The sequence below is a fragment of the Salinivibrio sp. SS3 genome (assembly GCF_001722105.1).
In the GTDB taxonomy this organism is placed as follows: Bacteria; Pseudomonadota; Gammaproteobacteria; order Enterobacterales; family Vibrionaceae; genus Salinivibrio; species Salinivibrio kushneri.
Genome location: NZ_MEBQ01000043.1, coordinates 346,029 through 399,209 on the forward strand (window position 1 = coordinate 346,029; position 53,181 = coordinate 399,209).

Here is a 53,181-nt window from a genome sequence, read left to right on the forward strand (position 1 = left end):
TGCGATAAACGTCCAGTACATCACTTTACGAGCACCATACCTGTCCGATAATATTCCACCAAGTATTCTAAACAGTGAACCTGGAACCGTGTAAAGCCCTACTATCAAGCCTGCTTGAGCCAAGGACACATCAAATACACCGATTGTATATTGGGGTAACCATAGTGCTAATGCCACAAAGGCGCCGAAAACAAAAAAGTAGTACAAGGAGAATCGCCAGACCCTCACCTCTTTCAAAGGCTGGAGCTGGCTATATATAGATACTTGCTCTCGCGGTGTTTCTCGTCGTTCGTTTTTTGCGAGAAAAAAAAATCCAACTCCTGCTGTAGCCAAAATAATTGCATAAACTTGTACTGCACTGCGCCAGTCCATGACCAGTAAGAGCATTGGCATACAGAGTGAGGTCACAAAAGAGCCGACATTTCCCGCGCCAAATATCCCTAAAGCTGTACCTTGTTGGTTTTTCTTAAACCACGCCGATATATATGCCACACCAACAACGAAGCTACCACCTGCCAAGCCAATGCCCAGTGCGCAAAGCAACAGCAAGTAGTAACTGTGAGATAGACTCAGCAACCATGCAGAACCGGACGACAGGAGCATGACAACCGCAAAAACAGTACGGCCCCCAAAGTAGTCAGACGCGATTCCCAAAAACAATCGACTGACTGAACCTGTGAGAATCGGTGTCGCCATTAACAGCCCCAGTTCCGTGCTAGAAAGCTGAAACTCTTCCGCTATTTTTACACCCAATATGGAAAATACCGTCCACATGGCAAAACAAAGCGTAAACGAAAATGTTGACATTCCCAACGCAAATCTCTGTTGCGCCTTTGAACTATCGACTGCCTGTGCCATATGGCTTTCCTCCGACTCATAGCTAGATAAAACTTATAAGATAAAGAAGGAAACCTCCATACACTTAAAGTATCATGATTTACTCAAAAAGTACTCCATTGGTAGTATGCAATAGTATTAAACATTATGTAATTCTACATATAGAAAGACATTAATAGGAACTAAACTGAATTTAAAATGAACTAGACTAGAACAATATGGCACCGCCATGCATAACCAACTGAAATTATAAGGAAAATAATTTAATTACCTACTATTAGATACTCACTCTGCACCAAAAAATGGTGTCCGAGTACCTCCTGCTAGTCATTGTTATCTTTTTCATTGAGTGCTTTATTAAAGGAAAGTAAGAAATCCTTTTCCGTTTGGATCATGGGGGAGTAAATGGGAAATATTTATCGTTGGGAGCCAGAAGACAATGAATTCTGGGAGCAGTCCGGTAAGCGAATAGCCTACCGAAATCTATGGATCTCTATCCCTAGTCTTCTTTCCGGATTTGCGGTTTGGTTATACTGGGGTATATTAACCGTACAAATGATTAATGCTGGTTATGATTTCAAGCCAGAAGAATTGTTTACACTGACAGCGATTGCCGGTCTCTCAGGCGCGACATTACGAATACCAAGTAGCTTTTTTATTCGTTTTTGTGGTGGGAGAAATACCATTTTCTTCACTACTACGTTACTGATTATACCAGCTTTTTTTACCGGTGCGGCACTAAAAGACCCAACTACGCCGCTTTGGCAGTATCAATTGTTGGCTCTTCTGTCTGGTATTGGCGGAGGAAATTTTGCATCCTCAATGTCGAACATAAGCTTCTTTTTTCCTAAGAAAAAGCAAGGCTTAGCACTAGGTTTAAATGCTGGACTGGGTAACTTTGGTGTGACTACCATGCAAATTCTGATACCTTGGATAATGACATTTGCAGCATTTGGATCGCTAAGTGGAGATCCCACAACACTCTTAACTGATTCTGGAACTATCATTGGAAAAATAAATGCGGGCACGACCACTTGGGTTCAGAATGGAGGATATGTTTGGTTAACACTTCTTCTCCCATTAGCTGTTTTTAGTTGGTTTGGCATGAATAATATTGCCACGAAAGAAGTTACTCCGACCTTACCATCTTTTACAAAAGCAGCCGTAATGATTAGTATAATGATAATCATTGGTTTATTTACATCAGCGATCGGTCTTTGGTTAATATTACCTGAAAGTGCGAATGGTAGCGGCTGGCAAGTACCTAAAGATGTTGCACTTATATTGGTATTATTATCTACATTATTTCTATTGAAGTCATTACCTGGTGCTATTAGTAAAAGCTTAACACATCAGTATCGTATCTTCAAAAACAAGCATACATGGATCATGAGTGTCATTTATACCATGACATTTGGTTCATTTATTGGCTTTTCCGCTGCGTTTCCATTGGCAATTCAACTGATCTTTGGCTATACGCATATCATCGTGGATGGAGTGATGACTCACTCAACCCCTAATCCCGCCGGGCCGAGTGCACTTACTTATGCGTGGATGGCTCCTTTTATTGGCGCACTCGTGCGACCTGTTGGCGGCTGGTTAGGTGATAAGTTTGGCGGCTCAAAAGTGACCCAAGTGTGTGCTGCTGTCATGGCACTATCTGCACTTGGTGCAGCCTACTATATGGCACAGGCATATGAATCAGAAACACCGCAAGAGTATTTTCTGCCTTTCTTCGTACTGTTCTTATTCTTGTTTACCGCATCCGGAGTAGCGAACGGTTCGGTATTCCGCAGTATTGCGATCATTTTCCCCAAGTCAGAAGCGGGTCCTGTTTTAGGATGGACATCAGCCGTTGCCGCATACGGTGCGTTCTACATTCCAATGGTGTTTGGTGAACAAATTGAAATGTCTACACCTGATCACGCTTTGATAGGTTTTGCTATTTTTTATATTGTGTGTATGTTAGTTAACTGGTTCTTTTACTTCCGTAAAGACGTAGAATATTACAATCCATAATGTACCATTAAAAATATATCTAGGCAGTTTTAGACTGCCTTTCATTAAAGGAATAGAGATGAATATAACTAACTATCAAGAACTTATCGAAGCAACTCAACTACAACCTGAACCTCAAAGATTACTATTTGTCTTCGCAAAAGCGGAGTTACCAGAAGGTCATACTATTCAACAAAAAACGACATTTAGTGCGGGTTCAGGAGGTACGTTAATGCCGGTATTGTGCGTTGATAAGTTACCTCAAGAGGTTGTGGATTTTTCACAACTTGTTTTAGAGTCTAATCAAACCGGAATAGTTTGGGACGTGGTATTCATTTCTGCGCTCGATGGACGAGGTGGCTACCCACCCAATAGCGATCAGGCGCAACAGCCACTAAGAATGATGCTGAATCAAATAAATGAAGGAAAAATCGGCATGTTTATTACGGCAAATAGAAACGGAGATTTAATTTCCCTTAACCCTGCTTAATAAGGTAAAAACTATAATGCTAGATGAACATGAGTATCAACGCTATGATCGCCAAATTGCTCTCAAATGTGTGGATATCGAAGGCCAAGAGCGGCTCAAAGCGACTCGCATTTTGGTGATAGGCGCTGGCGGCTTGGGATCCGCCGCGGCTCCATATCTCGCCTCCTCTGGAGTGGGCCACATTACAATATCTGATTTTGATAAAGTGGAACTGTCTAACCTACACCGACAAACCTGCTTTACTGAAAATGATATCGGCCGCTATAAATCTGAAGCGATGTGCGATCGTCTGCTTACTAATAATAGTCATATTTCTTGTGTACCAATAACGTCGAAGCAGTCCTCTCAACTATTAACTGAAGCGATTATCGAGCATGATCTCGTCCTTGACTGTACCGACAATAAGCCTACGCGAGAGCTCATCAATGAAATCTGTTGGCAGCAAAAAACCTTACTAATTTCAGGATCTGCCATTCGTACCGAGGGACAGGTAGGTGTTTTTACTGCCAATAAGAATGAGGCCTGTTATCAATGTATAAGCTCACAGTTTAGCGACGCTCCCTCTAGCTGTGTCATGTCTGGGATCCTCCCGCCTGTTGTTGGCATCATAGGATCAATGCAAGCACTTATCGCCATCAACAGTATTATCGCCCCGAACTCGGTGGTCACCAACGCTTTTTACTATTTCGATGGACTATCAATGGAATGGATACCATACAAAGTAAAGCCCGCTCCCGCATGCAAAATCTGTGGGTAGTTAAGATTCAGCAAAGCTTGCCACTTTAGGCATAGGAATGTTGATGATGGAACCCAAAATATGCGTATGAATAAGACTTTACGTACAGTTACGTTAACTCTACTTTGTTTTCTTTCTGCTACGACGATGGCAGACACCGCTCCCCTTCGCGTTGCTGTGTCCGCAAATTTTAATGGTACTTTCAATGAGCTCGCCCGCGCTTATCAACGAGAGTTTAACCAACCTTTTCTGATTAGTTCTGGCTCTTCGGGCTCTCTATTCGCAAAAATCAAACACGGAGCACCCTATCATCTATTTTTTTCCGCAGATAAAATACGTCCCATCTTGTTGGAGCAAGATGGATTAGTGGTTGAGAATTCTCGTTTTACCTACGCGATTGGCATACCCGTTTTGTGGTCAAAAGACACTGATCTGCTCACTAGCGCCGGAGATAAAGTCCTTAAAACACATTCCTTCAAACATCTCGCCATGGCAGATCCTCGTGTCGCTCCATACGGCCTTGCAGCCAAACAAATCATGCAACACCTTGAGCTCTGGAAGGATTTAAATAGCAATACACAAGTCGTGAAGGCGCAGTCCATCGGCCAAGTTTATGGACAGATCGCATCAGAAGCGGCGGAACTGGGCTTTTTATCTTTATCACAAGTAAAAGGCGTTGATGGGGCCATTGGCGGCTCGTACTGGATACCACCTCAATCTCTTTACGATCCCATCGTGCAACAAGCTGTCATTTTAAACTACGCAAAAAAAACACCCCATATCTTTGATTCAGCAGTTCAATTTCTAAGCTGGGTCAGAACCAGTGAAACAGCTACAGCCATTATCAAAAACTCAGGGTACAAAATAAACCAACCATCAGTCGCAAACCAAGCGACCTTGATACGATCCAAGAAAGGCATTATTGAGCAATGATCTCCCCAAACGATATCACTGCACTGGTTATCACTCTAAAGCTCGCTTTCGTGAGCACCAGTATACTGCTCATAATTTGCACACCGCTGTCGTGGTGGCTGGTCAACACACAGTCACGCGTAAAAGTCTTCGTTGAAGCGTTAGTGATGCTGCCTTTAGTCTTACCACCCACCGTGCTGGGCTTCTACCTCCTCCTACTATTGGGGCCTAATGGGTGGATAGGGGGAAGTTTAGAGGCGCTGGGCTTCAATCATTTAGCATTTTCATTTTCTGGGTTAGTGGTTGGTTCCATGATTTATTCACTACCATTCGTAATGCAACCACTTCTATCATCCTTTCAATCAGCAACTGGTGGCATATTAGACGTTGCCGCAACATTAAGAGCCTCCCCGATGGATCGTTTTTTCAATATTGTGCTTCCTTTATCACGAAGGGGTTTTTTAACCGCGGGTGTCCTTTCATTTGCACATTCATTGGGCGAGTTCGGGATCATAATAATGATTGGGGGAAACATTCCAGGGCAAACCCAAGTCGCATCTATTGCTATCTACAATCACGTCGAGTCAATGAATTACGACGCCGCGCATACACTGGCAGCCATACTTGTCTCTTTGTCATTTGTTTTACTATTGGCAACCTACACAATGAATAAAAAATTCAAACCAGTGAGCTTTATATGACCATTCAAGTCGCATTGAAATTGGCCAGAGACCAGTTCCTATTGGATATTAATCTGCATTTGCCGGGAAAGGGGGTGACCGCGCTCTTTGGTCGGTCAGGCTCTGGGAAAACGACCATATTACGCAGTATTGCAGGGCTTGAAACGTTGGATAGTGCGACGGTTATTGTCAATGGGGAAACATGGCAGCGCCAAGATGCATGTTTACCCACCCATCAACGCCCTATCGGTTATGTGTTCCAAGAACCGAACCTATTTCCTCATTTAGACGTCAAAGATAATTTGTTATTTAGCTACAACCGTGTAGACAAGGAAAAACGCTATGTCAGTTTTGAAGCAACGGTAAAAAGCCTCGGACTAACCGACATTAGTCGCTGCTACCCTCACCAGTTATCTGGTGGACAAAAACAAAGAGTCGCAATTGCTAGAGCCCTGCTCACTAGCCCGAGCCTATTGCTTATGGACGAACCTATGGCTTCTCTCGACCTTTCAAGTAAAGCCGAGATCTTACCTTACATCGAATCACTACAATCGACCCTGAAGATACCTATCATCTATGTCAGCCATGCCATTGAAGAGGTCTCAAGACTTGCCGATCACATTGTGCTGTTAGATAACGGAAAAGTATTAGCACATGGCGCAACACAAGATATGCTCACAAGGACAGATTTGTCTTTAGCGCGAGATGATAACGCGGCTGCGGTGGTTCACTGCACCGTCAAAAAGCATACAGACGACTATATGACAGTGCTAGATTTATCCAATGATCAACAATTGCATATCCCTTTGCAGCAAGTCGAGACACACAGCATCATCAAAGCAAGGGTACACGCAAAAGATGTATCAATCGCTTTAGAAGCACCACAACAATCAAGTATCAATAATTGCTTATTGGCACAGCTCATGGAGGTGAGCGACGACACGCACCCCGCCAACGTCTTGTTACGGTTGGACGTAAGTGGTCAACCGATATTATCGAGGATCAGTCGCCGGTCGTTGTCTCGACTCAAACTGCAGCCAGGACAAATGCTCTATGCCCTGGTTAAAGCGGTTAGTTTTGATTATTAACTAACCGCTCCCCCAGTTATATCGGCTAGATAGCCTTAGACAACTGTCTAAACAACGTATAGGCCTGAGTCACTTGCTCCCCTGTGACAACAAACCCAGTTAGCTGCTGATCGTCATCAGAGGCTCGCACCACTATCCCCGAACTGACCATATTGATATCCCAGCATATTGCCGAATGGATATCACCTGCCATGTAAATGGGATAATTGGGGGTTTTAACTTTAACCATAATAGCGGGTAACGTTAAACCGCCATCAACGCCAAGCAACTGCTTACCAAGCGTATTCGCACTTAAAGAAATGGCTTGTAGATAAGGCCTAATTTGGCCTTCAACCTCGGCACAATCTCCTAGCGCAAATACGTCGCTAGCGGATGTCCGCAGCGATGTATCAACGCAAATACCCTGGTTCACTTGAATGCCTGCTTGCGCCGCAAGCTTGGTATTTGGCGTCAAGCCAGCCGCTGATATAACAAGATCCATAGTAACCTTCTTGCCACTCTGCAACGTCAGCGAAAGCGACTGCTCCTGTTGATTAACTTCCACCACACTCTCGCCAAGGCACAATGTAGTGCCTAGTTGCCGCATCTGACTCTCAAGCGGTCTAGCAACAAACTCTGGAACCAGTGTCCCAAGAAGGTGGGTATTAGGCTCAACAACCACAACGGATTTCCCGCTTCGCGCTAGATCCATCGCAATTTCAACACCTATTAATCCACCCCCTATAATGGCAACGCGCTGAGCTTGACGCACATTAGGCTCTAATGCGCGCAACTCTGTCAAAGAGTTCGCTGTCATTACTCGATGCGCTGCATCCCCCTGGACCGGAGGTATAAAAGTAGTCGCACCGGTTGCAAAAACCAGCTTTGAATAAAAATACTTTTGACCATTTGAGCGTACATAATGGGCCTGTGTATCGACATGCTCAACGACAGTCTGAGTCAATAAAGTAATATTGTATTCATCTGCGAACACATCAGCGTATTTTAAAACTAAATCGTCCGCTGTTTGTTGTTTACTAAATACGTGGCTCAAATCCGGCTTGTTGTACTCATGGCCATCATCAGCCGTCAATACGGTCACCGGGATCTCCCTATCCATACGCCGAATTGTTTTCACCAGTTGGTACGCAGCGAAGCCACTGCCAATAATAATAATTGGTTCAGTCATTTTCGCTCCCTAACCTTGGTATGTTGCAAAAACATCTTTGCCTAGATGGCACTCAGGACATAAGAAGTATCCCGGAACATCACTCCATACTGTCCCAGGTTCAATACCTTGGTTAGGCTCACCCACAGCAGGATCATAAACCCAATTACAAACAGTACAAATCATGCACTGACAGTCTGCCGAATGAGGCGGCTCTGCATCTTGGCTAGGTTGTGTTTTTGGCTTTTCAGGGCTTAGTGTCGATGGCCCTGGCTTGTCGTTTTTCTCGCAAGACGCAGCCGTCGGTAGCATTCGAGAGGGGCGTTTGTTGGCCCACAGCTTTGCAATGTACTGACCATGCTCTCGACACTTCTCTATACCATCGCGATCAGGACGCCATTTTGTTTTCAAGCTCATCGACGTTTCAAAACCCGCGTCCATAAGGCGCGTGTGAATGCGGTCAACGGCACCACCGGTCCAACCAAAACTACCAAAAGCACCCGCCTTTTTCGCTTTGAAACGCAGCCCTGTGATTTCCTCCAGCATCCCTGCGACTTTAGGCATCATGACATTATTCATCGTTGAAGAGCCAACTAACACACCTTTAGAACGGAATACATTCGATATGATTTCATTTTTGTCGTGTTTCGAAACATTAAACACTTTTACTGCGACATCTGCGTCGACGTCGTGAATACCCTGCGCGATAGCATCAGCCATCATGCGTGTATTATTAGACATGGAGTCATAAAAAATAGTGATTCTATCTTCTTGATAGTCATCCGCCCACGCAAGATACTGCTCGATTATTTGAATAGGATTATCGCGCCAAACGACACCATGAGAGGTTGCGATCATATCGACAGGTAAATTAAAACTTAAAACTTCCTTTATTTTCGCCGTTACTAAACGGCTGAAAGGGGTAAGAATATTAGAATAATACCGTAAGCACTGTTCCATCAGCTCATTTTGGTCAACTTCATCATTAAACAAGCGCTCATCACAGTAATGCTGACCAAAGGCGTCATTGCTGAATAAGACGGCGTCCTCGGTTAAGTAAGTCATCATGCTATCGGGCCAGTGCAGCATGGGCGCTTCAACAAATATAAGCTGCTTACCATTCCCAATATCGATACTATCGCCGGTTTTTACCGTATTAAAGTTCCACTCCGGGTGGTGATGGTGGCCGACTATCGAGTCTATCGCCGCTTCAGTGCAATATATCGGCGTGTCAGGGATCCTCTCCATCAAGGCGGACATTGCGCCGGAGTGGTCTTCCTCTGCGTGATTAACAACAATAAAATCGATACTTTCTAGATCGATTTCCCTTTCAAGGTTTTGCAAAAATTGTTGGCTAAAACGGTGATCAACAGTATCGATCAGTACTGTTTTCTCTTCTTGGATTAAATAGCTGTTGTAACTTGTTCCTTTGGTGATTTTATATTCTGTGCCATGAAAGTTCTGCACTTCCCAATCTCGTTGACCCACCCAGCGAATGTTGTTTTTTACCTGTATTGTCATGATTACTACCTTAAATGACATTGAGAACCTAATGCACTCTATAAGCATTAGTCGTGCCAAGATAATTAATCATTCAAAATCAAACACTTACATAACAACCCACCTAAAACATTGTCGTAATGACAGCATTGATCATTGTCATTTAGACATATATGATTGTCATAAAGACACTAATGCTAGATTATGACTGAATTATTCGCCCATTGGCTGCACATCACACAAGATTTAAATTCTGCACTGATTCGAAAAGACCGGTTTGATACATTATTAACGACGATAAGAGAAGTGCTACGCTGTGATGCATCCACACTACTTTTGTATGAGAATCAGACCTTTATTCCTCTCGCCATTAATGGATTATCGCATGACGTCTTAGGTCGTCGTTTTGCTCTCGCTCAGCACCCGCGTTTGGAAGCCATTGCACGAGCAGGTGATATCGTACGTTTTCCGGCTAACAGCGATTTACCAGACCCTTATGATGGATTAATTCCTAACCATGATGGCAAGCTTCAGGTTCACTCTTGTATCGGACTTCCGCTATTAGTGGACGATCAGCTAATTGGCGCAATAACTATTGATGCGTTTGACGAAAATCAGTTTGATGGCCTTCTCAATCACGACTTGCGGTTTATCAGCGCACTGGCAGCAGGCGGGCTACAAACAGCCTTGTTATTAGAGCAACTAGAAACACAAGCCAATGTCACACATGAGGCATTGACAGAGCGGCGTACGTTTAGTGATAAGATTATTGCCCGCTCAGCGGTAATGCAGACGCTACAACAACAAATAGACGCGGTCGCGAATACGGAGTTATCAGTATTAATAACCGGGGAAACCGGGGTTGGTAAAGAGTTAGTCGCTAATGCACTCCACCAGCGTTCTGCAAGAGCATCTAAGCCATTAGTCTATCTTAACTGCGCCGCGCTACCGGAATCCGTCGCGGAAAGTGAACTATTTGGTCACATTAAAGGGGCCTTTACAGGTGCAATTAGTGATCGAAAGGGTAAGTTCGAGCAAGCCGATAACGGCACATTATTTTTAGATGAAGTTGGCGAATTATCGTTAGAGTTGCAAGCCAAGCTACTGCGTGCACTCCAATTCGGTGATATCCAGCGGGTCGGCGATGACCGTCATATTCAAGTGAATACGCGCATCGTTGCCGCGACCAATCGCGTTTTATATGAGGAAGTAACAGCCGGTCGTTTTAGAGCCGATCTATACCATCGTCTCAGTGTATTCCCTCTCAATGTTCCACCTCTTCGTGAACGAGGCGACGATGTCGTGTTACTAGCCGGCTTTTTTGCCGAACAAATAAAAGCTAAATTCCACCTTAGCAGCATTCGCTTATCTGCATCACTACTTCAAAAGCTCACGCACTATGCATGGCCTGGCAACGTACGTGAGCTAGAGCACGCTATCAAACGAGCCAGTGTCCTAGCCAAATCTCGAACGCAGTCGAGGGATCTCGAGCTTACTCTGCAAGATTTTGATCTCTTTACCTCTGACCAAGAGGCGGCTGTTGTTTCCCACAAACAGCCAAAAAGAGAGCCTATTGAAGTTCCAACATTAGGGCTACGCGCAGCAACAGAAAATCTTCAGAAAAGAATGATCTCGGACGCACTATCACAAAATCACGGTAATTGGGCCGCCGCTGCAAGGCAACTTGATATTGATAGCGGTAATTTACATCGCCTAGCAAAACGGTTGGGCCTAAAATAGGAGCGACCGGCGCAGATCAAAAGGCCGTAAATTCATACCCTACTGAGCTCACTTGACGTATTCCGTCAATTGCCCGCTTTTTGCTTTTCCAGTCTCTTGTGACGGTTAGAGTTTTTGGGGGTAAGGGACGACGGAGCCGCCTTACGCTCATGGTATAGGTGCCTAAGCGCAAGGATCGGGTGAGACAGTAACATTCTTGGACCAGCGTACCGCATGACCGTCTTCATCTGTTGCTTTTCTGCCTTCTTATAGCAGTGGATAGGACAACGATTGCAAGTCGGTTTGTCTTGACCATAAGGGCAACGATCCAACTTCACTTCTGCATAGTCTCTCAAATGTTGGCACGCTGAACAGAGCGCCTCTCCCTGATGATGGTCACGACAATAGATTTGTATCATGCATGAAACGGTTTTAAATTCTATTGCAAGCTCACCGGTTAACCACTTTGAATCCATACCTTACACCTAAAAAATAATAGCAATAATAGCGGTAAGACATAAGAAGGATGGTAACAGTAATAGCTCTCATTAAACCCTACTCCAAGCTTACCTTTTATTAATAATAATGTGACAGGGTTACCCCGCCGCGCCATCTGCGCGTGCTTGGCTCAGCATAGGGCCAAATCGCACCGCAAACCAGCCATAGCTTATCGTCCAAAGCAGTGCCGATGCGGCAACCAGCTCTAGGGTATACACCGGCCAAAACCACATGCCAAATACGCGGACGAGTGCTGATATGACTAAGGCATAAAAGAGCCAAGACACAGCGGGGCCCTGATAAACATTGCGCCCAGTATGGCCAAGCGTGACTCGCGCAATCATGGCCAGGACAACGCCCCCGAGTACACCTATCGCGAATAAGTGCCAGATAAGGTTTGATGCCCAGGGGTTAATCACCACCGCTTTTAATATCAGGCCAAATGGTAGGAAGAGATAGAATAGGTGCAGCGAGAACAGCATAGGTACCTGGTACGCTTTCCAGCCTTTCCAACAGTAAAGCCGAACACATTGAGCAATGCCCGCTGTGAGCAGCAACCCACGCGCGACCATATTGTCAGTGCCGGACACCAAAGTGACGCCAATCAGTAGCACAAACACAGCAACAATCGCTCGCTCTAGCCACACAGGTGTGCTTGACACCTGTATACCCAACTTCTTCTCCGTGAAAAACGGGATCACTCGGCCACCCATTACGCTAATAAGCAGCATGAACCACAACAAGGTACTGTGCCAAACTTGATTAATGGGTAGTGAGATTTCCCCCAGTAATACGCCGTACGACAACGCGTTAAGCAAGGCCGCAATCGCTAAAATAGGAATAAATAAGTAGTTGCGCTGACGCTTAGCCACCACCACGCGATAGCCCAACGACCATGCCACACAGCCTATAAACAGGGTATCAAGTACAAGGCTCGACCAAATTGGGACATCCACCCAGAAGCTCAATCGCGCCAACAGCCATAATGAAAAGATAGCGAAAAGCTTCAGTCCACGTGTGCCCGGTATGCTGGTCCAATTTTGTACCGCTGTCATTAAAAACCCACCAACAATGGCCATCGAAAAGCCAAACAACATCTCGTGAGCATGCCACCAAAGCGAAGGCACCGTGAGTGACACCATCCCAGGATGGGTGTACAGCCCACTCCATATAATAATGACCAGACAGGAGTACAGAGCACCAAAGAGGAAGAAGGGCCGAAATCCCAACCGCAACAGCGGCGGGATCTTATCTTCTTTTTGTTTGTCGGTGACATTTAACAACATTCGAGCGCTCCATCTGCAGAATTGGGTTATTCACCCTAGCACACACGGAAACACTGCTTTTGATATTAAACAAATCCCAACCAACTTAATGTGCTACAAAAAGAAAGGTTATTGTGGTTATTGTTTAATCAAGATCCATGTTATCGAATCAAAAGGCTGGACGTAACCGATATGAACCACAACAATTTTCTCATCACCAACCGGTGCAACATTCAAGCTGGCAGAGCCAAAGAATGAGGAGGCCCATGACCTATCCATCTAGTAGCAAGTTTGCGGTACTCGGCGCGGCACTTATCGCCATAAGCTATGGATTAGCCCGCTTTGCATTCGGTCTGTTCGTCCCACCGATCCGCGATGACTTAGCACTGAGCCCCTCGCAGATAGGTATGATTAGTGCCCTGCCGTTGATTAGCTTTGTGATCGCAACTGGTTTTGCGCCGCTGATTGCCGATCGCATTGGCGCAAGAATCACTGCAATTGTCTCTGGTTTATTTGGCGCTCTGGGCCTCGCCGTCATCAGTCAATCGACTAACAGTGTCTCACTAGCTGTCGGTGTGTTTGCTTGCGGCATTTGCACCGGCTTGATGATGCCCGCCCTCACCGCTGCCATGCAGGCTATCGTTAATCGCGCGCTGCACGGTAGAGTCAGTTCAGTGATGAATGCGGGTACCAGCATTGGTGTAGTCGTTGCTGTGCCTGTGGTTTTACTGCTCGAGTCGGCTTGGCGCACGGCCTATTTGTCTTTTGCAGTACTTGCGACACTTGGCATTGTAGCCGCCTGGCGGATGTTGCCATCTGTCTCGCCTGTCACACCCACAGATGCCGCCCCTGCGCCACCGATCAGCCGATTACAATGGGCGCGGCTGTTCCGTTTATCGTTGTTTGCATTCGCGATGGGATTTGTCTCTGCCGCGTACTGGATTTTCGCACCGGATTTGGTTATTACGCTTGGCGCGCTTCCTACTGATACAACCGCTTGGCTATGGGTTGCCGTTGGCATTGCAGGTTTAGGCGGAGCAATAGCCGCAGATCTTGCAGATCGTAACAATCCTCCAATTACCCATTCATTAATGTTAATGATGTTGGCGGCAAGTATGGCACTCATTGCCGCCAGTCCTAGCAACAGCGGAATCACGCTTTTTTCCGCTCTCGTGTTCGGGCTTGCCTACATGAGTTTAACTGGCTTGTATCTAATGACCGGGATCCGACTTCTCCCCGGGCGCTTATCCCTCGGACCTGTTTTGCCTTTTATGGCCGTATCACTCGGCCAAGCGGTCGGCTCTCCAGTGTTAGGCTTATTGATTGAAAAAATGGGTTATGCTGGCGCTTTTTCGGTATTTGCCTCCGCCAGCATTGTGGTTGCCATTATCTCTCCACTTTACCCTCGTCAGCTCGAACAAGAGTGGGACGAAGACGTGATTGAGGACACTGGCCTACAAGCGGCCTATGACCATCAACTACATGATGAAGAAGGTGAGCCTTATCGCGGTGTGGAAATAGAAGAAGAGATCGAAGCCGTTGAAGAAGACCGCACCAATGAAAATTAATTACAAAAACATCATTTAATATCGACATATGGTTTAACATTGATCACGTTTAAAAGACGTACTATGATAAATACATACTGAAATGTAATTTAGTTACACATAAGGAGCGTGCTATGTTATCCGCGATTAAGGAACTTTTTACCCCTCATAAAGACTATGCCGGCCGAAATATCGACGCTGTTATCGATCGATTAGCGGCGCAAACCGGGACAGAGGCCCATGCCTGGTCTTACCTCCGCGAGCAAGCCGTGTATGAAAACACGCTCAATGGTATGCGGGTATATCCTCATGAGCTCAGAAAGTACGCGGCTTGATATTAACTAAAGAGGTAGCCGCCAATGATGAAAGCCGAAATGGTCAGCGATAGCGCGCATCTGGAAAAACGATCAGGCCTAGGCTTTCAAGTAGCTGAGATTGTTGCCAATCGGCTATTTTCACGCCCGACAGATCCACTTTGCGTGGGTCGAGGCCATCAATCTCAGCGTGACATAAATTAGCGCCTTGTACACTAAACTGCCCCCATACATCGGACGAGAAAACACCACCACTCAGATCGGCTTCTTTCAATGATGCACCGAGAAAATGGGTTTCAATCCAACGGTTTTCAAACAGTTCGCACTTTTCTAAGCACGCTTGCGCAAGATTGGCATAAGACAAGTTACTACCGGTGATAAATGCTGAGCAAAAGAACATACGATGGCTGACTTGATTGGCAAAATTTGCGCGGGAAAAGTTCGCACCCTTCAAATCGCACTCTCTCATCTCAATACCGTAACAATTGGCAAAACTAAAATTAGCCATCGCTAATTGGCATTGCTGGAAACTGGCATCACGAAGGTCAGCAGCGATAAAGTGGCATCCTTCGATATCGCTCTGTTCGATAAATTTACAACGTCTGAAGGTCACATCGCGAAGGTTAGTGCGGGTAAAGTCACAACGGACAAAGGTACATTCTTTAAATTCAAGTTCACTGAGATCTTGGTGAGAAAAGTTCTCTTGATGAAATGTCTGGTTATGTGTCTTCATATCATTTCCTTAATTAATGCGCCGCTAGGCTAACAACATAACCTTTTGAAATCACGAAAATAAAACCCTTATAAATCAGGATCTTTCAACCCCTCGATTTTGCCCATTTAAGGGGGCAAACAAGCAATAGAGAATACGTAAGAGGCACAGTTAGAACACGGCAACGATAAAAAAAGTTTTTCGCCTTACAGGCCGGCTGACGAAGATAGCACCTGCTCTACAAACCTCGCTTTTCTTTCCCGATAGTCATCTTGCTCAAACCCTTCACAGGCGTGCTTAAGCGCATTGTAGGAGTGAACCAGTTGTGGGTTAGCGCGCAGCGTGTCTCTAAAGGTCAAAAAGTCTTCGAACTCAGAGCCATTGGCCACCACTTGCAACGCAACATCGTCATCCTGTTTGGATTCCAGCATACATAGCTCGGGAGTCCGTAACGTATCTTGCTTTTTTTGAAAGCCCAACTCAACTAGCCGCGCCACAGCCTCTTCATGCTGTAAGGCAGGTACACCAACAAAAATATCGAGATCGCCTTTTGATATTGCTGAAGGGATCGACGACGCTCCAATGTGCTCGACTCGCGCTTCAGGAAGCTGGTGTAGGATAGCCAGTCGCCATTGATTGAATAATCGCTCGCAAGCAAGTTGGTATTGGTCGGCAGCGTAAAACTTCATCATGTCAGTGTTTGATATCCTTTTCGAAAACGCATCATACCGCGGAGGACTAGCGTACTCTTTGCCGTGAACATCTAGCCGTCTCGAGATGCAAAAACTTTAATATATTGATAAAGCGAGATTTTGTCACCGAAACAGCCAAGAAACTATCCGCCGTCAGATTTTACGTCGTGCTACTGTAAGGTTCGTGCTAGACTCCACGCCATTCAGTGTGTCTGGGCGGTAACACAGTCACACGCTTCTTGTTTGTTGAGTCTGTTATGCCATTTAAAAAACTAGGGTTAAGCGCCCCGCTTTGCCAAGCCATTGCCCAACGCGGTTTTACCACGCCAACGTCCATTCAAGCGAAAGCGATTCCGATCATCCAACAAGGGCATGATCTGATTGCGGCAGCGCAAACGGGCACGGGGAAAACCTCAAGTTTTATCTGGCCCATTATCGATAAATTATGTTCGGGTGAAGCGGGACGAAAAAAGCGCGCACGCGCACTCGTCGTCGCCCCCACTCGCGAGCTGGCCCTGCAAGTTGAAGAGAGCGCACGTCAAGACAGCCAGTTTACGGCGCTAAAAACCTTGGCAATGGTTGGCGGCATGGACGAGCAGGCACAAAAGCAAGCCTTGATCGAGGGCGTCGACATTTTGGTCGCTACGCCGGGACGGTTGCGTGATTTACTCAGCCAACGTGCCGTCTATCTAGATGAAGTAGAAGTGCTGGTGCTGGATGAAGCCGATCGCATGCTCGATATGGGCTTTATTGATGCCATTCAGAATATTCTCGACCGATTGCCGGCAAGCACGCAGTGTCTGCTGTTTTCTGCCACCTTGTCTAATAAAGTACGTGATCTAGCCAAAGCAACCATTGGTGATGAAGGCAAAGAAATCAGCATTGCCGCGCGGGATGCCTCTAAAGACAACATTACTCAGTGGTGTATTCCTGTCGATAAAGATAAGAAGTCCGCACTACTTAGTCATTTGATTAAAGACAATGACTGGACGCAGGCGTTGATTTTTATCGAAACCAAACATGGCGCCGCCAAACTCGCCACCCAGCTGGAAAAACGGGGCATTGCCGCTGAAGCTTTTCACAGTGGACGCAGCCAAGCCGTGCGGACCCAATTGCTGGAAGACTTTAAAAACGGTGACATCCAATTTTTAATTGCAACCGGTGTCGCCGCACGCGGCATTGATATTGAGTCGCTCGAGCGCGTGGTTAATTATGATCTGCCCTTCCCGGCCGACGAGTACGTCCATCGGATTGGCCGTACTGGCCGTGCCCGTGCTCAAGGCGAAGCGATTTCATTGGTATCAAAAGACAACACCAAAAACTTGCGCATGATTGAAGCACGTCTCGGGCACCCACTTGAACGTCGCATCATCGAAGGCTTTGAGCCCAAAAAGCCGGTGCCGCTGACTGCGCCCAAGTGACGAATGCGTAGACTATGATTGCAACAAAATAAAAACGGCGAGCTTGGTGCTCGCCGTTTTTGTTTGCTTTATGCCTGAGTCAGTGTTTGCCACAGTGCCTGCCATGCGTCTGGGCGGCGATAGTATTGGTTCACCGTGATGGCTTGCCACTGACCGTTTTGCTCCACCAGCATGGATGGAAAACCGCGTAAGCCATGCGCTGCCATCAATTGACGAGTTTGATTCACCGCGGGCATCACGTCATGCTCGGCGCCTTTCATCGCCTGCTGCCAAGCCTCTGCCTCTATCCCCATCTCACTGGCAAGCTCTGCGAGCGTGTCGGCTTCATAGACGGATCGACCTTGCTGATAATGGCCACGCTGGATCCGTTTCAGCATCTCTGCACCCTGACCATCAAGCTGCTGGGCAGCGAGGATGGCTTGCGCGGTAATAAAGGAGTCCAAAATTACCGGCTGGTCGCTTGCCACGCGGTCAAGATACGCTTGACCAAATGTCTGTCCGGTTTGATCAGCAATGGTTTGATCTGCCGTCAAAATGTGTTGACGAAAGCTGTCTTCAATCGGCGCACGCTCACGCATACCACCTGGATGAAGCTGCAAGTTAATCTCAGAGTTGTTGCTTAGGCTTTCTATCAAGGTGGCGGCGCCGAAGCACCAGCCACACATTGGGTCAAAAATATAGTGGACGTTTACCATTCCATCTCTCCCATGTGCACTTTCGCACCAATTTCCAAAGCCATCGGCAAACCGGCTTTCGGATATTTCGCTTGCATGGTTTTTATCAACTCAGCACTGTCTTTGCTGTTGGCTTTCGCCTCGGCAAAGTCTTGCAAATACTGCTGGGCAAAGGTGATGGTGTCAGCGTTTAGTGCCGTGCCTGCTTTCATATGGCCTGGGATCACCACTTCAGGTTTCAGTGCTGCCATTTCTTCTAGTTGTGCGGCCCAACCTTCACGTGCTTGGTCAGATTGTGCGTCTGCCATCCAAAGGTGAACATTGCCATACACAGCGACGTTACCGAGGATCGCTTTGTTGGCTGGGATCCAAAGATACGGACGGTGCGCCAACTCGCCTTTCGCGCCGCGAATTTCAATTTTACGGCCATCCAGTGTCAGTGATGAACGGGTATAAGCAGCTGGCACCACAGGGTTTTGCGGGGCATTGTCACCCATTTTTGGGGCCCAAAATGCCATTTTTCCGTCCAGTTTTTCTGCAATGGTGGTGCGCACTGCCGGTGTGGTGATCACTTTTGCGTCAGGAAACATGCCGTGCAGCACTTCCGCCCCAAAGTAGTAATCTGGGTCAGCTTGGCTAATAAAGATAGTGGTCAGCGCTTTCCCAGAGTCCAACACTTTAGCGGCAATACGTAGCGCGTCTGCTTTAGTAAAGCCCGTATCAACCACCATGGCTTCGGTTTCGCCATACACCAAGGTTGAGTTTACGTGGAAGCTGTTTCCATCTGCGTTATACACGTCTAGGTTCAAAGGTTCAGCATTATTAGCTGCCATTGCGCTACCAGTCAGTAATAAAGAGGCAGCTAGGGTTTTTATCAATTTCATCGTCGTGCTCCATTGTTTGCATTCGTTGTTGAGATGCTGCGCAGTTTACGGGCTCGACTTGTTCAGATATATAGCTAATAATTTACATCATTATTTCACAATTCGAGCATGTAAACGGGTCGTATCGTGTTATGAACGGCTAGCTCTTAAGCATAGATGAGATTGATATGGACACACTGACTGCCGCCCGCGTATTGATTGATGTAGCCCTTACGCAAAGTTTCACCGCCACTGCCGAGCGGCTCGAGATGTCGCGCCCGATGGTGACTCGCCATGTCGAAGCGCTGGAAGACTGGTTAGGCGTGCGTTTATTGCAGCGCACCACGCGCAAAGTATCATTAACCTCCGCTGGCGAGCAAAGCTTGCCACAACTGGAACAATGGGTTGAGCAAGCCAATGCCCTGACACAACAATGGCAACAAGAGGCGGGCTTGACTGGTAAAGTGCGGGTGGCCACCAGTATGTCGTTTGGCTTTGCGCAACTGATCCCTGCGGTAAAGCCCTTTATGGCCGCTCACCCCGGGGTCGATGTGGATATTGAGGTGCAGGATAAAGCGATCGATTTAATTGCGGAACGGATTGATATTGCCATCCGTATTGCGTCCAACCCGGATCCCTCCCTAATTGGTCGCCCGATCGCCGCGTGTGATTCCGTCTTGGTGGCGGCACCGGATTATTTAGCCGCCCATACACCAATCCGCTCACCGGAGGATCTCACCGCGCATAGCTGTCTCAGTTACAAACAATTTGATCGGCCAATTTGGCATTTAGACAAAGGCGAGGAACACGCCGCAGTTGAGGTGCAAGGCAAGCTGTCTGCCAACGAGGCGACCACCTTACTCAGTGCTGCCATTCAGGGCATGGGCGTGAGTATGCAACCGGTGTATCTGGCTCATAGTGCCATTGCGCGAGGTCAGCTGGAGGTGGTACTCCCCGATTGGCAACCCAAGGAGATGGATATCTATGCCTTGTATCCGTCACGTCGCAACCAACCACCGGCGGTGCGCGCATTGCTAGATGCGCTGATTGCCCACTTCGCAGATAGCGAGTGGGCACCGGTTGCTATTTAGCGAGCAGAAAAAATTGAGTGATGGAATAAGCGCGCCGACTCAATCAGACGATTTTGCTTGCGCGGCATGATAACGCTGGGCTTTAACCAGCCATTTATCAAGCTGGTTGGCAAAGGCTTGTTTTTGCTGCGGACCGAGCGGAGCAGGACCACCTGTGTGCACGCCGCTACTGCGCATGGTTTCCATAAAGTCGCGGATATTAAGCCGGGCGCGGATGTTTTCTTTGGTCAGCAATTCTCCGCGAGTGTTAATCACTGTCACGCCCTTTTCAATCACTTCATCCGCGAGTGGAATGTCTTGGGTGATCACCAAATCGCCCGCTTCCGCATCCGCGACAATCTGGTTATCCGCCACATCAAAGCCCTTTTCTACCTGACGCGCGCTGGCATAGGGCGACGGCGGTAAACGAATAAATTGATTGGCAACAAAGGTGGCTTGAATATGTGTTCGGTGTGCCGCGCGTACAATCATCTCGCGCATTGCGACCGGACAAGCGTCCGCATCTACCCATATTTGCATGCTGGCTCTCTTAGCTTTTGCGTCAATGCCTGCATTAAACCTCAATTCACCGCAAAATGAAACGTGACTCCTAGGTCGTATCCGCGTTTAGCTCAGGCGCGCAGATATTAGTCTGCCTTGGCCGTCCGCTCTCAAACTGCGCCAGCCAAGCCGTTAAGCATGGCATCACGCCATCTGCAAACGCTGCATCGCCTTGCCACCAAATACGGGCCAGTGTTAACCAGCGGTGATGCTCACTGTGCGCGTTGGCGATATTGTCGGTGCGCAGTAGGCTGTGATCGGCATGTTCAAACACACGCACGTGATAAAAAGGCAGCGGCGCGTTAGCAAGCAGTTTATGATAGGTTGAAGCGGTCTTATCCGAGTCGACATAAGCATCCCGCGCACCAAATAACGCTAACATGGGCACGTCGAGATCGATTAAATCATTGGTCACATCCGAGACCCAATTACGTTGTACAAATTGCCAAAAGGCCTCGCTCATGGGCGCTTTCTCATTCTGATTTACGTGGTCTAGGTACTGTTGATACGACGCGCCGGATTGGATCAAAGCATCCACTTTCGCCTCGGCAGCTTGCTCTGTCGCACTCTCTGACTCACTGTATCCGGTGGCTAATCGCCGTTGACGTCCAGAATACTGGGATTGCGCCATCCAGTTGACCGCCCCGCCGACACTGATCAAAAAGTCGATGTTTTCGACTTGGTGCGCCACCTTAGGGATCACCCAACCGGCTTGGCTAAAGCCCATCAACCCCAGCTTGCCATCCTTTAGCCCTAAAGTTTGGCGCAAATAGTGAATCGCCGCCGCGACTTCATCGGCGCGATCTTGCATCGATTGCGACCGCCAATCCCCGCTTGAATCCCCCACGCCCGGCTTCTGCCAAGACATTGCACACCACCCATTGGCCGCCAACGTCCGCCAAAGTGGGAGGTAATAACCAAACGCATCGGTCGGCACGTCACCAGAGCCATGCACAAACACCACACACTGATGCGGCGTTTCAGTACCCAAAGGTAAAATTAACTCACCTACGAGCTGATTATCGCCGGCGTTAAACTGAATGGATTGACGATCCAAGCCAGCATAGGGGTCATCTATGGCTATCACCACAAACGCGCCTATCAGCACCAACGCTATCAAGCCTCGCTTTAGCCACTTCATCCCCTTTCCCCCTCCACCCAACTACCGCTAAAAGGTGTATAAATAGCCGGTATTGAACGACCACAGATCGTCTCTATCGATAATCGGGCTGTCTGATATCTCATCGCCATAGTGGCGATAGCTCGCCCCTAACAAAAGATGATGCGCGCGGCCAAGCGTGTAATAGAGATTGAGGTCGGATTGGAATTTGCAGGTTTGATCAGGTTGATAAGTGGGTCGGCCAGCTTTGGTATCTTGCGCTGACACGCCAACATAATAACGACTGACCGCGCGACCCACACAAGTCAGTGACACTTGAGGGTCAAGCACCCACTGGCCTTGTTCCATCGGCGCGCCATAACGGGCCACTACCGCGCCGCTATTATGGTTGTTCGAGATATCATGATGATAGCCCAGCTCAAAATAGCCCACAGATGTTATCCAGCCCGTGGTTAGATTAGCGGTATACACCTTATCAAGGCTTTCCATATCCTTGAGGGTTTTGCTGTCACCGCGGGCGTGGTCGCCAAACACATCGTCGCCCACACCCGCCGACACATACCAGCTGTCGCCCTCGGCCAGATATACACCTAGGGTGTCGTTGCGATAAAAAATTCCCTCCCATTGCGCCTCAACCACCAGCTCGATGTCTTGGTCATCTTCGCCATCTGTATAAATCGACGGCTCGGTATAGCCAACCAACCCGACGGTCAGATAATTATCCCCAGACACGCTGTCGGTTTGCGCGTGTCCGACCAAGGGCATCAGAGTCAAAACTAAACAGATAAGTGTGACAAATGGATTCACCGGCGATTCTCCATAATGGCGAAATAGTAACTGAGAGTTCGCCCTTATCTTGAAACAACCGGTATTAAGAAAACCTTAAGACTCTCCCGTCATATTGTGCGCCGCTTCCCAATTGATAATCGCCCTCGCCATCTGAGCGTCGCACTGAAATTCAAAATGCCAGTTAAGCTGACCGGCAATACGCTCAACAAGTTGTAGACCTAGACCAAATCCGATCTGATTTTCGTTCACGCCTGAATCAATAGGGTTAGCAATCGAAAACTGCCCGTTGGTGATCCGAATCTCAATCACGCCGGGCGCACTGTAGGTGAGCGCATTGCGAATCAGGTTGGTACTCGCAATACGAAACAATTCCCTCTCGATACAAATAGGATCACTGTGATTATCGATATGGACAGTCACTGGCTTATGCGCTGCAAGATATGCCAGCTCATCCACGAGGGTTGCGCAAAGCGATCCTAGGTCGACCTTTGATTGACGAACCTTATCCGGATGTTGCCGTGCTAGCCAAAGCAGTGATTCAGACAGCGCCATCATATTAACGTTGGCACGCGAGGCACGCTGCAATGCCGGATAACTGGCATCCTTGTTATCGATACGCAGCGACAAAGTATCCAGCGATGCCTGCATAATCGCTAAGGGCGTGCGCAGTTCATGGCTGGCATGCTTTAAAAACTGCTGCTCCCGTTGGTTATACTCACGCACCTGTTGCAACGAGGCCATCAAATGGTCGGCGATTTGGTTAACTTCACGTACCGAAAAGCGCACATCGATAGCTTGATCAGGGTGTGTTTTTACTCGCGCCGACCATGCCACCAACTCTTTGAGTGGCTTCAATGCATTGTTGAACAACAGTCCAATCACGGTGACAAGCACCAGCATAAAAGCGGCAATTAACACGCTGGCATCGGCCAAAGAGCGCTCGACAATCATGGCGGCTAATGCTTCGATTTTTTCTGCCGCTTCAAATTCGACCAAGTACAGGCCTTGGGATAGGTACTGGTCGGAGTACAACAAGTAGCCATACTCACGCGTTCCACTGTCATTAATGCGCTGTATTTCAATTGGATCATCGGGCTGTATCGGCTTCGAGGAAAACAACTCACGCACCGATTTTGGGATAGCCTGCCAATCTCGATACGCACTGACAGTGTCGCTTTGGGGTAATAGATAGTTAGGATCGGCGGTCAGCTTTTGCTCTAGCTTGATCGCATCGAGCCGCATGTAGTTTTTGCCTGCCTGACTGATTTGATAAAAACTAAACACGGTGACAAGTGCCAACAACCCGATAAAGATCGCCACCGCCATCAACAAAAGCTGGCGGCGCGATTGTGCCGCGAGGCTTCGAACCGGACGTTGGCTCATACCGGCGCGGCCTCAGAAAGAGACAAACCAATGCCGACATGGGTGTGGATCAGCGTTTTTGCAAAGGGCTTATCAACTACTTTGCGCAAATGGTGAAGATGCACGTTAATGGTCCCTTGCCGCACATCCTCGCTGGCCCAAATCGCCTCTTCAATATCGCTTTTGGACACCACAGTGGGGGAGCGGCGCGCTAACAACAGTAAAATATTCCAGCCGATGGGGGTCAGTTTAAGCGGCGTGTCACCGCGCGACGCGATATGCTCTTTGGGATAAATCGTCAGATCGGCAATGGTAATACATTCTCGCACCGGGTGATGACGCCGATGCAAGGCCTGTAAACGTGCGAGCAACAAGGGCATGGTGCAAGGTTTGACCACATAATCATCCACACCAGCACGAAAGCCCTCAAGCTGGTCGGTTTCCGCATCACACGCAGTCAGCATTAACACCGGGGTATCAATGCCCTGTTCGCGCAGCTCACGACAAACCGCCATACCCTGTGTTTTGGGCAGCATATTATCGAGTATCACACAATCAAACGTCTGCTGGCTGGCAAGCTGAATACCCGTTTCGCCGTTATAGGCAAAATCACAGTCGATATGATGCAGCTCTAAATATTCTGAAATCGCTAAGCTGAGATCGTGGTCATCTTCAATGATGAGTATTTTCATGCGGCGTGCTCTTCTATCCGTGTCGTTTTTAATCTACACGAATCCATTGGATAAAATACACCCCACTCTTTTTATCTCGTCCGATACAAAAAAAGCGCCCGCAGGCGCTTTCATCGAAAGACTATCATATGACTTACTTTAGCAATGCCAACACCGCATTGACGCAGGCTTCAGATGACACCGGATTTTGCCCTGTCACTAAGTTGCCATCAGTAACCACATACGAGGTAAAGTCATCCGCTTTCTCATAAAGGCCGCCGTTTTCTTTGAGCATATCCTCAACTAAAAACGGCACCACCTCAGTCAAGCCAACGGCGGCTTCTTCGCCATTGGTAAAACCAGTGACCCGTTTCCCTTTCACCAGTGGCTCGTCCCGGTCTGAACGCGTATGGCGGAACACGGCAGGGCCGTGGCATACCGCACCAACGGGTTTACCCTGATAGTAGAAGGTCTCAATCAACTGACGTGAAGTCGGATCTTCCGCCAAGTCCCACAATGGACCGTGTCCACCAGGATAGAAAATCGCGTCATACTCATACGCATTTACATCGCTTAGCTTGACGGTGTTATTAATCATATCTTGCAGCTCAGCATCGCCATCAAACCGACGGGTAGATTCGGATTGCGCATCCTCCGCCTCGCTGTTTGGGTCAATCGGCGCCGCACCGCCGTTCGGGCTGGCAACAACGACTGTTGCTCCAGCATCTTTAAACGCGTAATAAGGGGTGGTGAACTCTTCAAGCCAAAAGCCTGTCTTGTGTCCCGTATCGCCCATGGCATCGTGAGATGTCAGCACCATCAAAATTTTATGTTGTTGCATCATCGCTCCTTATTGTCACGCGTTTGGGTAGTATTTGCTTGGTTTTCATTGAGTAGACTAACAAGACATGGGTGATAACGTAAAAGGTGGTCGCTTAGATCACTCTCATCAGTTGACGGTTTTTTTACGTTGATTGTCTAACGCTGACCTAATGTTAGCGCAATAATGACACCCAAGCGCAGCAAACGCCTATCATGGAGCCATTCATCGCTGGCAATCCAGCAACGTTTTAGCTTGAACACATTAAATGAGGTCCACATGAAAAAAACCTATTTACTTGCACCACTGGCACTGGTTGTCGCACTTGTCGGCTGTGAACAGCAAACCAACGAACCAAAAGAGGCGCAGTCGCAAATCGAATCTAGCCTGGACGACGCCCAAAATGCAGTGAAAGAAGGCACAGAGCAAGCGATGGATAGTGCAGAAAACGCCATCGATAGCGCAGAAAACACCGTTTCTGAAATGGTTGATCACCACAACGCTAAAACCTCACTAGACTGGAACGGTACTTACCAAGGTGTGGTGCCCTGCGCCGACTGTGAAGGTATTGATACCACACTAACACTGAACCCAGACAACACGTATTCACTCACCAAAACTTACTTGGGCAAAGAGGGAGAAGCCCTTAAAGAATCAGGCACCTTTAAGTGGGATGAAACAGGCAGTGTCGTGATCCTTGAAGGCCTGACTGACAGCCCTAACCACTTCTTTGTGGCGGAAAACCAGGTGATCATGCAAGACATGAATGGCGAAACCATCGAAGGCGACCTTGCTGAGATGTATCACCTGAAAAAGCAGTAATCTACCACCGCCATATTACGTGATAAGGGCCTAGCGCTGGCACCATCAACCAGCACTAGGCCCTTTTCGTATATTTTCTATCCCCTTCCCACGCTTTCCCGCTTCACTCCAACACTTGCCTGTCTGCACAAATTGGCAGTTTAGTGACAAATTTGTTGCTAATATAACTTGACGGGTTTTCACTCTATGGTTTAACTCTTAAATAGAGGCGAAACAAAATCTTATCCAGTGAGCAGGCCGAACGGGCTCACTGAGCAACAGCCGCACCAGACAGTAGAGTCGCCTGGATAAGACCGCGCAACACTCGCGCTTCCTCCGTTTGTTCGATAAAAAGACCGAAAAACGGCACCTTTCTGTACCGGTAATCATACTTGATCCAAGTTTGATTACCGGTCAGTAGTACGTTTATCAGCGCCACAGTCGTGGTATTGAACAGGAGTCACGCGTATGAGCGACGTTGTATTGAAGTTCTCTCACGAAGAATACAGCGCCCGTTTAGCCAAGGTTCGCTATGCCATGGAAGAACATGAAATCGACACCTTGTTGGTGCACGACCCCTCCAACATGGCGTGGCTTACCGGTTACGATGGCTGGTCTTTCTATGTGCCTCAGTGCGTAGTGATTGGCGCAACGGGTGACCCTTTGTGGTTCGGTCGTATCCAAGACGCCAACGGTGCGCTGCGTACTGTCTACATGAGCGCTGAGTGCATCACCTACTATCCTGACCATTACGTGATGAATCCACCGCTCCACCCCATGGAGTACCTTTGCAATTACGTCCTGGCAGAACGTTATTGGGATCGTGGCCGCATCGGCGTTGAGAAAGACAACTACTATTTCAGTGCCACCGCCTTTGAGTCGCTCAAAGAAAATCTACCGATGGCAACGCTGGTCGATACGACTGGGCTGGTTAACTGGTGTCGCGCGGTCAAATCCGATCAAGAACTCACCTACATGCACACGGCCGCCCGCATCGTGGAGAACATGCACCGCGTCGCCTTTGAGATGATCGAGCCCGGCTTACCCAAGCACCTACTGGTGGCCGAAATCAATAAACACGCGGTGGTCGGCCACGATGGTCACTTTGGGGATTATGCCGCGATCGTGCCGATGTTACCCTCGGGCGGTGATGCGGCAGCGCCTCACTTAACGTGGGATGATCGTCCGTTTAAACGGGGAGAAGGGACCTTTTTCGAAATCGCCGGGGTGCATCGCCGCTATCACTGCCCACTCTCTCGCACTATCTTCTTAGGAGAGCCGGGCTATGAATTTTTGCGTGCTGATGAGGCTTTACAGGCCGGTCTCGAAGCAGGTCTCGCGGTCGCCAAGCCTGGCAACACATGCGGAGACATTGCCAACGCCCTCAACGATGCCTTGTTACGCTATGGGTTTGATCGAGAAGGCGCGCGCTGTGGCTATCCGATAGGATTAAGCTATCCACCCGATTGGGGCGAGCGCACCATGAGCTTGCGCCCAAGCGATCAGACGATGTTGCGTGAGGGAATGACCTTTCACTTTATGCCAGGGTTGTGGATGAAAGACTGGGGCATCGAAACCACAGAAAGCATTGTGATCACCCGCGATGGTGCGCAAACTTTGTGCGATCTACCGCGCCAATTGTTTGTCAAACATTAGCTTGGTACAACGAGTCAGAAACGGAGTACCCTACTTGTGCCCTTTTCTGTTCAGCCTGATTATTGTTTTTAGCTACACTCATAAGGTGATGATTTAAAGATTAAACTTTACCCGTTTCCGCCGGATTGAGCGTCACAACAGATCACAAGGAGAGGTTATGGAACCCACCGCAATTGAAGCCACCGTCGATTTTCATGCCGATGGTGTACAGCATGGCTTTCTTAAACTGCCTCATTCACACGACCAATCCGCTTGGGGCTGTGTCACCATTCCGATCACTGTGATTAAAAACGGCGAGGGTAAAACGGCTCTACTCACAGGTGGCAACCATGGGGATGAATACGAGGGCATTACTGCATTACTCAATACCTGCCACCAACTGATGCCCAGTGATATCAAAGGCCGAGTGATTATATTGCCGATGATGAACGCGCCCGCAGTAACCGCAGGCACGCGTACCTCGCCTTGGGATCAAGGAAACATGAACCGCGCGTTTCCCGGCTCGCCCACTGGCAGCGTCACCGAGCAAATTGCCGATTACTTCACTCGGTATTTGATCCCGCAGTGCGATACGGCTTTAGACATTCACTCAGGCGGTAAAACCTTAGATCTGATTCCCTATGCGGCGTCCCACCGCTTAGAGAACCTTCAGCAAGCCGACGCCTGTGCCGAAGGGGCTCGCCTGTTTGGTGCCCCCTATCAAGTACAAACCACTGAAATGGATGCCACCAGCATGTACGACACGGCGGTAGAGCAACAAGGTAAGATTTTTGTCACCACAGAGCTTGGCGGCGGCGGCACCAGCACCCCTGAATCGATCGCGATTACCCAACGTGGTATTCACAACTTTTTAGTGTTTTCGGGCATTCTACAAGACGATTATCGCCACCCCTCGGTCGCGCCCGTCAAACTCGAGTTACCCGATAAACACTGCTATGTACAAAGTGAACACGCGGGTATTATTGAGTTCTGTGTGCACTTGGGCGAGACCATCAAAAAAGGCGATTTGATTGGTAAAGTACATAACATCGAGCGCACTGGCACCGAGCCCGTTCCCTACTATGCCGAACGCGACGGTATTTTACTGGCCAAACGTCACTTGGGACGGATTTACATCGGCGATACCTTTGCGGTGATTGCCGAGCCTGTTTAACGGAGGGGCCATGAAGCTGGATAAATTCGATATCAAAATCTTGCAGATCCTGCAGCAAGATGGCCGCATCACCAAATCTAACCTCGCACAGGCGATCAACCTGTCTGTGAGCCCTTGTTGGGAGCGGGTAAAACGGCTCGAGCAAGCGGGGATCATCGAGGGCTATGGCGCCCGTATCAACCCGGATGCGGTGGTGAAGTTAAATACCGTGTTAGTCGAAATCACTCTCGGCCAGCACGATGTCGACAGCTTTCAACGCTTTGAGCGCGCCATGCAAGCCTGCGACGATGTCAAAGAATGTTGGGCGACAGGCGGTGGGATAGACTATATCGTTCGCCTTGGTGTCACTGATATCGACTATTATCAGCGCCTTATCGACAGCTGGCTAACTGATGACCTTGGCATCAAACAGTACTACACCTACATCGTCACCAAGCAAGTGAAGCGCCCCTCTCTCACCTTACCGCTTGAAACGCCAGACATTGCTGCTAATGGTTAAACCAGACTTATCCTTGCTTACGCATGCTCAATGACGCTCGCGCATGCGTTGTTAACCTCTGAGCAATACCTGTCACATTATCACGGCAAATGCCCGTTTCTCTTGTGACCAGAAAATTTTCTCCTGCTATTGCGCGGTTTCAGAAAAAATTTCGTTAATCCCGCACCTGAACAAAAAACCTCTTTTTCGTGCATTGCATACAGTAACAGTAGGCAAACGCTGATAGGCAGCGTGGCGATTTTCAATCAGGAGGGAGTATGACCGTATTCCAATCACGCGATCTTCACTACTCGGGAAGCGCAGCCAATGCATTGCGTCATGATATCGCCGGCAAAGCCAGTTCCGACGTGCTTGCCTACCTCGACGATCAGCGTCTGTTTCGCCAGCTCGCCTATTGCAATGGCAAATGGGTGAATGGTGACTCTGATACGCCGGTGCTCAACCCCGCGACGGGCGAAGTGCTTGGTTACACCGCATCACTCAACGCCACGCAAATCAATCAAACCATTGATGACGCCGAAACCGCTTTCCATTTGTGGCGCGCTGAGTCGGCCGAAACGCGCGCCAAGCTGTTGATGAAATGGCACGACCTCATCATGGAAAATCAACACGATCTCGCGCATCTGATGGTGCTCGAGCAAGGCAAAACACTGCGCGACGCCGAGGGTGAAGTCGAGTACGGCGCGTCGTTTATTCACTGGTTTGCCGAAGAAGCCAAACGCGTGTATGGCGACACCATGCCTAGCCACATTCCCAATGCGCACCTAGCGACATTACGTGAACCTATTGGCGTGGCCGCCTTGATCACCCCATGGAATTTCCCTAATGCGATGATCACCCGTAAAGCGGCAGCGGCTCTCGCGATTGGCTGTAGTGTGATCGTCAAACCCGCAGAAGAGACACCTTTCTCAGCCCTCGCCCTGGCCGAATTGGCGGAACGTGCTGGGATCTCTGCCGGTGTATTTAACGTGGTGATGGGCGACGCCCCCATGGTCTCCACCCAGCTTTGTCAAAGTGACAACGTTAAAGCGCTAAGCTTTACCGGCTCAACACGTGTCGGTCGGTTATTGCTCGAGCAAAGTGCGCAAACCGTGAAAAAGTGTGCCATGGAGCTTGGCGGCAATGCGCCCTTCATTGTGCTGCCTGATATGGATATTCAACAAGCGGCGCGCGCGGCCATCGATGCCAAGTTCCAAACATCGGGGCAAGATTGCTTGGCCGCCAACAAAATTTTGGTGCCACGCGACAAACATCAAGCCTTTGTCGATTCCTTCGCCGCGTTGATGGATGAGCTTGAAGTGGGCAATGGTTTGCTGCCCAGTACCGATATTGGCCCTCTCATTTCCGCACGGGCAGTGGACAAAGCGCAAGCAATCGTCGATGACGCCATTGCCAAAGGGGCGACCGTGATGGGCGGAAAGCTCAACCCCAACCTCGGTGAAAACTTCTTTGCGCCTACGCTTATCACCAAGGTGACGCCGGATATGTTGGTGTACCAAGAAGAAAATTTTTGCCCAGTAGCGGGCGTGATTGCCTACGACAATCTGGATGAGGCCATTGCGATGGGCAACGATACCGAGTATGGGCTCTCAGCCTATGTCTACGGCAATGATATTCGTGATATTTGGCGCTGTCTGCGCGGCCTTGAAGTCGGCATGGTCAGTGTCAACTCAGTGAAAATGACCGGCCACCCGATTCCCTTTGGTGGCGTCAAACAGTCGGGCTTAGGCCGTGAAGGAAGCCGCTATGGCATCGACGAATTTAGTGAAATCAAATACTACTGTTTAGGTGGCTTGCCCACGGTGAGCGGCAGCTAATTCAGGTTTGCTGACGGATAAGGAGACTGATCATGCGTCCAGAAACAAAAGCCTTGTTGGAAAAAGACAGAAACACCGTATTCCACGCCTCAACGCACTTAAAGCAGTATGCGCATGGCGAGATGCCAGGGCGAGTGATTGAGACCGGGAAAGGCATTCGCATTACCGATTCAGAGGGCATTGAGCTGATTGACGGCTTCGCCGGGCTCTACTGCGTCAATATCGGCTATGGCCGCGAAGAAATGGCCGATGCCATCTACGATCAAGCGAAAAAGCTCGCGTATTACCACACCTATGTGGGCCACACCAACGAAGCGCTGGTGACGCTGTCGGAGCGCCTGATCAACATGGCCCCCGGCATGAGCAAAGTCTATTACGGCATGTCAGGCAGTGATGCCAATGAGTCACAGCTCAAGATTGTTTGGTACTACAACAATGCGCGTGGCAAACCTGAGAAGAAGAAAATCATCTCACGAGATCGGGGTTATCACGGCTCCAGCGTGGCATCCGGGTCACTCACGGGGTTACCACTGTTCCATGCGCATTTTGATCTGCCCATTGAGCGCATCAAACACACCATGGCTCCCTACTATTATCGTCGTGAAGACACCGGCATGACCGAGCCTGAATTCGCACAACATTGTGCCGATGAACTGGAGAAAATGATCCTTGCTGAAGGCCCGGATACCGTCGCGGCGATGATTGCCGAACCGGTACTCGGCACGGGTGGCATCGTACCGCCCCCCGAGGGCTACTGGGCGGCGATTCGCAAAGTGCTGGATAAATACGATGTCTTGTTGATCGCCGACGAAGTGGTATGTGGTTTTGGTCGTATCGGGAGTGATTTTGGCTCGATTTACTACGATATGAAGCCTGATCTGATTACCGTTGCCAAAGGGTTAACCTCTGCCTATCAACCGCTCTCCGGGGTGATAATCGGTCACCGAGTGTGGGATGTTTTGGAAGATGGTACCGATGCGTGGGGGGCGATTGGTCATGGATACACCTACTCTGGCCACCCACTGGGCGCGGCAGCTGCACTGTGTAACCTTGATATCATCGAGCGCGAGAATCTGACTCAGAACGCCGCGACCACGGGTGAATATCTGCAAATGAAAATGAAAGCCGCGTTTGCGGATCACCCGTTGATTGGTGACAGCCGTGGTGTCGGTTTGCTCCATGCGCTTGAGTTTTCACCCGATCGTGCCAACCGCAGCCATTTTGACCCCAGCCTGAAAGTGGGGCCACAGGTCGCCGCCGCGTGTATGGAGCAAGGTCTGATCGCGCGTGCCATGCCACATGGCGATATTCTTGGTTTCGCCCCACCCTTGGTGGTCACCCCTAATGAGGTGGATGAAATTGTCGCCAAAGCGCAAGTCGCTGTCGATAAGGTGATGGATAAGCTGGTCACCAGCGGACAATGGCAACCCAAATAGCGTGATGACTCCTATCCAATAAGCAAAAAAAAGCGCCGACAACGCGGCGCTTTTCTCATTAACAAGCTCAGGTCTTACTAGCTGGCAGTCGCCGGCTGTACTGCCAAGTTGGCTTCTTTTTCTTGTTGCATCCGCATCACCGCAATCGGGCCGGTAATGAAGGTAAAGGCAATCAAGAAAGACACAGGCACGGCGGTGATCACGATAAACGACTGAAGCGCATTCAAGCCACCATCGCCGGCAAGCAGAAGTACACCGGCAACCACACCCATCACAATCGCCCAGAATAGACGATGACGGCGAGTTGGCTGGTTGTCACCTGATACGGCCATCGCAATCGAGTATGCCATCGAGTCACCCGTGGTCGCCACGAAGGTAGTGGTCAGCAGCATAAAGGCTGGGATCAGAACCACGCTGTAAGGCAGCTGTGACAAGGACGCAATCAAGATCGCCGGCAAGCCCGCATCCGCCATTGGACCAGAGATGCTGCCAGGCGATTGCAACTCATAAAAGATACCCGTACCACCCAGTACTGAGAACCAGAAGTTAGTCGCAATCGGTGCACAAATCGCAACGGCGAAGATCAATTCACGAATCGAGCGGCCTTTCGAGATACGAGCGATAAAGATCGCCATCATGGGTGCAAAACCAATAAACCAACCCCAGAAAAACCAGGTCCACCATGCATTCCAGCTGCCGTTATCGGTATTCAGTGCTAGCGTGTGCATGTTGTTCAGGTAGTAGCTAAAGCCTGAGCCAAACTGCTCAAAGATAAAGCCAGTTGGCCCCAGCACAATCACCACGCCCAACAATACGGCAGCGCCAATCACATTCATGCGGCTCAGCCATTGTAGGCCCTTATCCATCCCGGTAAATGCAGAGATAGAGTAAATCGCCACGACGGCAGCCAGAATCAGCATCTGCATTGGCATGGTGTTTTCGATACCGGCAAAGCTTTCTAGGCTGTAGCCAAGCTGGGTCGCCAGAAAGCCGATTGGGCCAATGGTACCGGCAGCCACAGCAATGATAGAGCAAGCATCAATCACAGAGCCTAACCAGTGATTTTCCAGCTTGTCCCCAAGTAGCGGATACAACAACGCACGAGGGCGCATGCGCACACCCGCTTGGTGGTGGGCATACATCAGCACGATGGTTGCCAAGGTGCCTAACACGGCCCAGGCTAAAAAGCCCCAGTGGAAAAAGCTTTGGCTCAGTGCGGGGGCGACGGTATCCATTACACCCGCTTCCATGTCACCCAACGCCGGCGGCGGGGTCATGAAGTGATAGATAGGTTCCGCGGCTGACCAGAATACACCACCACCCGCAAGTAGGGTGCACATGATCATCGCAACCCAACGGAAACGACTCATCGAGACAGTATCCGTGGCGCCGAGTTTCAATTTACCAAATTTACTGCCGCCAATCGCGAGCGCCAGTACGAAATTGATCACCATTAACCACTGCCACCAGTAACCAAAAAGATTGGCAGACTCAGCAAACAGAGACTGGATAACAGATGAGAAGTGTTTCAGGTCAAACAGGGCAAAGGCAAGGAAGACAGCAACAAAGCCGATGGTAAATACGGCAACGAGACGGTCATTATTTTGTGTAGATTTAAGCATTAGTTCGCTCACAAGGTGTGTGAGGGACGGGACTCTATCAGTGTGGCGAATGAATGACCAGAACAAATTGTTACAGTCAAAGAAGGAAAAAACGTGACAAGCATCACCTATTCAGCCGTGGCGGGGGCTGAATAGGAATATGACATTTTTGTTAAATGGACAAAACTTACCCAACACTGTTTTGTCACGCTGGCGCTTTCGATTTCTCTGTCTTATTCGTCTTACCCGTTTCGAGCACTTTTTTATGCAACACCACGGTAGCGCGATACAATTTAGGATGAACCTGTGACTCGCCTTTTTTTGCGCGATTACACGCCGAAATCACTGCCGCGGTAATGCAAGCGGCCACTTTCATCTGACCAAGTTGATAGGCATAGTTGGCAACTTTAATCGCCATAAAAATCGATTGGTCGCTGTATTTGTAATTACGGGCGGCGAATTTCTCAAAGCGGAGAAAGTCTTTGTGATAACCCTTAAGAATGCGATTCACGTGGCGATCGTAATAATTTTTATACTTGGCGTAGCTCCCTTTAGGGTTGCTCGCCATAATGTCTCTTACCCAAACAAACGATTGCAGCTGTTCTTTTTCAAATAAGCCACTCAGCCAGGCAAACATATGACCTCCCTACTGCTAGCTTAGCGGCCTTATTCTACTCAATTTCCATGACTAATCTACGAAAAGGGAAAAGTAACTTATTGACTGGCGGTTATTTAATCAGTGTTGGTCGCTAACTACCACGAGGCCCAATGGGCAACCGCGAGCGACCATAGAACGATTAGGCTTGCGTGTTGATGTTGATGGTATAGGTGGCATCGCCCGCGGGAAGCATATGTAGGATTTGCTCGCCAAGCGCTGGATGGGTAAGCAGGTAATTGCCTTGCGGAAAGCGGGTGTCTTCGGGCCCTTTCAATACCAGGCTGAAGTTTTCTACCGCCTGCCCGCCCACCTCATCACCGTGGCCAGGATGAGTGTCGACACGCGCCAGCGTCATTGCATATTCCGTATCCGTTCCATCAATGAGCGTGATCGTTTCATTAATCAATTCATTGACATGCTGGAAAGATAGTACATTCATCGTCCCTCCCGCGCCCCTGTTTGGGTCAATGCGCTTGTGAAAGCTTTACTGATAAGATTAGATGAAAAATTCGACAATGCACAATAGCTTAGTGATTTTTTCAATCGCTTAGAACGACAAAAGGCAACCCGATGGTTGCCTGACTCACGCTTGATTATGCTGACCCAGCCGTTTTAACTTGGCGGGTCTTATTGGACTTCGTTTTGTAGTAATACCACAAACGTCTGCTTTTGTTGTTCATCGAACACCTCTCTACCAGATTAATGAACGATATTAATGCCAAGCGCCGAATGCGGCGCTACGTCACATTCTTATATTATTTCGAATCGGAAAGCAAATTCGATCACCGTTAGGCAGAGAATTGGCAAGTTCGTGATTCAAAAAGACAATGCACGAGCCGTTAAGCACATAACAGGGGGACGTGGATACACAGTCAGCCACAGGGCGAGAAAACACTCGGCTTAGGGTATTACGTGCATATGCAATGCGTCAGGCGCTAGGCCCAAAAAAGAGAAAGCCGCTCTGCTGAGCGGCTTCGAGATGCATTCCTTGTTGGTTGTTGGTCAATGAAACGCTTTTTACGTTGCCCCGTGTGCTCACTACGTTGAGCGTCCTTACCGCATGGTCTTGTGTTAATGGCCTGGCTGGCGGCTAACAAGGTGTCGTCATGGGCGCCTGACATTAACGGGGTCTTAACTCATTAAGGCGCGTCACTGCGCGCTAATCATCTACCAAATTGTGTGTCAGCTCGGCTGACTCTTTCAGTAAAGCACACGGTTGCCACTATGCCACTGCGTGCCGTTCAAATTGTGAACAACGTAATAAATCTGACATCAACTGGGATTGCGCACAGCATACCGGCCCAATTTATGCCAGCGAACCGCGCCAAAATAAAAATTTCCCGCACCACTAGACGACCGGTCTAATTTTAATTATGCTGCCCCACATGAAATCGAGCAGCACCCAAGAAAACAGCAGCCACAATGCGACCCACCAACATTTGTTGGAAACGGGCGTGAGCGTGATGGCGCAATTTGGCTTTAGTGGCGTCGGCCTTAGTGCAATACTAAAACAAGCTGGCGTGCCCAAGGGCTCCTTCTACCATTATTTCGCGTCGAAAGAGCAATTCGGCCAAGCAGTGTTGGATCACTATTTTGCTTGCTACATTGCCGATGTAAATCGCCTGCTGACCGATAAGGCAGTCTCACCCATTGTGCGGGTCCACAACTACTTTAGCCGTTGGCAAGCACAATACTGCAGCCTAGATCCGGTGCAAACTTGCTTAGTAGTGAAGCTGAGTGCAGAAGTGGCCGATTTATCCGAGCCAATGCGGTTGGCGCTACGCGATGGCACCGACCAATTAATTGGCCGCTTGGCTGATACACTGGCACAAGCGCGTGATGTCTTTGACGATAAAACCGCACTGACCACCGCTACGACCTTGTATCAGTTGTGGCTGGGTGCCAGCTTACTAACCAAGCTGCATCGTAACGACAGTCATCTCGCGCAAGCGATGACCATCACCGAAGAAAAGCTCGGGCTGATCGATTAACGGCGCTTTGCTGTACCAAGCATCGCTTCAACAACAAGTTAATACCCGATGCGTGGCACTCGCGACGGCCTCATTGTTAGCGACAGCCACCATCTACTTAAAAACCCGCTTTGGCGGGTTTTTAACCGGCACCAGCTAGACGACCGGTCTAATTTAAATAAACGCTTGATACTATCAAGCACAATAAAAGGAAGGATGAGCAATGAACAACTTTGAGTTCTACAATCCCACACGTATCGTTTTTGGCGAAGGTAAGATTGCCGAGCTGGATCGGCTCATCCCGGCCGATGCAAAAGTGTTGATTCTTTTCGGCGGCCAAAGTGCAAGAAAAACAGGCACTTTGGATGAAGTCGAACAAGCGCTAGGGCAACGTCAATTTGGCCTATTTGGTGGCATTGAACCCAACCCGCGCTATGAGACCTTGATGAAGGCGGTCGAGAAAGTCGGCGCTGAAGGTTATGACTACCTCCTCGCCGTGGGCGGTGGCTCAGTGATCGATGGCACCAAATTCGTGGCCGCGGCGGCGAAATATGACGGCGACGCATGGGACATTCTCACCAGCATGGGTGGCAAAGTAGAAGCAGCGCTGCCGTTTGGCGCCGTGCTCACCTTGCCTGCTACCGGCTCTGAGATGAACAAAGGTTCGGTGGTGACCCGTGAATCGATGCAAGCGAAACTGCCGTTTATGAGCGAGTTGGTCTTCCCGCAGTTCTCAGTGTTGGATCCGGTGAAAACCTACACCCTGCCGATTCGCCAAGTGGGTAACGGTGCGGTGGATGCGTTTGTTCACGTGGTTGAGCAATACCTCACCTATCCAGCCAATGCACCGGTACAAGACCGCTTTGCCGAAGGCCTACTACAAACCTTGGTTGAGCTGGGCCCACAAGCGCTGGAAACACCAGAAGATTACAATGTGCGTGCCAGTCTGATGTGGACCGCCACCTTGGCGCTTAACGGCTTGATTGGCGTGGGTGTACCGCAAGATTGGTCAACCCATATGCTTGGTCACGAACTGACAGCCCTGCATGGTTTAGACCACGCCCAAACCCTTGCCGTGGTACTGCCTGCAATGCTCAATGAGAAGTTTGAGCAAAAACAGGCCAAGCTCGCACAATTTGCTGAGCGTGTTTGGCATATTGACCAAGGCAGCGACGCCGAGAAAGCCAAATTAGCAATCGAGAAAACACGCGACTTTTTCGAGCGCATGAACGTGAAAACGCGCATGAGCGATTACGATCTGGATGAAACCGCGATTGAGCCCTTGATTGAAAGCCTGGCTCAACACGGCATGACCCAACTCGGTGAACATGGCGATGTTACCCCGGACGTTTGCCGTCGCGTGCTGCAAGCCGCGCTGTAATCGCCGGTTTATTTCATTGCTATTTTGAGGCGCGCTGAATCAGCCGCCTCTTTTCCCAACATCAAGGGAGGAACTAATGTCAGCATTAACCAATCAACGTTTTGTTCTCGCATCGCGCCCGGTTGGCGCGCCCACTGCCGAGAACTTTCGCTTAGAAGAAGCCGCCATTCCCGCTCTGGGCAACCAAGATGTACTGATTGAAAATCATCACCTATCGATTGACCCTTACATGCGCGGCCGAATGAGTGATGCCAAATCATACGCTGAACCCGTAGCCATTGATGGCCTAATGGTCGGCGCCACCGTGGGTAAAGTGCTGGAATCTAACCACGCCGATTACCAAACCGGCGATTGGGTACTCGCTTACAAAGGTTGGGAAACCCATTCTGTCGTCGATGGCGATACCCTGCTTAAACTTAACCCAGATTTAGCCCCAGTCTCATACGCGCTTGGGATCTTGGGCATGCCCGGCTTCACCGCCTACATGGGCTTATTAGATATCGGCCAACCCAAAGAAGGCGATACCCTGGTGGTCGCAGCCGCAACCGGCCCCGTTGGCGCGACCGTCGCACAAATCGGTAAGCTGAAAGGCTGCCGCGTGGTAGCGATTGCCGGTGGTGAAGACAAATGCCAATACGCTCGTGAACACCTCAGTGTTGACGCGTGTATCGATCACAAAGCCGATAACTTTGCCGAGCAGCTTGCCGAAGCCTGCCCGCAAGGCATTGATGTGTACTTTGAAAACGTCGGCGGCAAGGTATTTGATGCAGTGATGCCACTGCTTAACACAGGGGCACGTATTCCCGTGTGTGGCTTGGTATCTCAGTACAACAATACCGCCCTGCCAGAGGGCCCAGACCGCCTTTCGCAGTTGATGGGCACCATCTTGGTTAAGCGCCTAACCGTGAAAGGTTTCATTATCTTTGACGACTACGCGCACCGTTATCCTGAGTTCGCTCACGATATGGCCAAATGGGTCGGTGAAGGTCAAATCCATTACCGTGAACACGCGGTGAATGGCTTTGAGCAAGCGCCCCAAGCACTGATTGATGTACTTGAAGGCCGCAACTTCGGCAAGATGGTCGTCAATATTAAATAAAGCCCACACGCTTTATTTCGCAATCCCGAAAACCCTGCCTCCCCCTTAGCGATGGATCGCTAAGGGGGTTTTTATGAGTGACGTTTGCTTTTCAGTTCCACTCCCCTTCTTGATGCAGAAGAAACACTCAGTACCAACTACACTAATGGGGATGATTGACTAGCTTCATCGAAATTTGGCAAGGCTGACCGCAGGACACAACCGCTCCACACCTGTTTCAGCTAAGAAAGAGGATGTATTCAAAATGGCCAAAGTCGCACCCATGATTCGTCATCAGATCAACCTCGGTTTTGCGTTTGTTCTGATTATGGCATTACTGACGATTTTTGCGGTGGTGGAATGGAAGGTAAAACCCGAGCTTATTGAGCAGCGACAAGAGCGGATCAGCATCAACCAACACGCCCTGCTCGATTTACTCGACGCCAAACTCGGCCAAATTGAACTGTTAACCAGCACCATGGCGTTAGCGGGGACCACACTCCCCAAAGATGAAGTTCTGTTCCGCACCACCTTTCCCGAGATCCTCAATAATCATGGCGATCCAGCGATTGCCGGCGGTGGTATCTGGCCCGAGCCCGGCACATTTACACAAGGGGTGGCGCGGCGCAGTTTTTTCTGGGGCCGAGCAGGCGCGACCATGGAGTACTACGACGATTACAACCATCCAGACGGGAAGGGGTATCACAATGAAAGTTGGTACGTAGCGGGCAAAACAACCCCCGCCGATCATTGCAGTTGGTCCAACGCCTATATTGACCCTTTTACCAAAGAGCCGATGATCACCTGCACCGTGCCAATGAAAGATGATAAGCGCTTTGTGGGTGTCGCCACCGTCGATATGAGGCTCGCCGGCATCTCAGATATTTTGTCCCAGTATGGCAAAGAAAACGGTGGCTATGTCTTCGCCTTCGACGCAGACAGCAAAGCGATCAGTTTTCCCCAATCAGCCGTCACCTTTCAACCCTACAGGAACACACTATGGACGCGAGACGAACTGCAAGTGCAATTGCCTTGGTTGCAATCGGCGTTCAAGGCAACCCAAACACTCAGCACCAGCAAGCTAATCACGGTAGAAAATGACGGCATCCTCAACGAAGCCGCGTATGTTCATTTGATTCGCTACCCTGAAGCCGACTGGGTGATTGGCCTCGCCGTCCCTAAAAGCAAAATGACCGCCGCCGCTGACAACATGGGGTTGTTTTTAATGATAGCGATTGGTGGCTTGCTGCTCATTGTCGGTGTCATCGCGACGATCACCGCCCGCAATTTACTAGATAAAATTCGACAAACCACCCATCAGATCCGAGAGTTGATCGATGGTGAAACCACCCAAGCACTCGACGTGGGGAACCTGAATGAAGTCGGGGAATTACGCCATGCCGTCAACGATTATGGTGATAAACTAAAGGCACTGCTGTTGCAGTTAGAAACACTCCAAGATGAATTGGTTCAGAATGAAAAACTGTCCTCACTCGGCTCCCTGGTCGCAGGCATCGCACACGAGCTGAATACCCCCATCGGCAACGCACTGATGTCTTCAACCTCCATCTTGTCGATGAAGCAAGATTTTGTCCAACAACTCGAAAAGCCGATCACACGTGACGATTTAGACCAATTTCTCACCCATGTTGAAGATGGGACACGGATTGTTGAACGTAACATGTCACGTGCCTCCGAATTAATCCGTGCATTCAAACAACTGGCCGTGGATCAAACCAACGACCACCAGCGCGAGTTTGACCTCCATCATCTTATCAACGAAGTGCTTCTGTCTTTGCGTCCGACACTTCAGCAAACACCTCACCACCTTGATGTAGATATTCCTGAGGCAATTGAGCTCAATAGCTATCCAGGCGCCCTCACCCAAACGCTGATCAACTTAATTAACAATGCGTTAGTGCATGCATTTACCACGCAAGATCAAGGCCATATTCAAATCCATGCGAGTCAGGATTCACACGATCAGGTACATATTATCGTCCAAGATAACGGCGTAGGCATGACGCCAGACGTGCAAAAACACATTTTTGATCCCTTCTATACCACCCACCTCGGTCAGGGCGGATCTGGCCTTGGCTTACATATTACCTTCAACCTCATCACGAGTGTGCTCGGTGGCCGTATTCAGGTAAAAAGCAAACCGCAGCAGGGCAGTCGCTTCATTGTGACGATTCCACTGACGGCCCCCGAACGTGTCTCGTCGTCTTCATGACGATGGCAGGTAAATGGGTATATCATTGTCCAGCCAACTGCAACGCCGTGGGCAACGCGGTCATAGCACCTTTTGCCGTGGTAGCCAGTGCGCCACAGCGGTTGCCTTGACGCACAGCTTCCGTTACCGCCTCTGGCGACTGCCAGTCGGGCAACTTGGCAAGGGCTGCCAATAAGCCGCCCATAAACGCATCACCAGCACCCGTGGTATCCACGACCTTGGCAGGTGTTGTCGCCACCTGCCAAAGCGCTCGGTTGAACGCAACTTGTGCACCGTCACTGCCTAGCGTGACCACCCACAAGGACACACTCGGTACGTGCGAGACGAGCACTTCAAGCGCGGATTTGATAGACCGGCTCTCGCTGGGCTCAGAGCCTGTCACTAACGGCTTAGTCAGTAAGGCAAGCTCATCATCAGACACTTTGACCACATCCGCCAACGGCAAGGCTTGCCACACGGTTTCTAGCATTTGCGCCTCGCTTTGCCACAGATCCTCACGCAAATTGGGATCAAAACTGACAAAGCCACCATTATCACGGCACGCTTGCATGGCACCGAGCGTGGCCGATCGCGAGGGTTCGTTAGCTAACGCAATGGAGCAAGCATGCAACCACTGCCCTTTTGCGAACAGTGGGAAGTCGTAAGGCTGCACAAACTGATCGGCACTGGGTTTGACCATAAAGGTGAAGCTGCGCTCGCCATGCTCATCCAGCTCGACCAATACCGTTGAGGTACGTTGCGTTTCATCGCGATGCATAAATCGCGTATCCACGTTTTCACTCGCCAAGGTATTTTGCATAAAGCGCCCCAGCGGATCGCTGCCCACTCGGCCAATAAAGCCGGTTTCGCCATCCAGTCGAACAATCGCCACCGCCACATTGGCGGGTGCACCACCCGGACATTTTAGGTAGTGGTGTTCACCATCTGGGATCAAATCCACCACCGCATCACCGGTGACCCATACCTTATTCATCACACTTGCTCCTCGTTTCACGCTCGATTAGGCCGCTGCAGCTTGTGCGTATTTTTTACGCGCACCCAGTACATAGGTCACAGAAAACGCCACAACAAAGGCAATCGCCATACCAATGATATAAGGCACCACGCCGTCAGGACGGATAGAAATGATCCCTGGCAGCCCCGCGGCACCCAACGCTTGCGCTTTCACTTTAAAGAAGGTGACAAACGCGCCCGCGCAGGTTGCCCCTACCAGCGCCCCGATAAACGGATAACGATATTTTAGGTTAATACCAAACATCGCCGGTTCAGTGATGCCAAGCAGAGCCGTGACACCCGCCGGCATCGCAATCCCTTTCGCTTTCACATCCGCGGTTTTCAGCCCAAACGCCAAACAAGCAGCGCCTTGTGCCACATTCGACATCGCGGCAATTGGGAAGATAAAGGTACCGCCGGTGACCGCAATGTCTGCCAACAGTTGGGTTTCAATCGCGATAAAGCTGTGGTGCATCCCGGTGATCACAAACGGCGCATACACAAACCCGAACAACGCACCGCCAATCATTCCTGCTGATTCATAGACCCAGTTAAGACCATCGCCGAGTAAAAAGCCGAGATCACGGGTAAATGGACCCACCAAGGTAAAGGTGATCAGGCCGGTAATAAAAATGGCCAGCAACGGGGTCAGCAAGTTATCCAGCACCGAAGGAATAATACGACGTAACCCTTGCTCGACTTGCGCCAAAATATAGGTCGCAACCAGCACAGGCAGTACTGAGCCTTGATAACCGACTTTTTCGATCTCAAAACCAAAGATTTCCCACACCGGAATATCACCAGATACCGCGGCACCGCCAAAGCCCCAGCCGTTAAGCAGATCAGGGTGCACCATTAACATCCCCAGTGCCGCGCCCAAAAAGGGGTTAGCGCCAAATTTTTTACTGGCTGAAAACGCCAGCAGTACCGGTAAGAACACAAACGGCGCATTGGCGAAGGTATTGATCATATTGGCCAAGTCGCCCATTTGTGGGTAGGCCTCAATCAAGGACTTGCTATCAACAATCAAGCCTGGTGCAGTGAGGATATTGAAAATCCCCATCAGCAGACCACCGGCGACAATGGCTGGAATAATGGGAACAAAAATATCTGATAGCCCTTTCACCGCGCGTTGTAGCCAATTTTGCTTTTCAGCGCCAGCCGCCGCCACGTCTTTCGACGACATGTCTGACTGGCCCGTTAACTTGCTGAATTCGGCATAAACATTATTGACAATGCCCGAGCCAAAAATGATCTGTAACTGACCGCTGACTTGAAATTGGCCTTTCACGCCTTCAATCGATTCAATCGCGCTTAAATCCGCCAAGTTATCATCATGGAGTGCGAGTCTTAGCCGCGTGGCACAGTGTGCCGCCGCCGCGATGTTTTCTTTTCCACCCAGTTTATCGAGTAGTTGTTGTGCTATTTTTTGGTAGTTCATGGCTACTTCCCCTGCACGCTCTCACCGTCTTTGCCACCGTCACTTTTATTTTCGTGTGGCGTCACACGCTCCACATTTTCGGGAACGATCCCGAAAATGATGTGCTGAATCCTGTCAAGCATCAAGTATGAGGGATAATAGCTGTGAGATCGATCAGCAAACCAGAACCTAACCCTCATCTTAAACGTGACAAATGTCACTAAATAAGGGGCTTTCAGGGCGCTATGTTTGCAAACGATCTGCAAATGGAACGATCATAGCGCTTCCAGTAAAGGAGAACCCATGGCTAGCTTGAATGATGTCGCCCGTTTAGCGGGTGTTTCCAAATCCACTGTGTCGCGCGTGATTAACCAAGAGTATGGCGTAAAACCCGCGACGATTGAGAAAGTTAATCGCGCCATTGAGCAATGCGGCTATGTGGTCAATCAAATCGCTAAGGATTTGAAATCCAATAAAACCAACCTCATCGGGGTGATTGTGCCGCGTGTTTCCTCACATGCGATGTCAGCCAGTGTCGATGGTCTTAGCCATGTGTTTGATCAAAAAGGGAAACAAGTACTACTGGCCAACACTCGACAAGATGATCATCGTATTTGTCATTACCTTGATTTGTTCAATCAAAAACGGGTCGAGGGGATTTTGCTGTTTGCTTCTACACTCAACCCTACCGTGGTGCAGGCAATCAAACGCTCGAGTGCACCAGTGGTGGTGATTGGCCAAGACGGCTCACCCTATAACATCCCCAGCGTGATCCATGATGATTACCGAGTCGGTTTTTGTGCTGGCGAGCAGCTTATTAAAGCCGGTTGCCAACAGGTGGGCTTTCTGGGGGTACAAGCGGAAGATATTGCGGTTGATCAGCAGCGTTATCAAGGCTTTGAGAGCGCATTGACCACGTTGACCCAAACGGTACCCTTGTTCCATTACCAAGGCCAGTTCTCGATTCAATCAGGCCATGTCGCCATGACCGCCATGCTAGCGCAATACCCTGATCTTGATGGCGTCTTTTGTGCCACCGACCGCATCGCTATTGGCGCTATCCAAGCCTTGCAAGCACAAGGGATCACCCCTGGACGCACCGTGAAATTGATTGGCGTGGGCGATGATGAGCTTGCCCAAGTGGTGTCGCCAAGCTTATCCACGTTTAACTATGCCTTTGATGCCGCAGGAGAAAGTGGTGCCAAAATGCTGCTCGAGTTGCTGGAAACCGGACAAAGCCATGTATCCAAATTGGTGATGGGCTTTAACTATATTAGCCGCGCTACCTGCCCTTAACATCGCGATCGTTAAGCCAATACAGAGAAATTTTACTTGCGCCAACACCGTCTTATTCGCTATTTTTGGAACGTTCCCGAAAATAAAACTGGTACGGATAGATGGAAATAACCCTAACAGGTTTGGTAGACACATGTGGTGGCACCGACAATGTACGCCGCGTATTGCGTCATCAAGAGAAGGTGATCATTGAGCTAAGCGCGCTTGAGCGTGTCAATCAAGACGCCTTACCCATCCATGCGGTTGACGTGTCGCTGCGCCAAATCACGCTTGATCAGCCAATCGATGAAGGTGTGCTCGCTGCACTGGGACGCGTGATCGATCACAACCTGCGTGAACAAGCCGCGCCCTTCTATTCACCCAGCCAGAAGACAGATTTCCATCGCCCCGGATGGCATATCAACCCTCCCCAAGGGCTGCTGAATGACCCCAATGGTTTTATTTACTTTCAAGGTCACTATCACCTTTTTTATCAGTGGTATCCCTTTGCCTGTGAGCACAAAGATAAATTCTGGGTGCATTTAATCAGCCCTGATGGGGTGCAATGGCATACTGCGCCGCTCGGTCTCACCCCCAGTGATTGGTATGACAGCCATGGAGTATTTTCAGGCCACGCCATGGTGATGAACGACGCCCTTTGGCTGTATTACACCGGCAATACCCGCATTGGCCCCGAGCGTTTGCGCCAAACGACCCAATGTGTGGCGCGGTCAAGCGATGGCATTCATTTTGAAAAGCTCGGCCCGGTGATTGATGCCCCACCAGCAGGCGTGACCGAGCATATTCGCGATCCCAAAGTCATCCATGACGGCCAACACTATCGGATGCTGTTGGGCGCGCAACGTGAAGATAAAATAGGCCGCCTGGCGCAATACTCCTCCACCGATGGCCTTACGTGGCACTATGACGGACTAAGCGGTGATAGCTTAGGCGAACATGGTTATATGTGGGAGTGCCCGGATCTGTTCCAATTAAACGAGCAATGGGTTTGTATTCTCTGCCCACAAGGCAGCCCTTCACCAACGCCCGATCATCATGTTCCTCACCACAATGGTTACGCCACAGCCACGCTAGAAGCGGACGGCATCAGGCTTGATAACTGGCAAGTGCTGGATCATGGGTTTGATTTTTACGCCCCGCAGACGGCGCAGACCCCTGACAATAAGCGCATGCTTATCGCTTGGATGGGCCTGCCAGACGAAGTTGAACAACCCAGTTTAAGTGCGGGCTGGTTGCATCAGTTGACGTGTCCGCGCGAGTTACATTGGGAAAATGGGCAAATGTATCAACGCCCTGCTACCGCGCTACAAAGCTTACGAGGCCCTCAGCAACTTTTGGTGATTAACCCTGAGTGCCACTCAACCACCGTGGATTTAGGCACCAAGCAGTTTGAGCTCAACACCACGCTGCCCATTCCAGCCAGCGGCCACTACACGTTATATTTTCACAGCCGCAGCGGCATGATCACGCCTGCCTCCTCCGGCAAACCATCCGGTTGTGCGCTCACCATTAACGGCGACAGCCGCACCCTAATACTGGATAGAAGCGCAAGTCTTGCCACGGAGGGCGATACCCGCCGCAGTATTCACTTGCCTGAGCAGTTAGAAGAGTTACCGCTACAAGTTCTCGCCGATACCAGCTCATTGGAGTTCTTTATCGCCGGCGGCCAGTGGACGATGACCAGCCGTTACTTTAGCGCCGTGGATGCGACTTTTTTAGCGCTGACACGCGATCACAACGACACGCCTTTGCCAAAACAGATGGATTGGTATGCGTTGAAAAACGCCAGTGTTAGGTGAGTAGATAGGGATGTGAGGATAAAGACAGGGCTCCCGCAAAGAAGCATTGCCCAGTGGCCCTGAAGAGGGGGTTACCTTTAACCGCTCACTGGCATTGCTTCCTTGGGTTTCACACATAGTTACACAACGATGCGCTTTTGCGCTTTACATCGATCGCGGGTCGATGAACACTGCTTGGCAGAGTATAATGACAACCGATATCACGTAGAGTTAGTCACAGATTATGAGCAATACCACCGCGAAAAAGCCGAGTCCCCTGTTTGAAATCCTGTTCAACGTTTTCATCCCCTCGATCATCCTGATGAAGTTGAGCGGCGATGAATACCTAGGTACAGCCACGGCACTGGTCGTCGCTTTGGCCTTTCCTCTCGCTTACGGCGGGATGGATCTGGTCCGTAACCAGAAATTCAATTTTATCGCAGCACTGGGTTTTATCAGCGTATTACTAACAGGTGGGATTGGCCTACTCGAGCTCGATACCCGTTGGTTAGCCTTAAAAGAGGCGTTGATCCCCGGCCTTATCGGCTTGGCGGTGTTAGGGTCAACCTTTACCCGCTACCCACTGATGCAGAAGTTAATTCTGAATGACACTGTGCTTAACCTCTCGTTGATCAAGCAGCGTTTAAAAGAGCATGGACAATCCGCCGCCTTTGAGCGTTGTTTGATGTGGTCAAACTATCTGTTCGCCAGCACCTTTGTATTCTCATCGGCGATGAACTATTTCCTTGCCACGTGGATTGTGACCAGCCCCGCCGGCACGCCCGCGTTTAATGAAGAGCTAGGCAAAATGACGCTATACAGCTACCCGATGATTGCTATCCCTAGCATGCTGATGATGTTCGGCATCTTTTACTACATTTGGCGTCAAATACGCGCGATGACATCGCTAGAAACAGAGCAAATCTTTCATTTGAAATAACACGCGCCACGCGTGACGTTCAGAACAGCTCAAAAAAGGGAGGATAGCCTCCTCCCTTTATCATCACTTCTACACTTGACGCCACTTCTCGTCACTTTTGAGCTCACGCCAGTCTATCGGATATTCTTTTTTCGACAGCACTGACTCGAGCACGCAGGAAATCACCACACCGTCTTCATCATACTCAACAATCAAGGCCTATTCACAGTGAATCCGCTAGCAGACGAGTAAACTCTCTGGTTTTGAACGGTAAGTAGGATCGCGCCAAGTAAACAGCATGGGCAGGGAAACTGTTTAAGCCGTTGTCGGGCAGGAGTCTGACGACACGTCCGCGACTCAGGTCGTTCTTAAATATCCACTCAGGCCCTAGATGGATGCCAACGTTGGCCAGCACTAATTCACGGATCGCTTCTACGCTGTTGACGGTAATATTGCTATGTATCTTTGTATGTGGGAAGTACTGACCATCTGCAAACTTGATGTCACTGCGACGTGCCTCAGGAGAGTACTGCACGAAATTGTGCTGTTCCAGATCGTCAATTGTCTGTGGCTCACCATGTACCTTAAGGTAGTCGGGACTTGCAACCAGTACCCTGGGTACATCACCCAACTTTCTCGCCACGAGACTTGAATCAGGCAGATTACCGATACGCACAGCCACGTCAATGCTCCTCTCCTGGAGGTTATCGAACTGACTGCCGAGTAAGAGCTCAATGTTGAGATCGTCGCTCTGCTGTTGCATCTGCCTTGCCACCGGCACCACAAATCGCGTCCCAAAATCCACCGGAGCAGCGATCCGCAGGGTGCCACTTAATCGATTGACGCCACTCCGTATTTCTTCCTCTAACTCAGTTTGTTCATCGACGATATGACGCATGCGCTCATAGTAACGTTGACCCAGCTCGGTTGGCGTCGTGCGTTGAGTTGAGCGCCTGAGCAGCTTGACCTTGAGGCGATCTTCAAGTGCCGCGATCTTACGACTGATTGAAGACGGCTCTTGGTTGAGTTGTTCAGCGGCGCGTTTGAAACTACCAGTCTCTACCACCCTGAGAAACAGACGTTCTACATTATCCATCGCTATATCGCCATTTATTGTTAATTTCGCAATTAATGATTGCTTATTTACACTCTTCCAGCATTGCCGTCAACTAGCTAGCCTGTAGATGTCACGCTAATTAACTGGCTGACGTTACTCACTCACTCGGGAGATAGGTTATGTCTAAGATTGATTTGAACGGTAAAGTCACATTGGTCGCCGGTGGCGCCAAGAACCTTGGTGGTCTTATCAGCCGCGAGTTCGCTGCGATGGGATCGAAGATCGTGGTCCACTATCACAGTGCCGCGACGGAAAGCGACGCAGACGCAACAGTAAAGGCCATCAAAGAGGCGGGGGGTGAAGCTATCTCGATACAGGGAGATCTGACTAAAGGCGCTAACGTGACCGCCCTGTTCGAACAGGCGAAGGATCACTTTGGTGGTATCGATGTGGCCATCAATACGGTGGGTAAGGTACTGCGCAAGCCCATCATTGAGACAACGGAAGAAGAGCTAGACGACATGATGGCGATCAACGCCAAATCAGCCTTTCTATTCATGAAAGAAGCTGGCTTACACCTCAATGATAACGGTAAGCTGATCACTATTGTGACGTCATTGCTCGCCGCGTTTACCGACGGTTATTCAACCTATGCTGGCGGTAAGGCTCCGGTGGAACATTTCACCCGCGCAGCCGCCAAGGAGTTTTCGTCGCGCGGCATTTCGGTGAACAATATCGGCCCAGGTCCAATGGATACGCCGTTTTTCTACGGTCAAGAAACGCCTGAGCGAGTGGCGTTTCATAAGTCACAGGCACTGGGTAACGATCTCACCAAGATCGAGGATATCGTACCAATCGTAAAATTCCTTGCGACCGATGGCTGGTGGCTATCTGGACAAACTATTTTCGCCAACGGCGGATACACGACCCGTTAATAAAATAAGGAGTCATGCCATGAACCGATTTTTTGTCGCCTTAGCGCTGATGAGCGTTACTCTGCTGGGAACATCTTCCGCATACGCTAGCGCAAGCCGAACGCCCGAGCAGGTTATCTCCGAATTGGTCAGCGCGATGGAAGCCAACGATGCAGAACATATCCGATCATTGTTTGCCGAGAACGCGACCCAGGAGTACGAGCGTTGGTACGCGCGCAAGAAAACCGGCGACAAGTTCAGGGCATGGCTCGAATCCGATATCATCGATGTGCATGGACGAGTAACCAACCCGACACTCATGGTAGATGACAAACAAGCCATCGTCACCGGCACTTACGTCAACAATGACAATTACCGAAGCCCAGCGGATTTTCTGTTCATTGTCGAGGACGGCAAGATCGTCAGTTGGACGATGCGATACGACTAACGACCCGCGTCATCCGACTCGAGGTAGTGTTGTGTTACACGCACGATAGCAAGCGGCACGCGCGACATTTAAAAAAGGATCAAAAAAGGGAGGATAACCTCCTCCCTTGCATTATCACTTCCACCCTTGACGCCACTTCTCGTCACTTTTGAGCTCACGCCAGTCAATCGGATATTCTTTTTTCGACATCACCGACTCGAGCACGCAGGAAATCACCACACCGTCTTCATCATACTCAACGTCGGAGACCAAAAAGTGCTTCTCGCGATGTATGGGTTTGATCGCCGTCCACTTGCTATTGCGTAACTTGGCTGGATTGATTTGGTTCACGACTGCCCCTTAACAAACACCTGATAAGGCTGACAAGGAATGCATTCGTTTCGACTTATCAGCCCTTTCAAGAATAGCAATACAAGGTAAACGAACGCTACCATTGACTAATTTGGGTTAGACGGTCAGCCCGTTCGAGTGAATCAGCACTCATTACTTTGAGTTCAGATGCCCCTTCAGCGTTCTGCTCCGACAACGTCCTGATTCGATCCGCCAGTTGACTGATCTCTTCTGTTACATGCGCTTGCTGCTCCGATGCCGTGGCAATGCTGACGGTGCGCTCTTTGATGTTATCAAATGCTGTGACAATCTCTTCAAAGTGCTCACGCACCACACTCGCTCGCTCAACCGAAGATTGAGACAACTGATAACTCGATTCAATCACGTCCACGCCCTGGCTAGCCGCCGAATGAAGCTGCTGAATCATGCCATCAATTTCTTCCGCTGATTCCTGAGTTTTGGCGGCTAATGAGCGCACCTCATCGGCAACCACTGCAAACCCACGTCCTTGCTCTCCCGCGCGCGCCGCCTCGATAGCCGCATTCAGTGCCAGTAAGTTGGTTTGCTCGGAAATCTTTTTGATGACCTCAAGGACCGTTCCCACCTGCTGTGAATCTGAGGCCAGTTTATCAATCACAGAGGAGGCTTCTTTCAGTGTGGTAGCAAGCTTGGCAATCGCGTCACTGTTCTCATCGACGGCTTGCTGCCCTTTTGCCACCACGTGCGATGCATCCTCGGCAGTATCTGCGGCAGTGGCAGTATTGCTCGACACCTCGGTGGCACTTGCGGACATTTGGTTGATCGATGAGGCGAGCGTGATATTCTCATTCGTCTGCGCCGACGTTCGGTCGCTCAAATCTTGGCTCAGTGCCTGTAAGTCGTTTGCACTGCTTTTAACGCCAATCGCTTCTCTCGCTACGTCTTCGAGAATTTTTTCAAGATGGGCGCCATAATCGTTGACAGCGCGCCGTAGCTCGCCCATCTCATCAGCACGAACAATCTCTAACTTACCGCCTTTCTCACCTTTCGATAGGCTGCTAACCTGCTGAGTCGTCTCTTTGATACTGCGAATGAGCCTCTGGCCGAGCCATACCACGACCAACGCGAAGACAATCACCAGCGGTAACAGTGTTATATACAGGCCAGAACTTACTCGATTAAGCGCCGCCAAGGCCGTTGCCTCAGGCAACAACATGCCCACTGTCCAACCCTGTTCCGACAGAGGAACCTGCACGAGGAGCGACCGGCTATCGCCTACCACGCCTTCCGGCAGATAAACCGGCTCCTCAGCGTCCAAGGCCGAGACAAGCGGGGATAAACGAGGATACTGTCTACTTGCGTCGCTCAGGCTTTGCATACTAAGGCTTGAAGAACGCACATCTGGAAACGAGAGAATGCGATCGGTTTGATCGAGCACAAAGGCATAGCCTCCGGTTGCCTCATTTTGGTCAGTTAATAAGTTTGACAGACCGGAGAGCATCAAATCGATTGTTGCAACGCCCCAAAACTGGCCATCTCGGCGAATTGCGACCGTACAAGTGACCATGGGCGTGCCAGAAATCGCATCCTCATAAGCGGCAGACCACGCGCATTGCCCTGCCGGTAAGCCTCGACCCGCTTGATACCAGCTTTCGTTGTGATAACCACTGCCAGCGGGATCATTGTAATCATCTAATAGATCCAGCGAGCCTTGTGCATTACGCGCCCAAAATAGAGAATCACGTGTTTTTTCCGGTGTTAACTTACCAGGTTCAGGCCAGACACCACCGCCCGCAATCGCGGTGTTACCGTAGTGATCGACCACGGGCTCAAGACGTTCAATAAACTGCGCGCGATCTAACGGCAATGTTTCCGATAGTGCCGCAAGTGTATCGGTCAACACGGCCCCTTCATTCAATGCCGTGGAAATACGCCCTTCAATGTTTGTGACGGTTTGCCGAGCGCCCGCCTCTGCCTGCTCTTGCAAAACGGGCTTCGCTACCCACTCCATAACCAGGTAAATGGTAAGAAATGACCCCAACAAAAGGGCAAGCGCCATGGCTTTAATCTTACGGCTGATTGTCATGGCAAAATCCTCTGCACTGCTATTTGCTATAAGCGTAGCAGCGAGTCGCCTAATTACCATGAAGGTGTGTTTTCTCGCGCAAAACGTGGTGATCGCCACGGAAAACGCATGAACATCCGCGTCACGAAAGGCTTCCTAGCACGGTCGCGAGGTACTCTTGGTCCATCGCGCACATCATTCGCTTGCGTTGAA

At 49.7% G+C, this 53,181-nt stretch carries 50 protein-coding genes (1 of these 50 cut by a window edge); 26 read left to right on the forward strand and 24 right to left on the reverse strand.

Translation table 11 applies throughout. From position 1 onward, the window contains the following. Positions 1–858: the 5' portion of an MFS transporter gene (locus tag BGL48_RS13375; protein ID WP_069363095.1), read on the reverse strand. It extends 426 nt beyond the left edge of the window; the window shows 858 of its 1,284 coding nt (coding positions 1–858); the start codon lies at positions 856–858; its stop codon lies beyond the left edge, outside the window. A gap of 384 nt (positions 859–1,242) precedes the next feature. Between BGL48_RS13375 and BGL48_RS13380 the strand changes: the two genes are divergently transcribed. Genes BGL48_RS13380 through modC form a run of 6 tightly spaced genes read left to right on the forward strand, consistent with a single transcriptional unit; the run spans position 1,243 to position 6,741 of the window. Beyond that, the gene (locus tag BGL48_RS13380) at positions 1,243–2,856 is read left to right on the forward strand and encodes an MFS transporter (RefSeq protein WP_069363096.1); all 1,614 of its coding nucleotides are present in this window, start codon (positions 1,243–1,245) and stop codon (positions 2,854–2,856) included. A 58-nt stretch (positions 2,857–2,914) separates the two neighbouring features. Further along, positions 2,915–3,325, forward strand: a complete 411-nt coding sequence (locus BGL48_RS13385) for a hypothetical protein (RefSeq protein WP_021022847.1) — start codon at positions 2,915–2,917, stop codon at positions 3,323–3,325. Between the two features lie 16 nt (positions 3,326–3,341). After that, a complete protein-coding gene (locus tag BGL48_RS13390; protein WP_069363097.1) occupies positions 3,342–4,082 on the forward strand; it encodes a HesA/MoeB/ThiF family protein in 741 nt (246 codons plus the stop codon). 60 nt (positions 4,083–4,142) lie between these two features. Continuing rightward, positions 4,143–4,994 carry a molybdate ABC transporter substrate-binding protein gene (gene modA / locus BGL48_RS13395; RefSeq protein ID WP_083238609.1) on the forward strand — a complete coding sequence of 284 codons (852 nt, stop codon included), beginning with the start codon at positions 4,143–4,145 and terminating at the stop codon, positions 4,992–4,994. Next, complete coding sequence (gene modB, locus BGL48_RS13400; RefSeq protein WP_069363098.1) at positions 4,991–5,674, forward strand: molybdate ABC transporter permease subunit; 684 nt, start codon at positions 4,991–4,993, stop codon at positions 5,672–5,674. Before modA ends, modB begins: the two co-directional genes overlap by 4 nt. Further along, on the forward strand, positions 5,671–6,741 hold the full coding sequence (gene modC, locus BGL48_RS13405) for a molybdenum ABC transporter ATP-binding protein (protein WP_069363099.1): 1,071 nt from the start codon (positions 5,671–5,673) through the stop codon (positions 6,739–6,741). The genes modB and modC overlap by 4 nt, the downstream gene beginning before the upstream one ends. A 25-nt stretch (positions 6,742–6,766) precedes the next feature. Here the strand turns inward: modC and norW are convergent, their stop codons facing one another. Together norW and norV are read right to left on the reverse strand one after the other, a co-directional pair. Then, entirely contained in the window at positions 6,767–7,909 is a 1,143-nt protein-coding gene (gene norW, locus BGL48_RS13410) for an NADH:flavorubredoxin reductase NorW (RefSeq protein WP_069363100.1), read from the reverse strand. A 9-nt stretch (positions 7,910–7,918) separates the two neighbouring features. Continuing rightward, on the reverse strand, positions 7,919–9,409 hold the full coding sequence (gene norV, locus BGL48_RS13415; protein ID WP_069363101.1) for an anaerobic nitric oxide reductase flavorubredoxin: 1,491 nt from the start codon (positions 9,407–9,409) through the stop codon (positions 7,919–7,921). 183 nt (positions 9,410–9,592) lie between these two features. On the opposite strand from norV, the gene norR reads away from it, so the two are divergent. Then, positions 9,593–11,128: a nitric oxide reductase transcriptional regulator NorR gene (gene norR, locus BGL48_RS13420; RefSeq protein ID WP_069363102.1), complete on the forward strand. Its 1,536-nt coding sequence runs from the start codon at positions 9,593–9,595 to the stop codon at positions 11,126–11,128. Positions 11,129–11,193: 65 nt separating this feature from the next. On the opposite strand, the gene BGL48_RS13425 is transcribed toward norR, so the two are convergent. Together BGL48_RS13425 and BGL48_RS13430 are read right to left on the reverse strand one after the other, a co-directional pair. Then, positions 11,194–11,583, reverse strand: coding sequence for a nitrous oxide-stimulated promoter family protein (locus BGL48_RS13425; RefSeq protein WP_069363103.1), 390 nt, complete (start codon positions 11,581–11,583; stop codon positions 11,194–11,196). A gap of 120 nt (positions 11,584–11,703) precedes the next feature. Further along, positions 11,704–12,891: an NnrS family protein gene (locus BGL48_RS13430; RefSeq protein WP_083238610.1), complete on the reverse strand. Its 1,188-nt coding sequence runs from the start codon at positions 12,889–12,891 to the stop codon at positions 11,704–11,706. Between the two features lie 245 nt (positions 12,892–13,136). Between BGL48_RS13430 and BGL48_RS13435 the strand changes: the two genes are divergently transcribed. Continuing rightward, positions 13,137–14,438 carry an MFS transporter gene (locus tag BGL48_RS13435; protein WP_069363104.1) on the forward strand — a complete coding sequence of 434 codons (1,302 nt, stop codon included), beginning with the start codon at positions 13,137–13,139 and terminating at the stop codon, positions 14,436–14,438. 113 nt (positions 14,439–14,551) lie between these two features. Further along, positions 14,552–14,752 carry a hypothetical protein gene (locus BGL48_RS13440; protein ID WP_069363105.1) on the forward strand — a complete coding sequence of 67 codons (201 nt, stop codon included), beginning with the start codon at positions 14,552–14,554 and terminating at the stop codon, positions 14,750–14,752. 43 nt (positions 14,753–14,795) lie between these two features. On the opposite strand, the gene BGL48_RS13445 is transcribed toward BGL48_RS13440, so the two are convergent. Both BGL48_RS13445 and BGL48_RS13450 read right to left on the reverse strand, forming a co-directional pair. Then, the gene (locus BGL48_RS13445; RefSeq protein ID WP_069363106.1) at positions 14,796–15,464 is read right to left on the reverse strand and encodes a Qnr family pentapeptide repeat protein; all 669 of its coding nucleotides are present in this window, start codon (positions 15,462–15,464) and stop codon (positions 14,796–14,798) included. A gap of 185 nt (positions 15,465–15,649) precedes the next feature. Continuing rightward, the gene (locus tag BGL48_RS13450) at positions 15,650–16,132 is read right to left on the reverse strand and encodes a GrpB family protein (RefSeq protein ID WP_069363176.1); all 483 of its coding nucleotides are present in this window, start codon (positions 16,130–16,132) and stop codon (positions 15,650–15,652) included. Between the two features lie 260 nt (positions 16,133–16,392). On the opposite strand from BGL48_RS13450, the gene BGL48_RS13455 reads away from it, so the two are divergent. Further along, on the forward strand, positions 16,393–17,556 hold the full coding sequence (locus BGL48_RS13455; RefSeq protein ID WP_069363107.1) for a DEAD/DEAH box helicase: 1,164 nt from the start codon (positions 16,393–16,395) through the stop codon (positions 17,554–17,556). A gap of 68 nt (positions 17,557–17,624) precedes the next feature. On the opposite strand, the gene BGL48_RS13460 is transcribed toward BGL48_RS13455, so the two are convergent. Next, the gene (locus BGL48_RS13460) at positions 17,625–18,251 is read right to left on the reverse strand and encodes a DsbA family protein (RefSeq protein ID WP_069363108.1); all 627 of its coding nucleotides are present in this window, start codon (positions 18,249–18,251) and stop codon (positions 17,625–17,627) included. Then, complete coding sequence (locus BGL48_RS13465) at positions 18,245–19,114, reverse strand: MBL fold metallo-hydrolase (protein WP_069363109.1); 870 nt, start codon at positions 19,112–19,114, stop codon at positions 18,245–18,247. Before BGL48_RS13465 ends, BGL48_RS13460 begins: the two co-directional genes overlap by 7 nt. 167 nt (positions 19,115–19,281) lie before the next feature. On the opposite strand from BGL48_RS13465, the gene BGL48_RS13470 reads away from it, so the two are divergent. Next, positions 19,282–20,184, forward strand: a complete 903-nt coding sequence (locus tag BGL48_RS13470) for a LysR family transcriptional regulator (RefSeq protein WP_069363110.1) — start codon at positions 19,282–19,284, stop codon at positions 20,182–20,184. Between the two features lie 39 nt (positions 20,185–20,223). Here the strand turns inward: BGL48_RS13470 and BGL48_RS13475 are convergent, their stop codons facing one another. The 6 genes from BGL48_RS13475 to BGL48_RS13500 all read right to left on the reverse strand — a co-directional run bounded on the left by BGL48_RS13475 (position 20,224) and on the right by BGL48_RS13500 (position 25,507). Beyond that, the gene (locus BGL48_RS13475; protein ID WP_069363111.1) at positions 20,224–20,703 is read right to left on the reverse strand and encodes a YaiI/YqxD family protein; all 480 of its coding nucleotides are present in this window, start codon (positions 20,701–20,703) and stop codon (positions 20,224–20,226) included. Between the two features lie 70 nt (positions 20,704–20,773). Next, complete coding sequence (locus tag BGL48_RS13480; protein ID WP_069363112.1) at positions 20,774–21,865, reverse strand: alpha/beta hydrolase family protein; 1,092 nt, start codon at positions 21,863–21,865, stop codon at positions 20,774–20,776. 27 nt (positions 21,866–21,892) lie between these two features. Next, positions 21,893–22,651, reverse strand: coding sequence for a MipA/OmpV family protein (locus tag BGL48_RS13485; RefSeq protein ID WP_069363113.1), 759 nt, complete (start codon positions 22,649–22,651; stop codon positions 21,893–21,895). Between the two features lie 75 nt (positions 22,652–22,726). Beyond that, complete coding sequence (locus BGL48_RS13490; protein ID WP_069363114.1) at positions 22,727–24,016, reverse strand: sensor histidine kinase; 1,290 nt, start codon at positions 24,014–24,016, stop codon at positions 22,727–22,729. Further along, positions 24,013–24,687 (reverse strand): response regulator transcription factor, encoded by a 675-nt coding sequence (locus BGL48_RS13495; protein WP_069363115.1) that lies wholly within the window; start codon positions 24,685–24,687, stop codon positions 24,013–24,015. The genes BGL48_RS13490 and BGL48_RS13495 overlap by 4 nt, the downstream gene beginning before the upstream one ends. A 133-nt stretch (positions 24,688–24,820) precedes the next feature. Further along, the gene (locus tag BGL48_RS13500; protein WP_069363116.1) at positions 24,821–25,507 is read right to left on the reverse strand and encodes a type 1 glutamine amidotransferase domain-containing protein; all 687 of its coding nucleotides are present in this window, start codon (positions 25,505–25,507) and stop codon (positions 24,821–24,823) included. 258 nt (positions 25,508–25,765) lie between these two features. On the opposite strand from BGL48_RS13500, the gene BGL48_RS13505 reads away from it, so the two are divergent. From BGL48_RS13505 to BGL48_RS13530, 6 genes are all read left to right on the forward strand, one after another. Next, a complete protein-coding gene (locus BGL48_RS13505; protein ID WP_069363117.1) occupies positions 25,766–26,308 on the forward strand; it encodes a copper resistance protein NlpE in 543 nt (180 codons plus the stop codon). Between the two features lie 447 nt (positions 26,309–26,755). Further along, a complete protein-coding gene (gene doeA / locus BGL48_RS13510) occupies positions 26,756–27,943 on the forward strand; it encodes an ectoine hydrolase DoeA (protein ID WP_069363118.1) in 1,188 nt (395 codons plus the stop codon). A gap of 157 nt (positions 27,944–28,100) precedes the next feature. Continuing rightward, positions 28,101–29,096, forward strand: coding sequence for a N(2)-acetyl-L-2,4-diaminobutanoate deacetylase DoeB (gene doeB, locus BGL48_RS13515; RefSeq protein ID WP_069363119.1), 996 nt, complete (start codon positions 28,101–28,103; stop codon positions 29,094–29,096). A gap of 10 nt (positions 29,097–29,106) precedes the next feature. After that, a complete protein-coding gene (locus BGL48_RS13520; protein ID WP_069363120.1) occupies positions 29,107–29,595 on the forward strand; it encodes an Lrp/AsnC family transcriptional regulator in 489 nt (162 codons plus the stop codon). 257 nt (positions 29,596–29,852) lie between these two features. Then, positions 29,853–31,412: an NAD-dependent succinate-semialdehyde dehydrogenase gene (locus tag BGL48_RS13525; protein WP_069363121.1), complete on the forward strand. Its 1,560-nt coding sequence runs from the start codon at positions 29,853–29,855 to the stop codon at positions 31,410–31,412. Positions 31,413–31,444: 32 nt separating this feature from the next. Further along, positions 31,445–32,848, forward strand: coding sequence for an aspartate aminotransferase family protein (locus BGL48_RS13530; protein ID WP_069363122.1), 1,404 nt, complete (start codon positions 31,445–31,447; stop codon positions 32,846–32,848). A 77-nt stretch (positions 32,849–32,925) separates the two neighbouring features. Here BGL48_RS13530 and BGL48_RS13535 read toward each other — a convergent pair whose 3' ends face one another. From BGL48_RS13535 to BGL48_RS13545, 3 genes are all read right to left on the reverse strand, one after another. Then, a complete protein-coding gene (locus BGL48_RS13535; RefSeq protein WP_069363123.1) occupies positions 32,926–34,470 on the reverse strand; it encodes a BCCT family transporter in 1,545 nt (514 codons plus the stop codon). Positions 34,471–34,654: 184 nt separating this feature from the next. Further along, positions 34,655–35,086 (reverse strand): hypothetical protein, encoded by a 432-nt coding sequence (locus BGL48_RS13540; RefSeq protein WP_069363124.1) that lies wholly within the window; start codon positions 35,084–35,086, stop codon positions 34,655–34,657. A 160-nt stretch (positions 35,087–35,246) separates the two neighbouring features. Further along, positions 35,247–35,546 (reverse strand): DUF6916 family protein, encoded by a 300-nt coding sequence (locus tag BGL48_RS13545; protein WP_069363125.1) that lies wholly within the window; start codon positions 35,544–35,546, stop codon positions 35,247–35,249. A gap of 946 nt (positions 35,547–36,492) precedes the next feature. On the opposite strand from BGL48_RS13545, the gene BGL48_RS13550 reads away from it, so the two are divergent. From BGL48_RS13550 to BGL48_RS13565, 4 genes are all read left to right on the forward strand, one after another. Then, positions 36,493–37,098, forward strand: coding sequence for a TetR/AcrR family transcriptional regulator (locus BGL48_RS13550; RefSeq protein ID WP_077486742.1), 606 nt, complete (start codon positions 36,493–36,495; stop codon positions 37,096–37,098). A gap of 202 nt (positions 37,099–37,300) precedes the next feature. Further along, the gene (locus tag BGL48_RS13555) at positions 37,301–38,458 is read left to right on the forward strand and encodes an iron-containing alcohol dehydrogenase (protein ID WP_069363127.1); all 1,158 of its coding nucleotides are present in this window, start codon (positions 37,301–37,303) and stop codon (positions 38,456–38,458) included. Between the two features lie 76 nt (positions 38,459–38,534). Beyond that, positions 38,535–39,557 (forward strand): NADP-dependent oxidoreductase, encoded by a 1,023-nt coding sequence (locus BGL48_RS13560; RefSeq protein WP_069363128.1) that lies wholly within the window; start codon positions 38,535–38,537, stop codon positions 39,555–39,557. A 244-nt stretch (positions 39,558–39,801) separates the two neighbouring features. Next, a complete protein-coding gene (locus BGL48_RS13565) occupies positions 39,802–41,769 on the forward strand; it encodes a sensor histidine kinase (protein ID WP_069363129.1) in 1,968 nt (655 codons plus the stop codon). Positions 41,770–41,791: 22 nt separating this feature from the next. Here BGL48_RS13565 and BGL48_RS13570 read toward each other — a convergent pair whose 3' ends face one another. Next, positions 41,792–42,742 (reverse strand): aminoimidazole riboside kinase, encoded by a 951-nt coding sequence (locus BGL48_RS13570; RefSeq protein WP_069363130.1) that lies wholly within the window; start codon positions 42,740–42,742, stop codon positions 41,792–41,794. Between the two features lie 27 nt (positions 42,743–42,769). Continuing rightward, a complete protein-coding gene (locus BGL48_RS13575) occupies positions 42,770–44,203 on the reverse strand; it encodes a sucrose-specific PTS transporter subunit IIBC (protein WP_069363131.1) in 1,434 nt (477 codons plus the stop codon). A 282-nt stretch (positions 44,204–44,485) separates the two neighbouring features. Between BGL48_RS13575 and BGL48_RS13585 the strand changes: the two genes are divergently transcribed. The 3 genes from BGL48_RS13585 (at position 44,486) to BGL48_RS13595 (ending at position 48,196) form a co-directional block, all read left to right on the forward strand. After that, positions 44,486–45,478, forward strand: a complete 993-nt coding sequence (locus BGL48_RS13585; RefSeq protein ID WP_069363133.1) for a LacI family DNA-binding transcriptional regulator — start codon at positions 44,486–44,488, stop codon at positions 45,476–45,478. 101 nt (positions 45,479–45,579) lie between these two features. Next, a complete protein-coding gene (locus BGL48_RS13590) occupies positions 45,580–47,277 on the forward strand; it encodes a glycoside hydrolase family 32 protein (protein ID WP_069363134.1) in 1,698 nt (565 codons plus the stop codon). Between the two features lie 223 nt (positions 47,278–47,500). Then, positions 47,501–48,196, forward strand: a complete 696-nt coding sequence (locus BGL48_RS13595; protein ID WP_069363135.1) for a VC0807 family protein — start codon at positions 47,501–47,503, stop codon at positions 48,194–48,196. A 69-nt stretch (positions 48,197–48,265) separates the two neighbouring features. Here the strand turns inward: BGL48_RS13595 and BGL48_RS16165 are convergent, their stop codons facing one another. Further along, positions 48,266–48,391 carry a TIGR02450 family Trp-rich protein gene (locus BGL48_RS16165; RefSeq protein WP_141698099.1) on the reverse strand — a complete coding sequence of 42 codons (126 nt, stop codon included), beginning with the start codon at positions 48,389–48,391 and terminating at the stop codon, positions 48,266–48,268. Positions 48,392–48,398: 7 nt separating this feature from the next. Continuing rightward, positions 48,399–49,271 carry a LysR family transcriptional regulator gene (locus BGL48_RS13600; RefSeq protein WP_069363136.1) on the reverse strand — a complete coding sequence of 291 codons (873 nt, stop codon included), beginning with the start codon at positions 49,269–49,271 and terminating at the stop codon, positions 48,399–48,401. Positions 49,272–49,411: 140 nt separating this feature from the next. On the opposite strand from BGL48_RS13600, the gene BGL48_RS13605 reads away from it, so the two are divergent. Together BGL48_RS13605 and BGL48_RS13610 are read left to right on the forward strand one after the other, a co-directional pair. Beyond that, positions 49,412–50,167, forward strand: a complete 756-nt coding sequence (locus BGL48_RS13605; protein WP_069363137.1) for an SDR family oxidoreductase — start codon at positions 49,412–49,414, stop codon at positions 50,165–50,167. 19 nt (positions 50,168–50,186) lie between these two features. Then, complete coding sequence (locus BGL48_RS13610) at positions 50,187–50,594, forward strand: nuclear transport factor 2 family protein (protein WP_069363138.1); 408 nt, start codon at positions 50,187–50,189, stop codon at positions 50,592–50,594. A 114-nt stretch (positions 50,595–50,708) separates the two neighbouring features. Here BGL48_RS13610 and BGL48_RS13615 read toward each other — a convergent pair whose 3' ends face one another. Together BGL48_RS13615 and BGL48_RS13620 are read right to left on the reverse strand one after the other, a co-directional pair. After that, positions 50,709–50,924 carry a TIGR02450 family Trp-rich protein gene (locus tag BGL48_RS13615; protein ID WP_069363139.1) on the reverse strand — a complete coding sequence of 72 codons (216 nt, stop codon included), beginning with the start codon at positions 50,922–50,924 and terminating at the stop codon, positions 50,709–50,711. Positions 50,925–51,021: 97 nt separating this feature from the next. Continuing rightward, positions 51,022–52,989, reverse strand: coding sequence for a methyl-accepting chemotaxis protein (locus tag BGL48_RS13620; RefSeq protein WP_069363140.1), 1,968 nt, complete (start codon positions 52,987–52,989; stop codon positions 51,022–51,024). Between the last annotated feature and the right edge of the window lie 192 nt (positions 52,990–53,181).

Excerpts from the sequence above, each read along its gene's own strand:
- BGL48_RS13575 (WP_069363131.1), bottom strand. The coding sequence starts at position 44,203 with ATGAACTACCAAAAAATAGCACAACAACTACTCGATAAACTGGGTGGA.
- BGL48_RS13505 (WP_069363117.1), top strand. The coding sequence starts at position 25,766 with ATGAAAAAAACCTATTTACTTGCACCACTGGCACTGGTTGTCGCACTT.
- BGL48_RS13560 (WP_069363128.1), top strand. The coding sequence starts at position 38,535 with ATGTCAGCATTAACCAATCAACGTTTTGTTCTCGCATCGCGCCCGGTT.
- BGL48_RS13555 (WP_069363127.1), top strand. The coding sequence starts at position 37,301 with ATGAACAACTTTGAGTTCTACAATCCCACACGTATCGTTTTTGGCGAA.
- BGL48_RS13585 (WP_069363133.1), top strand. The coding sequence starts at position 44,486 with ATGGCTAGCTTGAATGATGTCGCCCGTTTAGCGGGTGTTTCCAAATCC.
- modC (WP_069363099.1), top strand. The coding sequence starts at position 5,671 with ATGACCATTCAAGTCGCATTGAAATTGGCCAGAGACCAGTTCCTATTG.
- BGL48_RS13570 (WP_069363130.1), bottom strand. The coding sequence starts at position 42,742 with ATGAATAAGGTATGGGTCACCGGTGATGCGGTGGTGGATTTGATCCCA.
- norR (WP_069363102.1), top strand. The coding sequence starts at position 9,593 with ATGACTGAATTATTCGCCCATTGGCTGCACATCACACAAGATTTAAAT.
- modA (WP_083238609.1), top strand. The coding sequence starts at position 4,143 with ATGCGTATGAATAAGACTTTACGTACAGTTACGTTAACTCTACTTTGT.
- BGL48_RS13495 (WP_069363115.1), bottom strand. The coding sequence starts at position 24,687 with ATGAAAATACTCATCATTGAAGATGACCACGATCTCAGCTTAGCGATT.
- modB (WP_069363098.1), top strand. The coding sequence starts at position 4,991 with ATGATCTCCCCAAACGATATCACTGCACTGGTTATCACTCTAAAGCTC.
- norV (WP_069363101.1), bottom strand. The coding sequence starts at position 9,409 with ATGACAATACAGGTAAAAAACAACATTCGCTGGGTGGGTCAACGAGAT.
- BGL48_RS13545 (WP_069363125.1), bottom strand. The coding sequence starts at position 35,546 with ATGAATGTACTATCTTTCCAGCATGTCAATGAATTGATTAATGAAACG.
- BGL48_RS13500 (WP_069363116.1), bottom strand. The coding sequence starts at position 25,507 with ATGCAACAACATAAAATTTTGATGGTGCTGACATCTCACGATGCCATG.
- BGL48_RS13440 (WP_069363105.1), top strand. The coding sequence starts at position 14,552 with ATGTTATCCGCGATTAAGGAACTTTTTACCCCTCATAAAGACTATGCC.
- doeB (WP_069363119.1), top strand. The coding sequence starts at position 28,101 with ATGGAACCCACCGCAATTGAAGCCACCGTCGATTTTCATGCCGATGGT.
- BGL48_RS13610 (WP_069363138.1), top strand. The coding sequence starts at position 50,187 with ATGAACCGATTTTTTGTCGCCTTAGCGCTGATGAGCGTTACTCTGCTG.
- BGL48_RS13480 (WP_069363112.1), bottom strand. The coding sequence starts at position 21,865 with ATGAAGTGGCTAAAGCGAGGCTTGATAGCGTTGGTGCTGATAGGCGCG.
- BGL48_RS13605 (WP_069363137.1), top strand. The coding sequence starts at position 49,412 with ATGTCTAAGATTGATTTGAACGGTAAAGTCACATTGGTCGCCGGTGGC.
- BGL48_RS13475 (WP_069363111.1), bottom strand. The coding sequence starts at position 20,703 with ATGCAAATATGGGTAGATGCGGACGCTTGTCCGGTCGCAATGCGCGAG.
- BGL48_RS13595 (WP_069363135.1), top strand. The coding sequence starts at position 47,501 with ATGAGCAATACCACCGCGAAAAAGCCGAGTCCCCTGTTTGAAATCCTG.
- BGL48_RS13550 (WP_077486742.1), top strand. The coding sequence starts at position 36,493 with ATGAAATCGAGCAGCACCCAAGAAAACAGCAGCCACAATGCGACCCAC.
- BGL48_RS13425 (WP_069363103.1), bottom strand. The coding sequence starts at position 11,583 with ATGGATTCAAAGTGGTTAACCGGTGAGCTTGCAATAGAATTTAAAACC.
- BGL48_RS13435 (WP_069363104.1), top strand. The coding sequence starts at position 13,137 with ATGACCTATCCATCTAGTAGCAAGTTTGCGGTACTCGGCGCGGCACTT.
- BGL48_RS13385 (WP_021022847.1), top strand. The coding sequence starts at position 2,915 with ATGAATATAACTAACTATCAAGAACTTATCGAAGCAACTCAACTACAA.
- BGL48_RS13455 (WP_069363107.1), top strand. The coding sequence starts at position 16,393 with ATGCCATTTAAAAAACTAGGGTTAAGCGCCCCGCTTTGCCAAGCCATT.
- doeA (WP_069363118.1), top strand. The coding sequence starts at position 26,756 with ATGAGCGACGTTGTATTGAAGTTCTCTCACGAAGAATACAGCGCCCGT.
- BGL48_RS13470 (WP_069363110.1), top strand. The coding sequence starts at position 19,282 with ATGGACACACTGACTGCCGCCCGCGTATTGATTGATGTAGCCCTTACG.
- BGL48_RS13490 (WP_069363114.1), bottom strand. The coding sequence starts at position 24,016 with ATGAGCCAACGTCCGGTTCGAAGCCTCGCGGCACAATCGCGCCGCCAG.
- BGL48_RS13525 (WP_069363121.1), top strand. The coding sequence starts at position 29,853 with ATGACCGTATTCCAATCACGCGATCTTCACTACTCGGGAAGCGCAGCC.
- BGL48_RS13530 (WP_069363122.1), top strand. The coding sequence starts at position 31,445 with ATGCGTCCAGAAACAAAAGCCTTGTTGGAAAAAGACAGAAACACCGTA.
- BGL48_RS13380 (WP_069363096.1), top strand. The coding sequence starts at position 1,243 with ATGGGAAATATTTATCGTTGGGAGCCAGAAGACAATGAATTCTGGGAG.
- BGL48_RS13390 (WP_069363097.1), top strand. The coding sequence starts at position 3,342 with ATGCTAGATGAACATGAGTATCAACGCTATGATCGCCAAATTGCTCTC.
- BGL48_RS13535 (WP_069363123.1), bottom strand. The coding sequence starts at position 34,470 with ATGCTTAAATCTACACAAAATAATGACCGTCTCGTTGCCGTATTTACC.
- BGL48_RS13590 (WP_069363134.1), top strand. The coding sequence starts at position 45,580 with ATGGAAATAACCCTAACAGGTTTGGTAGACACATGTGGTGGCACCGAC.
- BGL48_RS13450 (WP_069363176.1), bottom strand. The coding sequence starts at position 16,132 with ATGAAGTTTTACGCTGCCGACCAATACCAACTTGCTTGCGAGCGATTA.
- BGL48_RS13445 (WP_069363106.1), bottom strand. The coding sequence starts at position 15,464 with ATGAAGACACATAACCAGACATTTCATCAAGAGAACTTTTCTCACCAA.
- BGL48_RS13620 (WP_069363140.1), bottom strand. The coding sequence starts at position 52,989 with ATGACAATCAGCCGTAAGATTAAAGCCATGGCGCTTGCCCTTTTGTTG.
- norW (WP_069363100.1), bottom strand. The coding sequence starts at position 7,909 with ATGACTGAACCAATTATTATTATTGGCAGTGGCTTCGCTGCGTACCAA.
- BGL48_RS13430 (WP_083238610.1), bottom strand. The coding sequence starts at position 12,891 with ATGTTGTTAAATGTCACCGACAAACAAAAAGAAGATAAGATCCCGCCG.
- BGL48_RS13520 (WP_069363120.1), top strand. The coding sequence starts at position 29,107 with ATGAAGCTGGATAAATTCGATATCAAAATCTTGCAGATCCTGCAGCAA.
- BGL48_RS13565 (WP_069363129.1), top strand. The coding sequence starts at position 39,802 with ATGGCCAAAGTCGCACCCATGATTCGTCATCAGATCAACCTCGGTTTT.
- BGL48_RS13540 (WP_069363124.1), bottom strand. The coding sequence starts at position 35,086 with ATGTTTGCCTGGCTGAGTGGCTTATTTGAAAAAGAACAGCTGCAATCG.
- BGL48_RS13600 (WP_069363136.1), bottom strand. The coding sequence starts at position 49,271 with ATGGATAATGTAGAACGTCTGTTTCTCAGGGTGGTAGAGACTGGTAGT.
- BGL48_RS13460 (WP_069363108.1), bottom strand. The coding sequence starts at position 18,251 with ATGGTAAACGTCCACTATATTTTTGACCCAATGTGTGGCTGGTGCTTC.
- BGL48_RS13465 (WP_069363109.1), bottom strand. The coding sequence starts at position 19,114 with ATGAAATTGATAAAAACCCTAGCTGCCTCTTTATTACTGACTGGTAGC.